Source organism: Roseococcus sp. SDR (genome assembly GCF_019083995.1).
GTDB lineage: Bacteria > Pseudomonadota > Alphaproteobacteria > Acetobacterales > Acetobacteraceae > Roseococcus.
The window spans coordinates 110,907-152,204 of the sequence record NZ_JAHRCU010000013.1 but is presented as its reverse complement, the minus strand read 5'-3'; the positions used below and the strand labels follow the sequence as shown (position 1 = coordinate 152,204).

Here is a 41,298-nt window from a genome sequence, read left to right as displayed (position 1 = left end):
GCCATCCCCATCGGCCGTGACCGTGTCCACCAGGTCGCCGTCGCGGAAGATGGCGACCGAGGCGAAGGCCTCCGCGGTGCCGGAGAAGGTCGGCGTCGCGTCACTCGTCACATTGTCGTCGTCATCCGCGCTGTCGGACGCCGCGACAAGGTCGATGGCCGGCTCGGCCGTGGCCGTGTCGTACTCGAACTCGACATTCGCGCTGTCCGTGCCGCCCACGCCGTCGGTCTGCTCGGCCGTCACCGTCACCGCGCCATCGGGCAGGAGCGGGCTCACGGGGAGGGTCGCCGTCCAGTTGCCCGAGGCATCGGCGGTGACCGTGGTGGAGACGCTGACCGCGCCCACCGTCCAGGTCACCGTCACATCGGTCAGCGGCCGGCCGGTGCCGCTCACATCGGCGCTGTTGCTGAGCAGATCATCCTCGTCGCTGCCGCTGTCCTGCGCCAGGGCGATGGTCACGTCGGGCGTCGCGATGGCTGTGAGGTCCACAGGCGTCGCGCCCACGACTGCCGATTCCACACCGCGCAGGACGTCCGTGCCGTCCGGGCCGGTTGCTGTGACGCTGCCGTCGAAATTCCTGAGGAAGGTCGTGCCGGCACTGAAGATCGCGGTATCGGTGCCCTCACCGCCGACCAGGCTGTCATTGCCCGCCCCGCCGTTGAGCACATCGTTGCCGCCGCCGCCATTCAGCGTGTCATTGCCGTTCCGGCCAGACAGCTCATCGATGCCAGCGTTGCCCGTCAGGCTGTCATCCTGGGTACCGCCAAGTACGCGCAGCCCGGGCTCCGCCTCGACCGCCGTGGTGGAGGAGTTGGTCCCCGCGGCAAAGCTGAACGCCGTGGTCACGTTCTGCAGGTTGAAGTCGGTCTGAACGTTCTGGAAGACGTTCCCGGAGATGCCCGTGATGGACGCACCGCTGGGCGTGGCGATCGAGAAGCCGCTGCCGCTGTTGATGATGGTGTTGCCCGTGACGGTGGTCACCGGTGCGGGGTCGAAACCATCCAGGTTCACCGCGGTGCGCGCGTTGGCGATGGTGTTGTCGGTGATCGTCAGGCTGGCCGAGCTGCCATCGGACCAGATGGCGCGGTTGAAGTTGGCAGTGCCAAACCGATCCCCCGCATTCACCACCACGCCGCCGAAGAAGTTGTCGTCGATCGTGATATCGCCGCCCGCTGCCGTGGTCAGCTGAATGGCGCGGCCGCTGCCGGCGCCGCCCTGCGCCGCCTCGGTGAAGAAGCGGTTGTCCTCGATCGTGACATCCGCCGCCCCGGTGACATTGAGCATCACGTCGAGGGAGTTCGCAGCGCCGGTGTAGCGGAACTCGACGCCGCCGATGGACACATCGCCGATCGCGGCCGAGATCGTCACCGCGCCGGTGATCACGGCCTCATCGTCGCGGTCGCCATTCCCGGCGATCCCCGCATTGGGGCCAAGCAGCGTCACCGCCTTGTTGATGTTGACCGCACCGCTATAGGTCCCTGCGGCCAGAAGCACGGTGTCACCCGCATCGGCCGCGTCGATCGCCGCCTGGATCGTGGCGAAGCCGCCATTGCCGACCAGGAGGATGCGCCCGCCCGCGTGGCTGATGATCTCGACATTGGTGAGCGTGTCGCTGTCGCCGCCATTGACGACCGTCCAGCCGCCGCCGCTCGCGGAGACCGAGGCCGCCGCGACGGTCGTGTCGAACAGCGCCACGTCCACGCCCGTGCCGCCATCCATGGCATCGTCGCCGCCACCACCGAACAGCGTGTCGGCGCCGTCGAAGCCGCGGAACACCGCATCCTCGGCGCCACCGGTCAGAGCGTTGGCGCTGTTGTTGCCGGCGTAGCCGATCGCGCCGACCGTCGCGCCCGTGAAGTCATTGCCGGACAGGGTCGGCGTGATGGCGCCCGGATTGGCGTCGTTGCCGCCACGATAGACCAGGCCGAAGGGGCTGTCGGTCACCGTATTGTCCGTGATGGCGAGGCTGGTGAAGCCCTGCGGGTTCGACACCGAGATCGCGCCGCGGTCCAGCAGGCCGGACTGCACCGTCCCATCGAAGAGGTTGCCGTCGATGGTCACGTCACCCATCGCGCCGGCCACCTGGATGCCGTGCGAGCTGGTGTTCATGACCACGTTGTCGCTGAAGCCAAAGGTCGCGATGCCGTTCGCATTCACCGCGGCCCCGCCGCTGCCGGTCCCGTCGAAGACGTTGCCCTCGATCGTCACGCTGCCATTGGCGCTGCCGTTGATCTGGAAGCCGTTGCTGGTGGCGCTGTTGATGTAGTTGCCGGTGATCGTGACGGTGCCCAGGCCGTTGGCGTTGCCGATGAACTGGTTGACCCCGCCGACCACCACGTTGTTGGTGAACACCACATCCTGAACCAGGCTGCCACTGTTGGTGTTGATGGCATTGGTGTTGACGAAGCGGAAACCATTGATCTCGACGCTGACACCCTCGGCGACAGTGAAGCCGCCCGTCATCTCGGTCTCACCAGAGGCGCTGCGCGCCTCGCCGGTCAGATCCAAGGTCGTGAAGCCGGCCACGCCATGCTTCGCGCCGAGGATGGTGAGGTCCTTCGTGACCGTCGCGCCGCCGAAGCTGCCGGACGCGACGATGATGGTGTCACCCGCATCGGCCGCGTCGATCGCCGCCTGGATCGTGGCGAAGCCGCCCGCACCGACGAGCAGGAACTTGCCCGCGCCGGCGCCGTCAACCACTTCCACGCTGGCGAGCGTGTCCGTCACGCCATCGGCCGTAACCTGCCAGGCCCCGTCGACCAGGCGGATATCCGCCGAAGTCAGGCTGGCGGCATAGATGGCCGTGTCGGTCCCATCGCCGCCGGTGAGCACATCCGCGCCATCCCCGCCATCGAGGATGTCGTCGCCCGCACCGCCCGTCAGCGTGTCGATGCCTTCACCGCCCACGAGGCTGTCATTGTCGGCGCCGCCATCGAGGCTGTCATTGTCGGCGCCACCAAGCAACGTGTCATTGCCGGCATTGCCGGTCATGACGTCGTTGCCACCGCCGCCCTGCAGCGAATCATCGCCGGCATTGCCCAGGACGAAGTCGTTGGTGCCGCCGGCCGTGAACGCATCGCCCGTGGCGTTGCCCTGCATGACGATGATGGGCGAGGGCGTCCCCGGGGGCGGCGAGCCGGGCAGGGTTCCAGCGTTCTCGGCGCTCGTGAAGAAGTCGGCGGTGCTGATCGTGCCGCCGACCTTGTCCATGTTCAGCACGCCCCAGGGCGCCGTCACATCGGCCGTGTTGCCGCTGGCCGTGAAGCTGGCGAAGCTGTTGTAGTTATAAAAGGAGATGGCGTCCGTCAGGAACGCGCCCTGGATCGTGTTGCCGGTGAACAGGATGGCACCGGCATCGCTCAGCGTGCCCGACCGCGGCGCGCCGGTCATCGTGATGCCCTTGCGCGCGCTGGCGCCGTCGCTCACGAGGAAGTCGCTGTCCGTGACGGTCAGGCTGCCGTTGAACCCAAAGAGGTTCATCAGCCCACGCCCACCATTGCCGGTGTTCGTCACCCCGCTGTCGCTCAGGCTGCTGTCCACGACGCTGATCGCGGCCAGCAGACCCGAGGTGTTGCTCGGCTCGCTGCTGTTGCCGGGCCGGACGTAGAAGAGCGCATTCTCGAGCGCGCCACTGATGGAGACGCCATCCAGCGAGAGGCTCGTGCCCGCGCCGGCGATCGCGTTGTAGATGATGCCGTAGCTCTTGCCCGTCGCGTCGATGCTCAGATCCTGGAAGCCGAGCGACCCCGCCAGCGTGCCGGTCACGCTGACCTGGCCGGTGAGGAGCGTACGCGCCTCGCTCTGGCCCAGGAACGCCAGATCGCCGCGGGTGACGGAGAGATCTTCCGCGTAGGTGCCGTCAGCGATGAGGATGGTCACAGGGCCGCTGATGCCGCCTGCCGTCGTCAACGCCGCACCGATCGTGGTCACATCGCTGGCGACGCTGTCCTGGTCCACCACCAGCATCGTCCGATCAGCGAAGTTCACCCGCTCGACATTGCTGAGCGTGGTGGTCTCGCCGTCGCGCGTGAGGGTCAGCCTGCCGTCGCTGAAGCCGATGGTGTAGCTGAGGAAGTTGCCAAACATGACGACCACGTCGCCCGTGCCGTCGCCCGCGTCGATCACGTCATTGCCGCTGGCCATGCCACCGACGCTGTCATTGCCCTGGCCGTCGATCGTGTCGTTGCCCGCACCGGTGGTGATGACGTTGGAGAAGCGGTTGCCCAGCACCAGGTCGTTGCCGGTACCGGTGGTCACATTCTCGATGCCGGAGAGGCTGTCCGCGCCCTGCGCGCCGGAGCTGGTGCCGGTGGTCAGGTTCACCGTCACGCCGCCATTGCCATAGACGGCCGTGTCGGTGCCTTCACCGCCGTCAATCGTGTCATTGCCCGCACCGCCGGTCAGCACGTCGTCGCCCGCATCGCCGGTCAGCACATCGTTGCCGCCGCTGCCGCCGAGTGCGTCATTGCCCGCGCCACCCGACAGGGTGTCGTCGGCGACGTTCGCGCCGCCATTGAAGATGATGAAGCCCGAGGTGCCGTTAACGAGGCTGGTGTTGCCCGCCGCGGCCAGATCATCGGCGTCCACGGTCACGGCACCGCCGCTGCCGGCCTGGGCGTTCAGGAAGGTGCCGTTGCCGCCGAGGTTGGCCGCAGGCCCGGTATAGGCGTTGTCCGAGAAGACGCTGCCAGGGTTGTTGATGGACGGGTCAGCGATGGTGGCGAAGGTGCCGTAGCCGGAGACGGTGTTGCCCGCCACCTCTGTGGCAGCGCCAAGCGCCAGCAGCGACAGCGCGGAGGTGCCGCCGCCCTGGAAGGTGTTGCCCGTGATGCTGAGGTCGGCCGTACCGGTGCCCGAGGCGAGCACGCCGTTGCGCCAGCCGTTGCTCTGCGTGGAGGTGAAGGGGCCGGGCGCCGCCTGGTCGAAAAGGTTGTCCGCGATGGTCACGCCCGCCGCGTTGTCAACCACGATGGCGTGGTGCCACGTGCTGCTGCCGGCCGCGCCGGTACGGTAGAACACGTTGTTCTCAACCGTGGCATCGGCGGCGTTGATCCGCAGCGCAGAGCTTTCGGCCCCCTGGTTGCCGGAGACGTCGAAGCGCAGACCCGTGATGGTCACGCCGGTGGCGTTGACGACCGAGCCATAGGCGTTGATCACGCTGCCGCCCGCGCCATGCTCGTCACCGGCCGTGGCATGGTTGACGCCGGCGATGGTGAGGCCGGTCAGGTGCGCGCCGACGGTGAAGGAGCCCCAGTTACCTTCGCCCACGACGATGGTGTCGCCCGCCTGTGCCGCATCAATGGCCGCCTGGATGCTGGCAAAGCCGCCATGGCCGACCAGCAGGAAGCGCTGCGACGGCTCGCTGCCGTCCTGGATGACTTCGATGCCCGTCAGGGTGTCGGTTCCGTCGCCCGCACCGGTCACCGTCCAGCCGCCCACGCCATAGGCGATGTCGGCGAGGGTGAGTTCGTCGGAGTAGAGGGCGGTGTCAGTGCCGGACCCGCCGATGAGGGTATCATTCCCCGTGCCGCCACTCAGGGAATCATCGCCTTCCTCACCATCGAGGGTGTCGTTGCCGCCATTGCCCAGAACGACATCGTCGCCCGCGCCCGCCTGAATGTTGTTGGCGCTGTTGTTCAGCGAGCGGACATCATTGTTCTCGGTGAAGGGCGACGTCGTCATTGGGGGGCTCCTCGCGTTGTGCTTCCGCATGTGATCGCTCCCGAAAAAGGGCGACCACATGACGCTTCCGTCACACACACCGCCAGATCGTGAAGTGCATGTCAATGCGAGATCAAACAAAGCGCGAGAATCGGATTGCAGAGAAACCAATCGTATAGACAAGAAGGCCGAAGTTATATTTGCAATTTTCGATCTATGCAGGGACGATACAGCAACCCCAAGTTGCATTACGAAGCATTTTTTGCGCGCGTCGCGTGTCCATCCAGGGTGAACAAGAGCCCGGGAATGCATATAAGCCGAGGAAATCCCTTACTTATTCCATTCCATCCATATCATCGGCAGCGATCGCCGGATGCGGGAAGAGCGATCCCCGTTTTGCTCGGATAGGTTGTGTTTTGGTGTCCCTCTACGCGCGGTGTGGCGAGCGTGAAGAATCTGTGGAGAAGGCAGCGCTTCGTGCCCGCCGACCGGGGGAGAAAGTGATTCCCGGCCCGCACCGGCATGCCCACTTTGCTGCCCGGATGGCATGCAACGCCATGTCACGGCGCGGCGTGCATGGCGGAGGATACGGACCGGTGCACACGGAGTTCCGACTTGCGCGCAGCTGGCAGGCCCCGGGCACTGACGACGCGCAGGGCTTCTTCGGCACCCATTCTCTCGCCGCTTGGATTCTCGCGCCACGCCTCGCCCTCTTCGCCCTGTCCCGTGCATCAGGCGATGGCCGATGGAGGGGAGGTGAGGGGAGCAGGGCGTCCGGTCACCCATGCGGAGATGTCGCCCCTGGGCAAGCGCAACAGCCAGCGGTGGCAGGCGCAGGCATGCGAAGCGCTACGGTGCGCTTCCCTCATATGGCACTCACGCGGGCTGAGAGGCGGTCCTCCGCCCGGCTTCGAGGCCGGGGCGCGGCCTTCCGACATTGCATGGCGGACAGGGTGGGATTCGAACCCACGGTGGAGTTGCCCCCACGGCGGTTTTCAAGACCGCTGCCTTAAACCACTCGGCCACCTGTCCCGCGGGCGCTTCGTCGCGCGGATCGCGCCCTCGCGTCAATCACCGGGCGGTCAGGAAGCCCCTGGCGCCCGCACCCAGCACGCGAGGCAGGTGCGTGTAGATGTAGCGGCAGCCGCTGGCCAGCACCTCGGGCAAGGTCTCAGTGGTGGCGGGCATGCCCGGTGTCATGCCGGCCGAGCGGATGCGGGCAAGCGTGGTCTCGATCGCGGCGGCGACCGGCGGCGCCTTGGGGTTGCCTGGGTGGCCCATGGATTGAGAGAGGTCGGACGGGCCGATGAAGAAGACGTCGATGCCCGGGACCTTCAGGATCTCCTCGGCATTGGCGATCGCCTCCTCATGCTCCAACTGCACGCACACCAGCGAATGCGCATTCGCCTGCGCGGCGAAATCCGGCATCTTGGCGCCCATACCCCAACGATCCGGCCGCGTTCCGGCAGCCAGGCCTCGGCCTGCTCCCGGTCCGAACTTCACGGCGGCCACGGCGCGGCGTGCATCCTCGGCCGTATTGATGTGCGGGATCTGCACCCCCGCCGCGCCGCGATCCAGGATCTGCTGGATGTCGGCCGTCGTATTGCTGCGCGGCCGGCCGATGGCCGTGATTCCCACCGCATCGGCGGCCATGCACATGAGTTCGACATCCGCGAGCGAGAGCGAGCCATGCTCGCAATCCAAAAGCACCCAGTCGAAGCCCGCATGGCCCAGCATCTCGACGATGGGCGCCGAGGGAAACATCAGCGAGCAGCCCAGCGCGGGCTTCCCGGCCGCAAAAAGGGCCTTCATCTTGTTGGTCATTCGACGCTCCCGGTCGCCAGCGCTCGCGCCCAGCGCGGCCAGCCCAATCCATCCGCGCGGCGCGCGGCCGCATCCCAATCATATTCAAGAGCGAGCAGTTCGGCTCCCCAGCGGCCATGCTGCTTCGTCAGCACGGCGTAGCGCGCATGCGGCGAGCGATGCTCCAGCCCGCCCGCCGCGGGCGAATCGGCAAAGGCGGGGCAGCCCACGCTGCCCGGGTTCAGGATCAGCGTGCCGGCCGGCCCCATCACGACGGCCTGGCGGTGCGAATGGCCGCAGAGCAGCACCGGCGGTGCCGCCCCGGCCAGCCGCTCGGCCAGGATGGCGCGGCGGACGGGGGCGAGGCGCCCATCCTCCGTCACCTCCTCCAACAGATAGGCGGTGTCATCCGTGGGTGTGCCATGCACGGCCAGGATCTCGGGCGTGAACTGCAGCGTGGCGGGCAGGGCGTGCAGCACGGCGCGCTGCGCCTCGGTCAGCGCCTCGCGCGCGAAGAGACCGGCGGGCGGCATCTGTTCGGCCGGCCGGTCCACGATCCAGCGGTCGTGATTGCCGCGCACGGTGGGGATGCCGAGGTCGGCCAGCAGTTCGAAGGTCTCGCGCGGCCAGAGGGGGCCGGCCACGCAATCGCCCAGGTTGATGGTGGCATCCACGCCGCGGCTCGCGAGGTCCGAGAGCACGGCCTCCAGCGCCATGAGGTTGCCGTGGATGTCGGAGATGACGGCAAGGCGCATCAGAGGTTCCGTCGCTCGGCGCGCAGCGTCGTCAGGCCGATACCTGTCGCCTCGAAGCCACCATCCACGGCGATCACCTGGCCCGTGATGTAGCTGGCGCGCTCGGAGCAGAGGTAGAAAATCGCATCCGCCAGCTCGCTCTCCAGCCCATAACGGTTCAGCGGCATCGCGGCGTGGTAGTCGGCGCGGATCTCGGGCGTGTGGACGGCCTTGGCCATGGCGGTGTCCACCGGGCCGGGCGCCACGCAATTGGCGCGGATGCCGAGCGCGGCGAGTTCGACCGCCTGCTGCTTCGTCAGATGCATCAATGCGGCCTTGCTGGTGCCGTAGGCGACACGCAGCGTGGAGGCGCGCAGGCCCGAGATGGAGGCGATGTTGACGATGGCCCCACCCCCGCCCTCGGCCATCAGGGGGGCGGCCGCCTGCGTCATCAGGAAGGGACCGGTGAGATTGACCGCGAGGACGCGGTTCCAATCCTCCTGCGTGGTTTCCAGCAGCGGCTTGAAGATGGCGATGCCGGCGTTGTTCACCAGCGCGTCCAGCCGGCCGAAACGCTCCCGCGTGCGCCGCACGGCGTGCTCCACCGCGGCCGCGTCGGAGACATCGCAAAGCAGTTCCAGCACGGGAGAAGCCAAGGGGCCGGAAAGCGAGGCCACGCCGCTCGCCAGTACATCGGGATCGACGTCGAGGAGGGCGACCTGCCAGCCCTCCTCCAGGAAGCGCCGCGCGGTGGCGAGGCCGATGCCCCGTCCGCCCCCGGTGACGAGGGCGACGCGCGTGCTCATTCGCCGGCGAGGCGGAGGACCGCCTGGGGCGCGCCAAGGCGCATCAGGCCATGCACGTCAGAGGCCGAGGCGAGGCCCACCACCGCATCGGCCAGCGCGCGGGCGCCCTCAGCCCCAAGCACGGCATCGGCCAGGCCATGGAACTTGGCGCGCAGCTCGGCCTCGGTCAGGAAGTTGGCCGGCTCGCCCTTGGGCACGACAACCTTCTTCACGAAGGTCTGACCACGGGCGCGGATGGTGAGCTTGCCCGACATGTTGGCCGGGAACTCGGCCTGGATCTCGGGGTCTTCCTCGCACGTGATCTTGGGCATGAGCGCGCGCAACTCGGGCGCGTCCATCTTCGGGTAGCTGTCCCAGCCGAAATGGCCGTGGGCCAGGGCGCAGGCCACGACGAAGGGGCCAGAGAACTGGCCATCCACCACGTTCTTCGGATTCTGCTTGTAGGCGAGCGGCGCGCCCACCAGGAGCATGCCCTTGTTGGGCAGCCCCATGGTGACGCTCTCGATCTCCTCGGCCTTCAGATTGTGCTCGGCGCGCAGCGCCAGCGCCGCATCCACATTGGCATGGCCGTAGCGGCAGGACGGATAGGGCTTTACCGCCGTCTCCATCAGCTCGAACTCTTTCCCGAGATTGCGGATCGCGCGCTCGGGGTTGGGGTTCGGTGCATAGGCGCGCAGGAAGCCGGCCTTGCCCTCCAGCGCCTCAGTGGCGCCACGGAAGCCCTCGCGCGCCAGGAGTGCGGCGGAGAGGCCGGCCATCGCGGCCCAGCCCACCTGGAAGCGCTTGGTCCAGGCGCCGTTGGCGAGGAACTGCAGGCTGCCGGCGGACTGGCTGAGCGCAATGCCCAGCGCATCGGCGATTTGCGCCTCGGAGAACCCGAAAACTCGGCCAGCGGCGACGGCGCCACCGAAGACGCCGCAGGTGGCCGTCGGGTGGTAGCCGCGGTCGTAATGGTCGCCGCCGGGCAGCGCCACGGCCAGGCGGTTCGTCACCTCATAGCCCGCCACGATGGCGGCGATGATGTCCTTGCCCGAGGCGCCGCAGATCTCGGCGGCGGCGAGTGCGGCCGGGATCACGGGGGCGCCGGGGTGCAGCGTGCCGGCGGCGTGCGTGTCGTCGAAGTCGAGGCTGTGGGCGAAGGCGCCATTCAGCAGCGCGGCCCCGGCGGGGGACCAGCGGCTCGTCTCGCCGAAGACGGCATGGTTGCCATGGCTGAGACCCATCGCCTGGGCGGCGGCCATCAGCGGCAGGCTGCTCTCGGCGTCATGCCGGCCGCGGACGATGTTGCCCAGGAGGTCGAGGATCAGGAAGCGCGTGCGCGCCTCGACCTCGGCGGGCAGGTCCTCATGACGGATATTCGCGGCATAGCGGGCGAAGGCGGCGGTCACGGCGGTCATGGCGTTGTCCTCGGGAGCGTTTCGCCGATCAAACCATAGCCCTCGCGAAGCGACCAGACGCCATGCGCCTTCGCGATGGCCGACCATGGCACTTGCGCGTTGCGGCGGGGGGCGGGAAATGGCACCAAGCCCGGCATGTTCAAGCGCCGTGTCCTGCCTGCCGGATTCGTGGCCCTGCTGGGTTCCCCGGCCCTGGCCCGCAATGCCCTCGGGCAAGGCAGCTTTGAGGCCTTCCTGGAGGGCGTCCGCACCGAGGCGCGCCGCGCCGGCGTGCGGCCAGCGACCTTGAACCGGGCACTCAACGGCCTGCGTCCGAATGAACGCGTGCTGGAGCTGGATCGCCGGCAGGCCGAATTCACGCAGACATGGCCGCAATACCGCGATGCGCGGCTCTCGCCCGCGCGCATCGAGGCCGGGCGGCGCGCCTATGCCGACAACCGGACCCTGCTGGAGAGCATCCAGGCGCGTTACCGCGTGAGCGCGCGGGTCGTCGTCGCCATCTGGGGCATGGAGACGAACTACGGCGGCTTCACCGGCAATTTCAACGTGATCGAAGCGCTGGCGACGCTCGCCTGGGAGGGGCGCCGCGCCGCCTTCTTCCGGGCCGAGTTACTGGCTGCCCTGCGCATCCTGGATGCCGGCAACGTCAGCTTCGAGCGGATGCGCGGCAGCCATGCCGGCGCCATGGGCCATCCGCAATTCATGCCGACGAGCTTCGAGCGGCTGGCTGTGGATTTCGACGGCGACGGCAAGCGCGACATCTGGGACAACAAGGCCGATGCGCTGGGCTCCATCGCCAACTACCTGGCCCGGAGTGGCTGGCGGGAAGGGGAGGTCTGGGGCTTCGAGGTGCTGCTGCCGCGCGGCTTCGATACCAGCCTTGCCGATCACCGGCAGATGCGCGCCATGGCCGAATGGGCGCGGATGGGCGTGACCCGCGCCAGCGGCGGCGGCCTGCCGGGCAGCCCAGGTGAATGGGCAGTCGTGATTCCTGGTCTGTCTCGAGGCGATGACCAGTCCTTCATGGTCGGCGTGAACTTCATGGCGATCCGGCGCTACAACCCGTCCAACTTCTACGCGACGGCCGTGGGATTGCTGTCGGATCGAGTGGCGTGAGGCTTTTAATCCTTGGGCTTTTGGTCCTTGCAGGTTGTACGGCCGCGCCACAACCTCAGCCGCGCTATGTTCTCGGCGAGCCTTACCGGGCCGGCGGCCTCTGGTCCTACCCCAAGGAAGAATTCGCGCTGGATGAAAGCGGCATCGCTGCCATCATGCAGCGCGCCCAGGGCCTGACCGCGAATGGCGAGGCGCGTGACCCGGCGGGCATGGTCGCCGCGCACCGGACGCTGCAACTCCCGGCCATCGTGACCGTCACCAACCTGGACAATGGCCGCTCGCTGCGGCTTCGGGTGCATGATCGCGGGCCGGCCGAGGCAGGGCGCGTGATCGCCGTCTCGCCCCGCGCCGCGCAGCTTCTGGGCGCTGCCGGACCCTTCCGGGCGCGTGTCGTGGTGGACGGCAATGCCTCCCGCGCCGCGATCGAGGGACTGGCCGGCCAGGCGGCGCCTCTGCCCATCGCCACGGCGCCGGTCGGCCGGGTGGAGCGCGAATCCCTCGCTCCGCCGGAGGGGGCGCGCGGGGCGGCGCAACCGGTTCAGGCGGCAGCAAGGCCCGCGAACGAGGTGACCACCAGCCTCCGTGAGCCGGAACGCCTGCCGGAACAGGTGATCCAGGGCTCGCCCAACCCAGGGCGCATCTGGCTCGAAGCCGGGCGCTTCTTCCGCCGCGATCTCGCCCAGGCGCAGGCCGCGCGGATCGGTGGCAGGGCAGAGGCCGTCGGGCCGCCGGGCCGGCAGCAGCAATGGCGCGTCCGCTCCGGGCCCTATGCCAGCATCGCCGAGGCGGATGCGGCGCTCGCCCGCGCCATCGCTCTGGGTCAGCCTGATCTGCGGCTTGCGGTGGACTGAAGCCGCAGCGTATTGCCTGGACCTGTCGCCAAGGGAATCGAGATGTTTCGCCGGACCATGATCGGCGCCTCCGCCGGGCTCGGGCTTGCCGCCCCGGCGCTGGCGCAGAACCGCCCGCCCGCACAGCCGCAGCGGCCGCAGCCCGCGCGCCCCGCCGGCCCGCCCAGTTCACCTGCGCAATCGCCGATCGGGCCGGTGGACACCATCGCGCGCTCGGTCCTGCTGCTGGATTTCGAGACGGGGGCGACGCTGCTGAACAAGCAGGCGGATGAGCGCATGCCCCCCGCCTCCATGTCCAAGCTGATGACCATGTATGCCGTGTTCGACCAGGTGAAGGCGGGCCGGCTGCGCATGGATCAGTCGCTGACGGTGAGCGAGGCCGCCTGGCGCATGGGCGGCTCGAAGATGTTCCTGGAGCGCGGCAGCACCGCAACCGTCGAGGAGCTCTCGCGCGGCGTCATCATCCAGTCCGGAAATGATGCCTGCGTGGTGCTGGCCGAGCACATCTCAGGCTCCGAGCGCGCCTTCGCCGAGATGATCACCAGCCTTGGGCGACAGATCGGCCTCACCTCCAGCACCTTCCGCAACGCCACCGGCTGGCCGGATCCGGAGCATCGGATGACGGCTCGGGACCTCGCCACCCTGGCGCGGCGCATCATCGTGGACCATCCGGAATTCTACCGCTTCTACAGCGAGCGCAGCTTCCGCTGGAACAACATCACGCAGGAGAACCGCAATCCTCTTCTGGGCCGCGTCGCCGGCGCCGATGGGCTGAAGACCGGCCATACGGAGGAGGCGGGCTATGGCCTGACCGCGAGCGTGCGGCGGGGCGAGCGGCGGCTGATCCTGGTGGTGGGCGGCTTGCCCACCATGCGCGCCCGGGCCGAGGAATCCGAGCGACTGATGGAATGGGGCTTCCGCGAATTCGACAACGTCGTCCTCTTCCGCGCCGCCGACACGATCGAGGAGGTACCGGTGCACCTGGGCGATCGCCGGACCGTGCCGCTGATCGGCGGGCGGGAGGTGGTGGCGACCGTCCCCCGCGGGTGGCGGGACAGCCTGCAGGCGCGCATCCGCTACGAGGCGCCGGTGCCCGCGCCCGTGGTCAAGGGCCAGGAACTCGGCCGGCTCGAGATCTCGGGGCGAGGCGTGCCGCCCATGACCCTTCCGCTTTATGCCGGTGCTGATGTGGAACGGCTGGGCGTTCTGGCCCGGATTCCTGCCGTGATCGGACAGATGATGGGCGGGCGGATTTGAGTCCCAGACTCATCACATTCGAAGGCGGCGAAGGCTCAGGAAAAACAACCCAGGTAAAATTTCTGGCCGCTTGGCTCGCAGAGTCTGGGTATTCGGTCCTTCGGACGCGGGAGCCGGGCGGCTCCGCGGGAGCGGAGGCCATCCGTGGCCTGCTCTTGGGACGTTCGGGCTGGGACCCGGTGGCCGAGATGGCCCTTCACTTCGCCGCCCGGCGCGAGCATTGGGCCAAGACCATCGCGCCGAGTCTGGCGGCCGGCAGTTTCGTGGTCTGCGACCGCTTCTTTGACAGCACTTTGGCTTACCAAGTGGCCGGACAGGGCGCGCCACGCCGGACCTGGGAGCAGTTGCGGGCCGCCACGCTGGGCACGGCGGCGCCCGACCTGACACTTTACCTCGACATCCCGGTGGAACTCGGCCTGGCACGCGCCATGGCGCGCGGGGATGCCAACCGGTATGACCGGCTCGGTCTCGATTTCCACGAGCGGATCAGGCAGTCCTTCCTGTCACAGGCTGCGGCCGAACCCGGCCGGATCGCGGTGCTGGATGCATCACGCCCGCTCGCAGAGGTCTCTGCGGCCGTGATCGCCGTGGCGCGCGGAAGGTTGGGCATGCCGTGATTCCGCCCCGTGGGAATCCGGTCCTTGTGGGACACGAGCAGGCTGCAGCCGGCCTTGCCGCGGCGGCGCAGTCCGGCCGGCTGCATCACGCCTGGCTCTTCTGCGGCCCGCCTGGCATTGGCAAGGCCACGCTCGCCTATCGCTTCGCGCGCTGGCTGCTGGCCGGCCAACCGCCCGCTACCGAAGCCCTGCATGTTCCCGAGACGGACCCGGTGTTCCGCCGCGTTGCGGCCGGCAGTCATCCGGACCTCATGGTGTTGGAGCCGCAGGCGGAGCCCGGCAAGCGGCGCATCATCAAGGTGGAGGAGGCGCGGGAGGCCCGGGCCTTCCTGAACTTCACCGCGGCCGAAGGCGGATGGCGCGTGGTCGTCATGGACGAGGTGGAGGCGATGGAGGCGGCCTCTGCCAACACCATCCTGAAAACGCTGGAGGAGCCGCCACCGCGCACTGTCCTGCTGCTGATCACCGCCTCGCCCGGCCGGCTTTTGCCCACCATCCGCAGCCGGTGCCGGCGGCTCGACCTGTTCGGCCTGGACGACGCGGCAATGGAGCGGCTGCTCTCGGGCTGGCTGCCGGACCTGTCGCGGATGGACCGGATGGAACTGATCCGCCTGGCGGAGGGTTCGCCCGGCCGGGCGCTGGAATTGGCGCAAGGGGAGGGGGTGGAGCTCGCCCGCCTCGCCGACGCCACGCTTCGGGATCTTCCGCGCGGCCTGGCCGCCCATGCGCTGGCGGACCGCATCGCGGGACGCGAGGCGGCCCTGGCCTTCCCGGCCTTCTTCAACCTGCTGCTGCGTGGCCTTTCTCAGGCGGTGCGGGCGGCCGCGCGGGGCGAGGCGCCTGCGCCCTGGCTCAACCCGCGCCCGCTGACCGAGTGGGTCGAAGCGGCTGAGGCCGTTGGCAAGCTCGTCCAGGAGACGGAGCGCCTCTCGCTGGACCGGCGCCAGGCGGTTCTCGTCGCGATGGACACCTTGCGGGGGCGCTAGAGGCGCTTCATAGGTCAGGCATGAGCCCGATCTACCTGACCACTCCCATCTATTATGTGAATGACAAGCCGCATATCGGCCATGCCTATACGAGCCTGGCGACCGATGTGCTGGCCCGCTGGCACCGGCTGGCGGGGCGGGAGGTCTATTTCCTGACCGGCACGGATGAGCACGGGCAGAAGGTGGAAAAGGCCGCGCAGGATGCCGGCGAGGCCCCCCAGGCCTTCACCGACCGTGTGAGCCAGGCCTTTCGCGACCTGACGCACACCATGGGCTTTTCCAATGACGGCTTCATCCGCACGACGGAGAAGCGCCATTACGAGGCCTGCCAGGCGCTGTGGAAGCGGCTGGCCGAACGTGGGCAAATCTATCTCGGCGCCTATGAGGGCTGGTACGCGGTACGCGACGAAGCCTTTTACGGCCCCGACGAGCTGACCGAGCGGGATGGCGTGAAATACGCCCCCTCGGGCGCGCCGGTGGAGTGGGTGAGGGAGCCTTCCTACTTCTTCCGTCTCTCAGCTTGGGCTGACAAGTTGCTGGAATACTACGAGATCAATCCGGATTTCATCGCGCCTTCCAGCCGCCGCAATGAGGTGATCAGCTTCATCAAGTCCGGCCTCTCGGACCTCTCCATCTCGCGAACCTCCTTCCGCTGGGGCGTGCCGGTGCCGGGAGATGAGGCGCATGTGATGTATGTGTGGCTGGATGCCCTCACAAATTACATCACGGCCATGGGGTATCCCGATGAAAACGCTGCACTCTGGAAGTTCTGGCCGGCCGATGTTCATTTCGTCGGCAAGGATATCCTTCGCTTCCACGCCATCTATTGGCCGGCCTTCCTCATGGCGGCCGACCTGCCGCCGCCGAAGCGCGTCTTCGCCCATGGCTGGTGGACCAATGAGGGGCAGAAGATCAGCAAATCCCTGGGGAATGTGATTGATCCTCTCGCCCTGGTGGAGGAGTTCGGGCTCGATCCCGTGCGCTACTTCCTGCTCCGCGAAGTGCCCTTCGGCCAGGATGGCGATTTCGCACGCGGCGCCCTGGTGAACCGGTTGAATGGCGAATTGGCGGATGTGCTTGGCAACCTGGCCAACCGCACGCTCTCCCTCATCCAGCGCAATTGCGAGGGTAAGCTGCCCGCGCCCGCGGCGCCGGCAGAGGCGGATGGCGCGCTGCTTGACCCGCTGACGAGTCTGCCCGAGACGGTCGGCAAGCTGCTGGAAAGCCAGCAATACCACCTGGCGCTGGAGGAGATCTTCGCCCAGGTGCGCGGCGCCAATGGCTACATCACCGTCCAGGCGCCCTGGGCCCTGAAGAAGACCGACCCCGTACGGATGGCCGTGGTCCTGCGCCACCTGCACACGGCGTTGCGCGCCTATGCGACCGTGCTGCAGCCTTTCATGCCGGGCAGCATGGCGGCGCTGCTCGACCAGTTGGGCGTGCCGCCAGACGCGCGCAGCCTCGCCGCCTTGGCCCTTCCGCTGCCAGAGGGGCATATGCTGCCGCCTCCATCTCCCTTGTTCCGCAAGGTTGAGAGCGTCGGTTAACATTCTGATGATCATCGATTCACACTGCCACCTGGACTACTTCGCCGAGACCGAGATCGAGGAGATCCTGGCGCGAGCGGCTGCGGCCGGCGTGACGCGCATGGTCACGATCGGCACCTCTGTGCCCCAGGCGGCGGCTGTGCGGGCCTTGGTGGAGCGCTTCCCGCAGGTCTGGGGCACGGTCGGCGTTCATCCGCACCGCGCGGCCGAGGGCGTGATGCCGAGTGTCGAGGAGCTCGTCGCCTTGGCGGATCACCCTCGCATCATCGGCCTGGGCGAAAGCGGGCTGGACTATTTCTACGACAAGTCGCCGCGGGAGGTTCAGCAGGAGGGATTTCGTCGCCATTGCCGCGCCGCGCGGGAGTCCCGTCTGCCGCTTGCCATCCATGCGCGCGAGGCGGATGACGACATCACGCGGATCCTGGCCGAGGAGCGGGCAGGGGGCGCCTTTCCCTTCCTCCTGCACTGCTTTAGCTCAACACCGCAACTTGCTGATTCAGCGGTGGAGATGGGTGGTTACATCTCCTTCTCCGGCATCCTGACCTTCCCGAAATCCGCCGAACTGCGCGAGGTCGCCGCGCGGCTGCCGCTCGATCGTCTGCTGCTCGAGACGGATTCGCCCTACCTCGCGCCCGTGCCGCTCCGCGGAAAACGTTGCGAGCCCGGCTTCACCGCGCATACCGCTAAGGTCCTGGCCGAATGTCGCGGCGTGAGCGTCGAGGAGATCGGGCGGATCACCAGCGAGAATTTCCATCGCCTCTATCCCAAGGCCACATGAGCCAGGGGCTGAGGGTCACGCTGCTCGGCACAGGGCCCTCGCAAGGGGTACCGGCCGTGGGAGGCCCCGACGGGGCTGGCCAATGGGGAGAATGCGATCCCACCGAGCCCCGCAATCGGCGCATGCGGACCTCAGCGCTGGTGCAGTCCGCCGATGGCCGAGCCTTGCTGGTGGATGCGGGGCCCGATGTCAGGACCCAGTTGCTGGGCGCACGCGTCACGCGCCTGGATGCGCTGCTGGTCACCCATGCCCATGCCGACCACATCGCTGGCCTGGACGAAATGCGGGCCATCAATCGCTCCATGGGCGCCGTCCTGCCACTCCATGCCAGCGCGACGACGCTCGCCGAGCTGAAGGCACGCTTCGCCTATGCCTTCCTGGCGCCGACCGGCTTCTTCTATCGGCCCGTGCTCGACGGGCAGGTTGTAGCCCCGGGCGGACCGGTGGCGCTGGGTGGAATCGCTTGCGAATTGCTCGACATGGATCACGGCGCCACGCGAAGCCTTGGGCTCAGGATCGGGCGCTTCGCCTACACGACTGACGTGATCCGCATGCCGGCCGAGAGCCTCGCGAAGCTGCACGGCCTCGATACCTGGGTGGTGAGCTGCATGCAGCCCGGCGACCAGAATCCGGTGCATGCCGGACTCGATCAGGTGCTGGCCTGGCGCGACGAGATCCGCCCACGACGCACGGTGCTGACGCATCTGGGGGACCGGATGGATTACGCCCGAATCTCGGCCCGGCTACCGAAGGGGGTCGAGCTCGGCTTCGACGGCCTGACCCTCGACGTGCCCGGATGAGCCCATCCACAGGCTTTTCCCCAGGGCTTTTCTTTCCATAATAAAGATTATGCGACAAATCGACCTGTGCATAACCGGAGCCGCCCATGACCGACCCCCGTCCCGCCTCTGGCCCCGCCATGCAGGCCCTGCTCGATGTGATGGCGCGGCTGCGCGATCCGGTAAGCGGCTGCCCATGGGACATCGTGCAGGATTTCGCCTCCATCGCGCCCTACACGGTGGAAGAAGCGCATGAGGTGGCGGATGTGATCCAGCGCGGGCCGGACCCGGCGGCGCTTCAGGATGAACTGGGCGATCTGCTGCTCCAGGTCGTCTATCACGCGCAGATGGCGCAGGAGCGCGGCTGGTTCCGGTTCGAGGATGTGGCCGCCGGCGTCACCGCCAAGATGATCCGCCGCCATCCGCACGTCTTCGGGAGCGCCGAGATCGCCACCGCCGAGGCCCAAACCGAGGCCTGGGAGGTTCAGAAGCTGGCCGAGCGCGCCTCAAGGGCCGAAACCGGCGTCCTTGCCGGAGTGGCGGCTGCCCTGCCCGGACTGACGCGCGCCGCGAAGCTGACCCGCCGCGCCGCCCGTGTGGGTTTCGACTGGCCGGATGCTTACGCGGTCCTGGACAAGCTCGACGAGGAAGTGGCGGAGCTTCGCGCCGAACTGCCGAGCGCCGTGCCCGGCCGCCTGGCCGATGAGGTGGGAGACCTGCTCTTCGTGCTCGCCAACCTGGCCCGGAAGCTGGATCTCGACCCCGAAAGCTGCATTGGCCAGGCCAATGCCAAGTTCGAACGGCGCTTCGGCGCGGTCGAGGCCGCGCTGGCCTCCCAAGGCCGCAGCCCGGCCGATGCCACCCTGGATGAAATGGAACAGGAATGGATTCTGGCCAAGCGGAGCGGCCTATAGTCCTAGGATTTTAACCTCTCTTCACAGGGAGAGGTATGAAGTCCTTATCGTCGCCCGGGACCTTGGCGAAGCGCCCGGCCGCCCAATCCGCCTTGGCCTGCTCGATCCGCTCCCGGCGCGAGGAGACGAAGTTCCAGAAGATGTGCCGCGGGCCGTCCATCACGGCGCCGCCCAGCAGAAGGAGGCGCGCCCCCTGCCCTTCGCCCCGGATCGAGATCCGGTCCCCCGCGCGGAACACCAGCATCCGGCCGGCGTCGAAGACCTGGCCCGCCACCGAAACGGCGCCCTGCACCACATAGGCACCACGCTCCTCGTGATGGTCAGGCAAGGGGCAGTCGGCGCCGGGCGCAAGTTCCAGATCGGCGTAGAAGAGCGGCCAATGCGTCTCGACCGGGGCTCGCTGCCCCCAGCCCTCGCCGGCCACCAGACGGAGCCGGGCGCCCTGGTCTTCGATCACGGGCAGCGCCTCGGCTGGGTGATGGGCGAAGGCGGGCGCCGTCTCCTCCAGCGAAGCGGGCAGCGCAGCCCAGGACTGGATGCCGAAGAGGCGGTTGCGATGCGCGCGCAAGCCGGGCGCGGTCCGCTCCGAATGGGCGATCCCCTGCCCCGCCGTCATCCAGTTGAGCGCGCCGGGTTGGATCGGCTGCTTGGACCCCAGGCTGTCCCGGTGCAGGATCTCGCCCTCGAAGAGATAGGTCACGGTGGAGAGGCCGATATGCGGGTGCGGCCGCACATCGAGGCCCTGCCCGGTCAGGAACTCGCCGGGGCCCATCTGGTCGAAGAAGATGAAGGGCCCGATCATCTGCCGCTCGCGTGTCGGCAGGGCACGCCGAACCTCGAACCCGCCCACGTCATGCGCGCGCGGGAGGATCACGCTCTCGATCATCGGGCAAATCCCTATCTCTGGCCGGGCCACCGTCCGCCCGATGCGGGGGGGCCCTTGGCCGCGAAGAGGCTGCCGCCATAGCCCGCGGCCTCCGGAATCCGCAGCAGGGTCCCGCCCGCGCCATCGGGCAGCGGTTCGGGCATCACGGTCACGATGGGCGTGGCGCGCGCGGTGGCGATGGCTTCCTCCGCCGCCTGGTGGCGCGCCAGACGCTCCAGGTTCAGCCGGGTCGCGAAGACGAGCGTCCGCCGTCCGGCCTCGGCCTCGGCCAGGGCGTGCCCGGGCCGGATCCAGACGGCCTCCACCGCTTCCCTCCCGTCATGGATCGCCTCCTGGCCCTCCGGGGCATGGGCCAGGAAGAAATGCGTGTCGAACCGCTTCGGGCTGTGCGCCGGCGTGATCCAATGCGCGAAGGGCGTCAGCGCCGCATGGTTCGGCCTCAGGCCCCGGGCATGCAGGTGCGCCAGAAATTCGCCCTCGGCCGGCACCTCGGGCCCGGGTGGATGCGCGAGCAGGATGCCCGACTCCTCCCAGGCCTCGCGAATGGCGGCAACGCGAAAGGCGCCGAGCGGATCATCGGCCGGGGCCAACGCCGCATCCGTCGTCTCGACGCGCCCGCCAGGGAAGACCAGAGCGCCGGAGGCGAAATCCACCTCCCGCGCGCGGGCGACCATGAGGACTTCGAGGCCCTCTCTGCCGTCGCGCAGCAGGAGGATGGTGGCGGCCGGGCGCGGCTGGACGGGTGTGCTCATCGCGCCAGTGAAGCCCAGCCAGGGCGCCCCGGCTACTCCGCCCGGATGTTGCCCTCGCGGATGATGGGCAGCCAGGTCTCATATTCGCGGCGGATGAAGGTCGCGAACTGTTCCGGCGTGCCGGGCACCACCGTGCCGGCCTGGGCGCGGAAGACCTGCTCGCGCACCTCGTCCATCGTGATGATCCGGGTGAAGACCTCGTTGATGCGGGCGACGAGGCCGGGCTCCATCCCCGCCGGCGCCACGATCCCGTGCCAGACGGCCGTGTTGTAGCCGGGCAGCGTATCGGCCAGCGCCGGAATGCCGGGCAGTGCCGGCGTGCCGCCAGGCACCGAGATGGCGATGGCCTTCGCCCTGCCTTCCCGGATCATGTTCAGCCCGGAGGAGACGGTGGGGAAGCCGAATTGCGCATCGCCGCGGATCAGCGCCGTCACCATCTCGGCGCCGCTGCGATAGGGCACGTGCACCATCTTGAGGCCTGCCCGCTTCAGGAAGAGCTCCATGAAAAGGTGGCTGCCATTGCCATTGCCGGCAGAAGAGAAGGTGAAGCCGTCCGGACGGGCGCGCGCGGCGGCGATCACTTCCGCCGCCGTCGTCGCCGTGACCGAGGGATGCGCCATGAGCACGCCGGGCAGGTTGACGAGATGCACGATGGGGGTGAAGGCCGTCATCGGGTCATAGGGCAGGCTCGGATAGAGCAGGCGGCCGATCGCGTTGGCGCCGACATCGGACATCATGAGCGTCAGCCCGTCCGGCCGTTGCTGCGCCACGAAGGCACCCGCGATGGTGCCGCCGGCCCCAGGCCGATTCTCCACCACCAGCGTCTGCCCGCCCGTGTGCTCGCCGAAACGCGCGGCCACGGTGCGGCTCAGCGTGTCCACTGCGCCGCCTGCGCCGAAGGGCACGATCAGGCGGATCGGCCGGTCAGGCCATGGGCTCTGCGCCAGCGCAGGTGCCGCGAGCAGCGTCCCGGCGGCCGCAAGAATGTTCCGGCGAGGGGTGGGGTACATGGACGTATTCTCCCGCTTGGCCCATGGAAACGTCCCGGGCCTTCTTGACCGGGGCTTTGCCCTGACCACTCTCTGCATGCAAGCATGCTCTGAGCCGATATGAGGATTTCGCTGTGACCTGGTCATTGCTCGCGCACGAGCCCGAAACCGGCAGCTTTGCGGTGGCCGTCACCACCTGCGCGCTTGCCGTCGGCGCCTCCTGCCCCTTCGTGCGCGCGGGCGTGGGCGCCGTTTCGACGCAGTCCATCACCAATCGCTATCTCGGCCCGGCCGTACTCGATGCCATGGCCCGCGGCCTTTCGCCTGCGGCCGCGATCGAGGGCGCGCTGGTGGGCGATGAGGGCAAGAACCTCCGCCAGATCCACGCGATCGACAGCCATGGCCGGAGCGCCGCCTGGACGGGGCAGAACTGCGTGGAATGGGCTGGTGCGCGTTCGGGCACCGGGTGGTCCATCGCGGGCAACATGCTCTCCGGCGAGGCCGTCATCGCGGACACGCTGGCAAGCTTCCTCGCGCGGCAGGAACTGGCCTTGCCCGAGCGCATGCTCCAGGCGCTCCAGGCAGGCGAGGTCGCGGGGGGTGACAAGCGGGGACGGCAATCGGCGGCGCTGAAGCTCATCACCTCGGAGGATTTCCCGGATATCGACCTGCGGGTGGATGACCATGCGAACCCGTTGGATGAGCTTGAGCGCCTGCTGAAGCTGTGGCGCCTGACGCGAGCCCCGGGGCTGCGCAACCAGCCGAGCCGTGCGCACCCCTCGGGCAGCACGAACATGGACGCCATCGAGGCGAACTGGCGCAAGCAGGGCCTGGATCTGAAGTTCCGCCGCTAGGCTCGGTCCCGCCTGGCGGGATGAACTGACGGCAATGGGCGCAAGCCGCCATTGCATGGGGCGAAGCCGGGCCGGTACGGTTTCGTCCGAGACCGGCCGCCCGTGCGGGCCCCGGCCGTTGGAGGTTCATCATGACCAACCAGATCGATGATGACGCCTATCCGGGCACGGCCATCGCCTATATCCGCGCCACCTGGGGGTCGCAGAGCTTCGTGGGCTCGGGCGCGCTGGTCGGCCGCAACGATGTCCTCACCGCCGCCCATGTGGTCTACAGCGCGACGTTCGGCCGCCTCGCCGACCGCATCGAAATCGCATTTTCTTACGATCCCAATGAGGGCACGCCCGCCTGGATCAACCCGGTCTGGGTCCAGTGGTACCGGGATTTCGATCCCAATCGCGATACCCGCATCTCCAGCGGGGACGGCCGGGCCGGCTCGCTCGCGGGTGCGGAACTGGATGTGGCACTCCTCTCGCTCGGCACCGCTCCCGGCGACCGCAATGGTTGGTTCGGGATGGACCCGAACAGCCAGGGCGGCTCGGTCGGCGTGATCGGCCACCCTTCGGTCTATGGCAACCGGATGATGTTCGACGCTGGGACCGCCACGAAGGACGCGGTGGACAACGTGTTCAACATCCGCTCCGACCTGGAGATCAACGGCGGCAATTCGGGCGGCCCGATCTATGTCGGCAACTACAGCATCGTCGGCGTCGTCTCGACCGCGATCGCCGCCGCCGCGCTGACCGCCCACTGGAACTGGCTCATCCCCTCCATCAGCATCAATGACGGGGAACTGACCCGCGGGCAGGACGTGTTCCGTTTCTACAATGCGAACACCGGCGCCCATTTCTTCACCGCCAGCATGATCGAGGCGCGTGACGTGGCCGGAGGCTCATCGGGCTATGCCTATGAGGGGCTGGCCTTCGGGACGCTGGCGACGGCAAGCACCGGCATCCCCGTCTATCGCCTCTACAACTTCGACACGGGGCGGCATTTCTACACGGCGAGCCGGAGCGAGATGCTGGGCCTCGACGCGCGGCGCGAATGGGCGCTGGAGAACACCGCCTTCTACGCCTATGGCAGCGGCGGCGCCGGGCGGGACGAGATCTACCGGTTCTTCAACACGAAGACGGGCGTGCACCTCTACACCAACTCGGAGAATGAGCGGGACACCATCATCGCGTCCAATCCCGTCTTCAAATACGAGGGCATCGCCTACTACACCGACCTCGCCTGGTAGCTGGCCCGGCTTGCCGCGTGCCGGGCGGTCTGAGACAGTCCGGCCGCGACACAGCCGAAGAGATGTCCACTGATGGATGCCGTGACCCCTGGCCCCCTGCCCCAGGCCGATGCCCTTGCTCTGCGCTATGGCGCTGACGCGATCCCTGCCGCTGGCCCGTGGAACGACCATATCGCGCTGCTGCTCTCGCACCGCTCGGTGCGCGGCTACCGGCCGGATGCGCTGCCGGAGGGCACGCTCGAGACGCTGATCGCCGCCGCGCAATCGGCCGCCACCAGCTCCAACCTGCAGACCTGGTCGGTCGTCGCGGTGCATGACCCGGCGGCGCGGGCGGCCATGGCCAAGGCGGCCGGCAACCAGAAGCATATCGAGCAATGCCCGCTCTTCCTCGTCTGGTGCGCCGATGTCTCGCGCAATGCGCGCCTGGGCGTGCAGGAGGGCGTGGACCTGCCCACCCTGCCCTATCTCGAGACCTTCCTGGTCGCCGCCATCGATGCGGCGCTGGCCGCGCAGAACGCCGTGGTGGCCGCCGAGTCGCTCGGTCTCTCCACCGTGTATATCGGCGCGCTGCGCAATGATCCGGCGCTGGTGGCCGAGCTCCTCGGCCTCCCGGCCGGCGTGATGGGCGTCTTTGGCCTTTGCGTCGGCTATGCGGCGCCGGGCGTGACCAATGAGGTGAAGCCGCGCCTCGCGCAGCCCGCCATCCTCTTCCATGACCGCTACGATGCCTCGGGCGAGCCCGCGCTGCGCGCCGCCTATGACGCGAAGATGGCCGAGTTCTCGAAGCGCAATGAGATGGCCGCCACAAGCTGGAGCCAACGCGTCATCGCCCGCATGGGCAAGCTCACCGCCATGGGCGGGCGCGACAAGCTCTCGGACGTGCTGCGCGCACTGGGCTTCCCGCTGCGCTGAACCTGCCCAGAATTTCACTCGCCAAGGCAGGCGCGGGCCGCGACACTCCCTGAAAAGACTGAGGGAGTGACGCGTGCAAGTAACCGACCGGATCACCGGCGGCGTGCTGGTGGCCTTGGGTGCGGCCGCGGCCTGGTTCGGCTCGCGCCTGCCGGCCGTGCCCGGACAGGATATCGGGCCCGCCGCCTTTCCCATGCTGATCGGCTTCGGGCTCATCTGCTGCGGCGCGCTCATCGCGCTCGGCGTCGGCCAGAGCTTCGAGGCGCCCGAACCGGCCGAGCCCTCCTCGGCACCAAAGCCGCGCCTGGGCGCCGTCGGCGTGATCATCCCGCCGGCGCTGCTGCTCTTCTACGCCTATGCCTCCGAGACGCTGGGCTTCCTGTTGACGGCCTTCATCATGGTGCTGGTGGCGGGCCTCGCCCTTGGCTCGCGCCTTTCCATCGCCATCCCGGTGGCGATCGGCGGGCCCATCCTCGTGCATCTCGCCTTTGCCAAGCTGCTCCGGGTGCCGCTGCCCCAGGGCCTGATCCCGGCGCCCTGGTAGCATGGAGCCCTTCCTCGAAGGCCTGCGCCTCGTCCTCGCGACCGATGTGCTCATCGCCATCCTGGCCTCGGCCGTCTATGGCCTGGTGGTGGGCTCGTTGCCCGGGCTGTCCGCGACAATGGCGACCGCGCTGCTGGTGCCCGTCACCTTCTGGCTCTCGCCCATCGCGGCCATCGCCACGATCATCACGGCCTCCGCCATGGCGATCTTCTCGGGCGACATTCCGGGTGCCTTGCTGCGCATCCCCGGTACGCCGGCCTCCGCCGCCTACACGGACGAGGCCTATGCGCTGACCCGCAAGGGCCAGGCGGAACTGGCGCTCGGCGCCGGCCTCTGGTTCAGCGCCATCGGCGGGATCGTCGGCACCATCTCGCTCATGCTGCTGGCGCCGGCGCTGGCCGAGATCGCCCTCTCCTTCTCGACCTATGAGTATTTCTGGCTCGCCCTGCTCGGGCTGATGTGCGCCACGCTCGTCGCGCGCTCCTCGCCCATCAAGGCCATCGCCTCCATGCTGCTTGGACTGCTCATCGCCTGCATCGGGATGGAGAACCCGGCCGGCACGCCGCGCTTTACCTTCGGCATCCCGGACCTGCTGGGCGGCATCGAGCCCATCCCTGCCCTGGTCGGCGTCTTCGCCGTCAGCGAGGTGATGCGCGCCATGGCCGAGGCCGAGCCGCCCAAGCTGCCACGACGGCGTTTCGGCTCCATCCTCGCCAATCAATGGTTCCTGACGAAGAAATACCAGTTCCAGATGTGGCGGGGGAACTTCGTGGGCATCATCATCGGCGTGCTGCCCGGAGCGGGCGCCGACATGGCGGCCTGGGTCAGCTATGCGATGGCGAAGAAATTCTCGAAGGAGCCGGAGAAATTCGGCACCGGCCACCCGGAAGGCCTGGTGGAGGCCGGTGCCTCCAACAACGCCTCGCTCGCCTCGGGCTGGGTCCCTTCCCTGCTCTTCGGCATCCCCGGCGACACCATCACCGCCATCGCCATCGGTGTGCTCTACATGAAGGGGCTCAACCCTGGGCCCACGCTCTTCACCGAGCGGGCCTCGTCCATGTACGCGCTCTACATCATCTTCATCCTGGCCAACATCATCATGATCCCGCTTGGCATCATGATGATCCGTGCCGCCTCCACCGTGCTGCGCGCGCCGCGCTCGGCCGTGATGCCGGTGATCCTGCTGCTTTGCGCCGTGGGCTCCTTCGCCACCGGCAACAACCTCTTCGCCGTGCTGCTGGTGGCGCTCTTCGGCGTGCTCGGCTTCGTCATGGAGAAGAACGGCTATCCGGTCGCCGCCCTCGTGCTCGGCATCGTCATGGGCAGCATGCTGGAACAGAACTTCGTCACCAGCCTCATCAAGTCCGACGGCGATGTGCTGCCCTTCTTCGAGCGGCCCGTCTCCTCCTTTCTCGCGGCGCTGACCTTCAGCGCGCTGCTCTGGCCGCTCCTTGCCTGGATCTGGATGCGCCTGTCACGGCGCCGTTCGCCTGCCTGAACCAACACAGCAACATCTAGGGAGACACGACATGATCATCACCTCACGCCGCCTCATCCTCGGCGCCACGCCGGCCCTGATCGCCGCCCCCGCGCTCGCCCAGCCGCGCTGGCCGGTGCGCCCGGTGCAACTCCTCTGCCCATGGGCGGCCGGTGGCGGCACCGATGCCGTGGTGCGCATCATCGCGAACCTGCTGGAGAAGGAATTGGGCCAGCCCTTCAACGTGATCAACCGCACCGGCGGCTCGGGCGTCGTCGGCCACGCCGCCATCGCGCAAGCCGCGCCCGATGGCTACACGCTCGGCATGATCACGGCCGAAATCTGCATGCTGCACTGGCAGGGCCTGACCGAACTCACCTTCCGCAACTACACGCCGCTCGCGCTCATGAACAACGACCCGCCGGGGATCCAGGTCAATGTCAACGCACCCTACCGCGACGTCGGTCAACTCGCCGAGGCCATCCGCACGAGCCGCCCGGGCCAGCTGAAATCCAGCGGCACCGGCCAGGGCGGCATCTGGCACCTCGCGCTTGCCGGCTGGCTCATGGCCATGCGCCTGCCCGCCAACCACGTCCGCTGGGTGCCCTCCAACGGCGCGGCGCCGGCCATGCAGGACCTGGCCGCCGGCGGCCTCGACTTCACCACCAACTCCGTCGTCGAAGCCCGCGCCATGCTGGACGCGAACCGCGCCCGCGCGCTCGCCGTCATGTCCAACGAACGCCTCGGCGCCTTCCCGAACATCCCGACGCTGAAGGAGGCGATGAACATCGACTACGCGACCGGCGCCTGGCGCGGCATCGCAGGCCCGCTCAACATCCCGGCCGAAGCCCGCACCACCATGAACGCCGCCCTGGGCCGCGTCTTCCGCTCGGCCGAATACAGCGAATTCATGAACAACCGCGGCTTCGGCATGAGCTACGCCGATGCCGACGGCTTCGCCCGCCACCTCGCCGCCGCCGACGCCTCCCTCGGCGACGCGATGAAAGCGGCCGGCCTGGCACGCAGCTGACGCTCGGGCGCGACCTTGAGAGGGGCTTTGCCCCTCTCAAACTCTCCCCACCAAAGGCCGGGGGCCTTTGGAAACCTGGATGGGGCTTGTTGGGAGAGGGGCGTCATGGGCGCGCCCTCGATCACACGCGCACCATGCCTCTCTCCCAACAAGCCCAGCGCATCGGGTCCAGGGGCCTCGGCCCCTGGTGGAGGGAGGTCTGGAGGGAGGCGAAGCCTCTCTCCAGGATGCCCTGGCCTCACCCGCGCGCGGGCGGGCCGGCTTGCTCGCGGGCGCGGGCGGCGCTGAGGGCGCGGCGGATGTCTTGTTCGCACTTGGCGAGTTCCGCTTCGGCGGTTCGGCGTTGCGCCTTGGCTTCGTCGGCGATGCGCAGGCTGTCTTCGATCGTGCCGACGAGGGCGGCATTGGCCTGCTTGATGGCGTCCATGTCGAAGGTACCCCGTTCCAGCTCGCGGCGGGCTTCGGCGTTGCCGGTGCGCAGCGTTTCGGCATTGGCGACGAGGAGCTTGTTGGTGAGGTCGGTGGCGGCCTTCACCGCCTGGCCGGCCTCGCGCATGCGGTGGATGGCGAGAGCTTGCGCCAGTTGCTGGGACCAGAGCGGGACGGTGTTGGCCAGCACCGACTGGATCTTGGCGGAGAGCGCCTTGTCATTCTCCTGGATGAGGCGGATCGAGGGCAGCGCCTGCATGGCGACCTGGCGCGTGAGGCGCAGGTCATGGACGCGGCGTTCCAACTCGTCGCGGGCGGCGCGGCCGTCGCGCAGCGCCTGCGGGGCGAGCGGGTCGCCTTCCTTCAGCGCGGCGGCTTCGAGGGCGGGGATGGTGACGCTGTCGGTGTGCTTCAGCACGCGTTCGCCGGCCTCGATGTGGTCGGCCAGCGCGTGGAACCAGTCCAGGGTGGCGGTGTAGAGGCGCTCCAGGCGTTCCACGTCTTCCAGCAGCTTGGTGCGGTGCTGGTCCAGCTTGTCGCCGATGACCTGCACCTGGTCGCGCACGCCCTCATAGCGCTGGACGATGGCGGTGGCTTCCGAGCCGGCCTTGTTGAACAGGCGCTGGAAGAAGCCCGGCTTCTCGGCGAGGTTCGTCACGTCGAAGCCGCGCAGGGCCGTGAGCATGGAGGAAAGGGTCTGCCCCGCCTCCCCCGTCTCGCGGTTCTGGGCCCCTTCCAGCATGGCATCGGCGGCGGCCTGGGCGCGGCTTTGCGCGGCGGCGCCGAAGCGCAGGATGGTGCCGGGGTCCTTCAGGTCGATCGCGGCGGCGAGGCGCGTCACTTCCTCTTCGCGGATCGGCTGCCCCGTGGGTTGGATATCGCTCATGGTTCCTCCTGGCGCAGCCGTTCGGCCAGCACCTTCACCTGGATTTCAAGCGCCTCGCTCTCGGCCATGCGCAATTCGCTGCGCAGCTTGCGCGCGGAGGCGGTGAGGTCGGTGAGCAGGCTGGGCAGGGTTTCGGGCGGGGCCGCACCCGCCTCCAGCCGGTCCACGATGCGCGAGAGGCCGTCGAGATGCACGGCCAGGAAGCGGCGGGCTTCGTGCAGTCGGGCCGGCCGGGCCTCGAGGTCCTCGACGACACCCTGCATCGCGCCCGCGGCCTCCAGCAGCAGCGTGCCGAGCGGCAGGCGCGGGGCGGCGGCCGCGATGCGGGAGAGTTGCGCGCGCGGGCCGTCCAGCGGGTCGGGCCGGGCGGGTTCAGGCGGTGGCGGCGGGGCCGCTGCCTCAGGCAGATCGGCGGTCAGCAGGCGCACGCCGAACCAGGCGCCGAAGCCGAGGCCGACCGCGATGGGCGGCGTGATGCCGGCGGCGAGGCCCGCGGTCAGGCCGGCCGCCACACCGAAGAGTTGCGCCCCCTTGCGCCGGCGCCCCTGGGCCATGAGCGCGGCCGCATACCAGGCGAGGCCGAGGCCGAGCAGCGCGCCAACCAGCCGCGTGCCGCCGCCGCGGATGATCTCGACCGGCACATCGAGGAAGAGCGGCCAGAAGAACATCGGCAGCAGCCAGACGCGCCAGCCGAAGACCGGCTGCTGCGTTGCCGCGCGGATCTGCCGCTTCACGGCGCCCTTGATGTCCATGGTCAGCGGAACAGCGCGATGGCCGCAGGCAGCCAGGCGCATAGGCCAAGCAGCCCAAGGCCCAGCACCACGCGCATCGGCACCGGCATGCTGGCGATCAGGCGATCCGGCGAGGGGCGTTCCTTCGGCATGCGGTGAAGATCGCCATGACGCCCGCGCGTTGCAAGGCTTGGCCTTCTGCCAAGGGGACCAGCCGGAGGGTTTTTGCCAGGATCGCATGATGTCAACGCCGTCAACATAAGCGTCACATGGGATGCGCCCCGCCCCGCCGTCAAGGGGGCGCGGGGCGGAGTTCGCCGATCAGGCGTGGGATTTCCGAGCGGAAGGGAAAGAAGCCCCGCTGCGCCAACGGCCAGCAGGCCTCGTCCCAATCGCGACGGAGGCGGTGCAGGGTGAGGCCCTCGGCGGCGCAGAGCTTGCCGACCTCCTCCAGCGCGGAGGCCGTCCAGCCGACCGGTGCCCAGGGTGTCACGATCCGCGTCACGCCGAGGGAGCGCGCCCAGCCCACCACTTCCGCCGGTGCGAGGATGCGCCGCCCGCCCTCCGCCAGGGCGGCGGCGGTGAAGTCGGCCGCCACGCGCCCCTGCGGGAAGCGGCTGCGCGGGGCGCTGTCGGCCAGTGCGGCCATGCCCACCACTTCATGGTCTTCGGTACGGAAGCCAAGGTCATCGGCGTGGAGCAGCAGCGCCACGCGCCCGCCTGGTCGCGCGTCGCCCGCACGCAGGCGGCCGGCTGGCGGCGGTGGCGGCGCCGCGATGGGCTGCGCCGCCTCGTCGAGCTGCCTGCGTGGGTTGAAGCGGCCATTGGTGTAGCGCGCGATGTTCTCGGCGCGTGCCAGGTAGTGCTTGCCCGGCGTCTGGATGCCGGCGACCCAGCGCCAGGAGAGCGTGTTGGAGGCGGGATCGGCGTCGCTGAGATGTGCCAGGAAGAACTCCGCCCCCAGTTCCCAAGGCAGGCGCAGGGTGAAGATCCAGATGCTGGCGAACCACATGCGGGTGTGGTTGTGCAGCCAGCCGGTCTCGACCAGCTCGCGCGCCCAGGCGTCGAAGCAGGCGATGCCGGTCTCGCCCGCCATGGCGGCAGCGAGGCCCGGCGGTGCCTCCATCCGCGCGACCGCCTGGCGATAGTCGCGCCACATCCCCGGGCGCAGCTCCAGAAAGCCCTTCCAATAGGAGCGCCAGAACACCTCCTGGATGAATTTCTCGGCCCGCGCGGGGCCATGGGCCGCGAGGGCGGCACCCACCAGTTCGGCTTCCGTGATGAGGCGATGCCGCACATGCGGCGAGAGGGCGGAAACGCAGCGCGCCTCTGGTCCGCCATCGGTGTTGCGCAAGCCCGCATAGTCGCGGCCCATGCGCGGGGCGAATTCGGCAAGGCGCGCCAGGGCGGCGGCGCGGGTGGGTGCGGCGATCATCCGCCCCAACTGGGGCGGATCGCCGATCCCGCAACCTCAGGCGAAGGCGATGCGCAGCAGCAGGAGCAGCGGTGCGAGCCCCAGCACGGTGAAGGTCAGCGCCATGCCCAGCTGGCGCTGCTTCAGGTTCTCCGGCTCGCGCGAGATGCCCATGGCATGCGCCACGCGCCCGGCGAGCGCGAGCCCGCCCAGCGCATGCAGCAGGAAGGGCCCGGTGCCGGCCAGTTCGAGCAGGCCGAGCAGGATCAGGATCATCGGCGCGTATTCGACGAAATTGCCCTGGGCGCGGCTGGCGCGCAGCAGGCGGATGTCGTCGCCCAGGCCGATGGCGACACGCGCGGCGACGCGTGCGCGGATCACCTGCACCGAGAGCGCGAAGAGCAGCAGCCCGAAGAAGGCCGCGTAGAAGGAGGTGATGGGGAGCGCGGTCATGCGAGGAAGGGCTCCGTCAGCGCCAGGAAGGCGTGGGGGTTGTCGGCATGGACCCAGTGTCCGGCCTTCTCGACCACGGCGAAGCGCGTGGCGGGAAAGAGGCTGCGGAACAGCGCATGATGCTCCGGCTGGATATAGGTGCTCCGCTCGCCTGCCACGACCAGCGTGGGGCCCTCATAGCGGCCGGTCGCGGAGAAGTCCTCGATGTCCGGCATGGCTGCGGCGATCTCGGCGAGGCCGAGCTTCCAGGCGGGCGCATCGCCGCCGAAATCGAGCGATTGCAGCAGGAAGGCGCGGATGCCGGCCTCCGGGATCGCGGATTCCAGCGCAGCATCCGCATCGCGCCGGGAGAGGCCTGGTGCGAGCGGCAGGGCGCGCAGGGCGGCCACATAGCCGCGCAGCGCGGGCGGATAGCGCACCGGCGCGATGTCGGCCACGACGAGGCGCGAGACCATGCCGGGCTGGCCGAGCGCGAGCGCCATGGCCACCTTCCCGCCCATCGAATGGCCCAGCACAGCGGCGGGGGCGAGGCCACGGCGCGCGATCACTTCCGCAACATCTTCGGCCATGGCGGCGTAGTCCATGCGCGCCGCATGCTCGCTCTCGCCATGATTGCGCAGGTCCGGCGCCAGGACGCGGTGGCGCTGCGCGAGGCGCTTCTGGATGGCGCCCCAGTTCCGCCCCGCGCCGAACAGCCCGTGCAGCAGAAGCACGGGGCTGCCCTCCCCCATCTCGATCACATTCAGGCGCAATGCCCTATCCTCTCGCCGCGACGATGACGCTCAACACCACGAGCCCGCCGCCCAGGATCAGGTCCCAGCCCAGCGGCTCGCCCAGCCATGTGGTGGCCAGCACCAGTCCCACCAAGGGCACCATGAGGAAGCCGACCGAGGCGAGCACCGCGTTCAGGTGCCGCCCCGCCTCCACCGTCGCCCAGGTGCCGATGGGCGCCGCGACCAGACCGATGAAGCCCGCGATGAGCCAGGCATCGCGCCCCACGCCGCCGCCCTCGGAAAGCGGCTCGCGCCAGAGGGCGATGGGCAGGATGAGCAGCGCGCCCAGCGCAAACATCCAGGGAATGAGGTCGGCCACCGGCGTGCGCGGCGGGTAAAGCCGCGTGATGAGGATGGCGATGCTCCAGCAGAGCGAGGCGCAGAGCAGCAGCGCATGGCCGAAGACGGCGCCGGGGGCGGACCAGTCCATGCCCCAGGGGCTCATCATGACGCCGACGCCGGCGAGGCCCAGCCCGGCCGCGATCCAGCGCTGGCGGGAGACGGGTTCGCCCAGGATCAGCACGGAGAGCGGCACCAGCCAGAAGATGGTGACGTTGCCGAGGATCGCGGTGCGCCCCGCCGGCACCAGCGAGAGCGCGACATGCGCGAGCGCGAAGAAGGCGCCGATCTGCAGCAGGCCGATGGCGCAGAGGCCTGGCCAGTCCTCGCGCTTCGGCACGCGCAGCCGGCCCATCGCCGCCAGCATGACGGCGGCCGAAAGGGCCGCCAGCGCCGCCCGCGTGAAGCCGAACCAGAGCGGCGTCGCATGGGCGAAGGCGTATTTGGTGACCGGCCAGACGCCGCCGAAGAGGAAGACCGAGAGAAAGAGGAGCTGAAGCGCCCTGCCCTGCGACAAACCCGGTCAGCCCACCGTCAGCATGATCTTGCCGATATGCTGGCTGCTTTCCATGAGCGCGTGCGCCGCCGCCGCTTCGCCCAGCGGGAAGGTCGCGTGGATATGCGGCGCGCATTGCCCGGCCTCGAGCAGCGGCCAGACGCGGGCGCGCAGGGCGTCCGCGATCTCAGCCTTCTGCGCCGTGGTCCGCGGCCGCATGGTGCTGCCGGTCACGGTGAGGCGCTTCAGCATGATGGGGCGGAGATCCAGGTTCTCGGCCATCTCGCCGCCCAGGAAGGCGATGAGGACGAGGCGGCCATCCATCCGCAGGCTGCGCAGGTTCCGCCCGAAATAGGGGGCGCCCACCATGTCCAGCACCACATCCACGCCGCGGCCGCCGGTGATGCGCTTCACCTCCTCGGCGAAGTCGTGCTCGCGGTAATTGATCGCGTGGTCCGCGCCGAAGCCCAGCACGGCCTCGCACTTGGCCTGGCTGCCGACGGTGGTGATGACATGGGCGCCGAAGGCCTTGGCGAGCTGGATGGCGGTGACGCCGATGCCCGAGGAGCCGCCATGGATCAGCACCGTCTCGCCCGCCGCGAGGCGCCCGCCTGCGGCATGCGGCGTGCCGAAGAGGTTCGCCCAGACCGTGAAGAAGGTCTCCGGCAGGGCGGCGGCGCGAAGCGCGTCATAGCCGCGGGGCCAGGGCAGCGTCTGCGCGGCCGGGGCCGTGCAATACTCGGCATAGGCGCCGCCATTGGTCAGGGCGCAGACCTTGTCGCCCGGCTTGTAGGCCGTCACCTCGGGGCCCACCGCCACCACCTCGCCCGCGCATTCAAGCCCGAGGATGGGCGAGGCTCCGGGCGGCGGCGGATAGGCGCCGGCGCGCTGCAGGACATCCGGCCGGTTCACGCCCACGGCCTCGACGCGGATCAGCACCTCATCGGCGGCGGGGGCGGGGCGCGGCCCCTGGGCCAGCACCATCACCTGCGCGGTACCCCCGGCACCATGGGCGATATGGGTCATGCTCAGGCTCATGGCGGGCTCCTCCGGCTTGGGCCGGCACGTTCCGCGCCTGGGCGACGCAGGTCAAGCGCGCTGGCCGCATTGCATCGCAGCGCGATGCGACGGAAACTGAGACGCTTTGACAAATCTTAGCCCTCCCTCGCGCCGTGCGCTGCTGGCGAGCCTGCTCGCCGCCCCGGCCCTCAACAGGGCCCTGGCCCAGAATGCCCCGCAGGAATTGCGGGTGGGGGGCCTGTTCCCGCTCTCCGGCGCCAATGCGCTGCTGGGCGACGAAGCGGCGCGCGGGCTGGAACTCGCCATCGCCGAGCGCAACGCGGCCGGCGGCCGGCCCATCCGGTTGCTGCGCGCCGACGTGACCGAGCCCGCCCAGGCCCTGGCCGAGGCGCGGCGTCTGCTGCAGGCCGAGCGCGTCTCCCTGCTCTTCGGCAGCGTCTCGGCGCCGATCGGCCTCGCCGCCTCGCAGGCCGCCGAGTCGCTGGACTCCACCTATGTCGAGCTGGCGGCCGCGGCCGACGCGCTGCTGGAGCGCGGCGGGCGCCACGTCATCCGCACCGCGCCCGCGGCCCTGGATTACGGGCGCCTGGGCGCGGAGGCCCTGACGCGCTTCCTGCCCAATCACCTGGGGCAGCCTGCCGATGTCCTGCGCGCCGCGATCCTCCACGAGTCCGGGGCCTCGGCCGAGAGCATCGCGATCCATCTGGAGAGCCGCCTGCGGGAGGCCGGCCTGGTGGTCGCCGAGCGCCTGCCGCATGCCATCCGCACGCCGGAGATGCCGGCCATGGTGCAGCGGCTGCGGGCGGCGGGCGTGAATGTGCTGATCCATGCGGCAGCCGAGGGCGATGCCGTCGCCCTGTTCCGCGCCATGCAGGATGCCGCCTGGCGTCCGGCGGCGGTGATCGGCGCGGGGCCAGCCTGGGGCCTTGCGGATCTGGCCCGCGCCATTGGGCCCGCGCTGGAGGCTTGCTTCGCGCTCGACATGCCGCCGATCGAAACCGCCGAGCGCTGGGCCACGGGGGCCCGCCCCTTCGCCGAGCTGTATCAACGGCGCTGGGGCAGCGCACCGCGCTCCGGCCTGTCGCTGGCCGCCTTTGCCGGCGCGCAGCTCATCCTGGCGCAGCCGAACCTCGAACGCGGGCCACTGCGCACGGCGCTTGCGGCGCTCGACCAGCCCGAGGGGCAGTGGGCCAATGGATGGGGCTTCCGCCTCGACGATCGTGGCCAGAACAGCCGCGCGAGGCCGGTCCTGCTGCAATGGCAGGCCGGACGCCCGGTGTCCGTCTTTCCAGCGGATGCGGCGGCGGCGAGCCCCGTCTGAGCGCTGCCGCCTACTGGCAGGTGAACTGCAACATCTGCCGGACCGTCGTCTCCGCCTCACGCGGCTGGAGCACATTGCCGACGACCACCTCGGTCCGCCCGCCGGGGGCCAGCGTCCAGGATTGCCCGGTGAGAAAATCCTGCTGGAGGGCGCGCGACGTGTAGCGCGCCGTGAAGCGCTGCTGGATGGGCGAGAGATTGCGGACCGTGACGCTGAGGGTCAGGAGGTCGCTGCCCGGCCCCATGCGCGGGACGCGCTGCGTGCCGTAGTTCACGCTGTCCACGGTGAGCGCGCTGGCACAATTGGCCGTCTGCGCCAGCACGGGCGCGGAGAGGAGCAGCGCGGGCGCAAGCGCCAGGGCAAGAAGTCGGGTCATCGGGACATCTCCTCGTTGCTCTTGGCCGCCATCCTGCACAGGGCTGCGCGCCTCATCGAGACAGGTCTTCGAATGGCGCTGATCGGGGCGGCCTATCGCCGGCGGCGGGCTGGCAGGGTCCCGCAGGCGGCATTGACGAAGAGGTCCACGAAAGTGCCCTCGCTCACGTCGCGGATGCCGCCGGGGCCGCGTTCCTGCTCCCGCAGCGCCTCGCCCACCGCATTGGGCTGGCTGTACCAGACGCCCTGGATGGGGTTCCAGGCATGCGGGTCGCAGCGAAAATCCGCGAGATAGGCAGCGCTGCGCGCATAGCCGCCCGTCTCAGGCAGACGAATGGGTTCCAGCAGGTTGATGACCATCCAGACGCGGCGGGTGCCATCCGGGTTGGTGACGACCTCGGAGGCGACAAAGGCATCCTTCATGCGTGCCCCGCGCGTCAGCGGGATGCGGCGCCATTGCCGGCGCGGAGCCAGGGCGAGCGTGGGTTGCGCCACGGCAGGCGCCGCCGTGGGCGCCGGCGTGGGCTCAGCCACCGGAGCAGGCGTGGGCGTGACCGCCGCGCAACCGGCCAGCAGGAACAGCAGCACGGCAAGGCGCGGACCGACCATCGTCATCTCTCCCCTTCGTTGCTGGGAAGGCAACCACGCGCGCCGCGGCGCGTGAAGGCGATTCGGATTCAGAGCGCGACATCGTCCGCGCGCTTGGAGCGCGACATCGTCCGCGCGCTTGGAGCGCGACATCGCCCGCGCGCTTGGAGCGCGACATCGCCCGCGCGCCTAAAGCGCGACACCCTCCGCGCGCCTAAAGCGCGACGATCAGATCCACTTCGACCAGCGCGCCCAATGCAAGGCCCGTGACACCCACGGTGGTGCGCGCGGGAAGCCCACCCTCGGGGAAGCTCGTCTCCCAGACGGCGTTCATGGCCGCGTAGTCGCGCGCGAAATCGGTCAGGTAGATGCGCGCCATCACGGTGCGGTTCCAATCGGCGCCACAGCCGGCCAGCACGGATTTCAGGTTGGCGATCACCTGGTGCGTCTGCGCCTCGATGCCGCCCGCCACGCAGCGCGTGTTGTCCGACGGTTCGGTCGGCATCTGGCCGGTGACGAAGAGGAAATCGCCGGCGCGGACGGCATGGCTGAAGGGGGCGACGCGCTTCGGCCCGTCGCCCAGCAGGAAGCGCGTGACCTCGAGGCTCACAGCCCGCGCTCCGCCCGCGTCGCCGCCAGATCGTCGGCGCGGAAGGCGGCGAGGATCTCGGGCACGCCCTCCTGCGGGGCGAAGCCCAGGGCGCGGGCGCGGGTCGCGGCGAATTCGGCCGGCCAGCCGCCGACGATGGCGGCGATGGCGGGGTCGGGCTCCCGCTTCACCAAGGCGCGCTCGGCGGGGCTGAGGGCCGCCAGCATTTCGCCCACGCTGACGGCGAGGCCGGGCGGGTTGATGCCGCGATCCACGCCGAGCGGGGCCGTGTCCATCATCGCTGCATGAAACAGCCAATCCACCGCGCGGCGGGGGGAGCAGACCCAGACTCGAAAGGAATCCTCCACCGGCAGCGGCGTCTCGAGGCCCAGCAGCGGCTCGCGCAGGATGGCGGAGAAGAAGGAGGAGGCCGCCTTGTTCGGGCGGCCCGGGCGGACGATCACGGTGGGCAGGCGGATGGAGACGGCATCCAGGAAGCCCTTGCGGCTGGCATCCTGCAGCAGCAATTCGGCCGCCGCCTTCTGTGCGCCATAGGAGTTGGTCGGCACCTGGCGCGCATCATCGGGCAGCAGCGCGGATTGCCCGCCGCCGAAGCTCGCCACGCTCGACGTGAAGAGCACGCGCGGCGGGGCCGCCAGCTTTCGGCAGGCCTCGATCACCGCCAGCGTGCCATGCAAATTCACCCGCATGCCGAGGTCGAAATCCGCCTCGGCCGCGGCACTCACCACCGCCGCCAGATGCACGACGAGGTTGGTCCCAACCGGAATCGCGGCGGAGACGTCGGCCAGGCTCGCCACGTCGCCGCCGACGCAGGTCACCGGAAAGGGCGCTTCCAACGGTTTCGGGGCCGCGAGGTCAAAAAGGATCAGGCCGGTGACGGGCGTGCCGCCCAGATGGCCCTGGGCCGCGAGCCGCTCGGCGAATTTGCGGCCGAGGAATCCCCCGCCGCCGAGAATGGTGATCTGCATGGCGGGCAGATTGCCCGCGCGCGCGTGCCACGCCAAGCTTGGCCCCATGCACCCCTTTCGCCTCGTCCTGAATCGCCATCACGGCACGCCCGGCCTCATCGTCCTGCCCGAGGGGGGCTATCGCCGCGCCAAGCGCGAGATCACCGCCTGGCCCGGCTATGCGCCCACGCCGCTGCACGCGCTGGCCATGGAGGGCGTGGCCTCGGTCCATTTCAAGGATGAGAGCGGGCGCTTCGGCCTCGGCAGCTTCAAGGCGCTGGGCGGGGCCTATGCCGTCTGGAAGCTGTTGGGCGCGGAGCTTGCCCGGCGCGGCACGGCCAACAACGCCGACGGCGCGGCGCTGGAATCGGGCCAATACGCCCATGCGACCGAACAGATCACCGTGACCTGCGCGACGGATGGCAATCACGGCCGCTCGGTCGCCTGGGGGGCGCAGCGCTTCGGCGCGCGCTGCGTGATCTTCGTGCATGAGAATGTGAGCCAGGGCCGGCGCGACGCCATCGCCCGCTTCGGCGCCGAGATCCGCGTGGTGCCCGGCAATTACGATGACAGCGTGCGCGCGGCCCAGCATGCCGCTGATGAAAACGGTTGGTTCGTGATCAGCGACACCTCCTACCCCGGCTATACGGAACCACCGCGCGACGTGATGCAGGGCTATCGCCTGATGGCCGAGGAGGCGATCTCCCAGATGGGTGGCGTGGCCCCCACCCATGTCTTCGTGCCCGGCGGCGTGGGCGGTGTGGCCGCCGCCGTCGCCGTGCAGCTCCGCGCCATGTGCGGCGCGGGCCCGCGCCTGATCATCGCCGAGCCCGACCAGGCCGCCTGCCTGACCGACAGCCTGGAAGCGGGCGAGCTGCGCACCGTGACCGGCGCGCTGGACACCATCATGGCGGGCCTCGCCTGCGGCGAACCCTCGCTGCTCGCCTGGCAGGAACTGGAGCGCAGCGCCTTCGCCGCCATGGCCGTGCCGGATGATCTGGTGGGCCCCGCCATGCGGGCGCTGAAGGCCGAGGGGATCGAGGCGGGCGAATCGGCCGTCGCCGGGCTGATCGCGCTGCAAGGCGCGCTGGGCAGCCCCGCCGCCTGCGAGGCGTTGGGCCTGACGCCCGAGAGTCGCGTGCTCATCTTCGGGACCGAGGGCGCCACCGACCCCGAACTCTATGAAAAACTTACCGCGGAGTAACCCGCTTCACGAAAGTGACTTTTTAGTGTCACATGGGGGCAATGGTGGGGGCTTAGGCGCCACCCATCGCAATTCCTGGGAGAGCCCCTTCATGCTGCGTCGCACCCTTGGCAAGGCCGTCCTTGCCACCCCCCTGGCTGCCCCTGCCCTCGCGCAGTCCGGGCCCGTCGAGATCTCCTTCTGGCATGGGCTGGCGCAGCCGCTGGGCGGCATCCTCGAGGGCATCGCGAACCAGTTCAACCAGAGCCAGAACCGCTTCCGCATCGTCTCGAGCTTCCGCGGCTCCTACCCCGAGACCATGGTCGCCGCGATCGCGGGCTTCCGTTCGGGCACCGCGCCGCACATCGTGCAGATGTTCGAGGTCGGCACCGGCACGATGATGGCCGCCGGCCGCGCCATCAAGCCGCTGCATGAGCTGCTGCGCGAGACGGGTGTGACCATCAACTTCGACGACTACCTGCCGGCCGTGAAAGGCTACTACAGCCTGGCCGATGGCCGGATGATGGCCATGCCGTTCAACTCTTCCACGGCCATCATGTTCTACAACAAGGACGCTTTCCGCCGCGCCGGCCTGAATCCCGACCAGGCGCCCGCGACCTGGGCTGAGATGCGCACGGCCGCCGCCCGCCTGCGCGCCGGCGGCGTGGAGATCCCCGTCACCACCGCCTGGCCGACCTGGACGCAGGTGGAGCAGTTCAGCGCCATCCACAACATCCCGCTCGCCACGCTCGACAATGGCTTCGGCGGCCTGAATGCCGAGCTGCGCATCAACAACCCGCTGATGGTGCGCCACCTGAACACGCTGATGGAAATGGGCCGCGAGGGCACCTTCCGCTGGGGCGGGCGCGATGGCGCGGGCGATGCGCTCTTCGCCAATGGCTCCTCGGGCATGATCTTCGCCTCCTCCGGCGCGCGGGCGCGCTTCGTGCGCGAGCTGCCGGGCGGGATCGCCAATCTGGGTGTGGCCATGCTGCCCTATTACAACGATGTGCAGGGTGCGCCGATCAACTCCATCATCGGCGGTGCGGCCTTCTGGGCGATGAATCGCGGCCCGAACGCCGCGCGCTCGGCCGATGAGAATCGCGGCATCGCGGAGTTCTTCGCCTTCCTGGCGCAGCCGCGCGTGGTGGCCGCCTGGCACACCGAGACGGGCTTCCTGCCGGTGACGCAGACCGCCTTCCGCGAGGTGCAGGCGACCGGCTTCTACACGCAGAACCCGGGGGCCGACATTCCGATCCAGCAGCTGCTGCGCGGCGGTGGGCAGATGACCGGCAACAGCCGCGGCATCCGCCTGGGCGGCTTCGTCGAGATCCGCACCGCCATGCAGGAGGAGATGGAGCGGGCGCTGCAGGGCCAGCAGACGGCGCAGCAGGCGATGGACAACTCCGTCACCCGCGGGAACGTGGTGCTGCGCAACTTCGAGCGGACCAACCGCGGGTAATTCTCTCCCCACGAAGTTTTCGCTGTCGCAACGCCGGCTTCGCGGCGTTATCGCCAGCGAAACCTTCGCGGGGGCCCCGGCTTGGCGCTGGGCTTTTGGGCTCGGCTCATCCCTCGGTGGCAAAGCCACCGAGGGGCGCCGGGGGGCGGATGGCGGCTTCGCCGCTTTGAGGGTGAGAGGGCGATGGAGAAGAAGGTCTATTTCAAGGGCATCGCCCTGCCCTACCTGCTGCTGCTGCCGCAGATCGTCGTCACGGGCCTCTTCTTCTTCTGGCCGGCGGCGCAGGCCGTGCGGCAATCCTTCCTGCGGGAGGATGCCTTCGGGCTTTCCAGCCAATTCGTCG

39 protein-coding genes and 1 tRNA gene (1 of these 40 cut by a window edge) are annotated in these 41,298 nt (G+C 69.2%); 19 read left to right on the top strand and 21 right to left on the bottom strand.

Annotation, left to right across the window (positions count from 1 at the left end):
• The 6 genes from KTR66_RS15770 to KTR66_RS15745 all read right to left on the bottom strand — a co-directional run.
• Positions 1–5,682, bottom strand: a 5,682-nt coding sequence (locus KTR66_RS15770; RefSeq protein ID WP_213614084.1) for an Ig-like domain-containing protein, incomplete at its 3' end; no start/stop codon positions are given.
• A gap of 921 nt (positions 5,683–6,603) precedes the next feature.
• Positions 6,604–6,693: transfer RNA gene (locus tag KTR66_RS15765), tRNA-Ser, on the bottom strand.
• A 39-nt stretch (positions 6,694–6,732) separates the two neighbouring features.
• Positions 6,733–7,485, bottom strand: coding sequence for an HpcH/HpaI aldolase/citrate lyase family protein (locus tag KTR66_RS15760; protein ID WP_213614081.1), 753 nt, complete (start codon positions 7,483–7,485; stop codon positions 6,733–6,735).
• The gene (locus KTR66_RS15755; protein ID WP_213614079.1) at positions 7,482–8,219 is read right to left on the bottom strand and encodes a metallophosphoesterase; all 738 of its coding nucleotides are present in this window, start codon (positions 8,217–8,219) and stop codon (positions 7,482–7,484) included. Before KTR66_RS15755 ends, KTR66_RS15760 begins: the two co-directional genes overlap by 4 nt.
• The gene (locus KTR66_RS15750) at positions 8,219–9,004 is read right to left on the bottom strand and encodes an SDR family NAD(P)-dependent oxidoreductase (RefSeq protein WP_213614076.1); all 786 of its coding nucleotides are present in this window, start codon (positions 9,002–9,004) and stop codon (positions 8,219–8,221) included. Before KTR66_RS15750 ends, KTR66_RS15755 begins: the two co-directional genes overlap by 1 nt.
• Positions 9,001–10,401, bottom strand: coding sequence for an MmgE/PrpD family protein (locus KTR66_RS15745; protein WP_213614074.1), 1,401 nt, complete (start codon positions 10,399–10,401; stop codon positions 9,001–9,003). The genes KTR66_RS15750 and KTR66_RS15745 overlap by 4 nt, the downstream gene beginning before the upstream one ends.
• Before the next feature lie 135 nt (positions 10,402–10,536).
• Between KTR66_RS15745 and KTR66_RS15740 the strand changes: the two genes are divergently transcribed.
• The 9 genes from KTR66_RS15740 (at position 10,537) to mazG (ending at position 19,246) form a co-directional block, all read left to right on the top strand.
• On the top strand, positions 10,537–11,517 hold the full coding sequence (locus KTR66_RS15740; protein WP_213614072.1) for a lytic transglycosylase domain-containing protein: 981 nt from the start codon (positions 10,537–10,539) through the stop codon (positions 11,515–11,517).
• The gene (locus tag KTR66_RS15735) at positions 11,514–12,368 is read left to right on the top strand and encodes an RlpA-like double-psi beta-barrel domain-containing protein (protein WP_213614070.1); all 855 of its coding nucleotides are present in this window, start codon (positions 11,514–11,516) and stop codon (positions 12,366–12,368) included. The genes KTR66_RS15740 and KTR66_RS15735 overlap by 4 nt, the downstream gene beginning before the upstream one ends.
• A gap of 42 nt (positions 12,369–12,410) precedes the next feature.
• Positions 12,411–13,625 (top strand): D-alanyl-D-alanine carboxypeptidase family protein, encoded by a 1,215-nt coding sequence (locus KTR66_RS15730; protein WP_213614068.1) that lies wholly within the window; start codon positions 12,411–12,413, stop codon positions 13,623–13,625.
• Entirely contained in the window at positions 13,622–14,242 is a 621-nt protein-coding gene (gene tmk, locus KTR66_RS15725) for a dTMP kinase (protein WP_213614066.1), read from the top strand. Before KTR66_RS15730 ends, tmk begins: the two co-directional genes overlap by 4 nt.
• A gap of 26 nt (positions 14,243–14,268) precedes the next feature.
• The gene (locus KTR66_RS15720; protein WP_371819143.1) at positions 14,269–15,228 is read left to right on the top strand and encodes a DNA polymerase III subunit delta'; all 960 of its coding nucleotides are present in this window, start codon (positions 14,269–14,271) and stop codon (positions 15,226–15,228) included.
• 20 nt (positions 15,229–15,248) lie between these two features.
• The gene (gene metG, locus KTR66_RS15715) at positions 15,249–16,775 is read left to right on the top strand and encodes a methionine--tRNA ligase (protein ID WP_213614062.1); all 1,527 of its coding nucleotides are present in this window, start codon (positions 15,249–15,251) and stop codon (positions 16,773–16,775) included.
• A 7-nt stretch (positions 16,776–16,782) separates the two neighbouring features.
• Positions 16,783–17,553 carry a TatD family hydrolase gene (locus KTR66_RS15710; RefSeq protein ID WP_213614060.1) on the top strand — a complete coding sequence of 257 codons (771 nt, stop codon included), beginning with the start codon at positions 16,783–16,785 and terminating at the stop codon, positions 17,551–17,553.
• 122 nt (positions 17,554–17,675) lie between these two features.
• Positions 17,676–18,353, top strand: coding sequence for an MBL fold metallo-hydrolase (locus KTR66_RS15705; protein ID WP_371819142.1), 678 nt, complete (start codon positions 17,676–17,678; stop codon positions 18,351–18,353).
• A gap of 86 nt (positions 18,354–18,439) precedes the next feature.
• Positions 18,440–19,246 (top strand): nucleoside triphosphate pyrophosphohydrolase, encoded by an 807-nt coding sequence (gene mazG, locus KTR66_RS15700; RefSeq protein WP_213614058.1) that lies wholly within the window; start codon positions 18,440–18,442, stop codon positions 19,244–19,246.
• A gap of 10 nt (positions 19,247–19,256) precedes the next feature.
• Here the strand turns inward: mazG and KTR66_RS15695 are convergent, their stop codons facing one another.
• Genes KTR66_RS15695 through KTR66_RS15685 form a run of 3 tightly spaced genes read right to left on the bottom strand, consistent with a single transcriptional unit; the run spans position 19,257 to position 21,894 of the window.
• Positions 19,257–20,132 carry a pirin family protein gene (locus tag KTR66_RS15695; protein ID WP_213614056.1) on the bottom strand — a complete coding sequence of 292 codons (876 nt, stop codon included), beginning with the start codon at positions 20,130–20,132 and terminating at the stop codon, positions 19,257–19,259.
• An 11-nt stretch (positions 20,133–20,143) separates the two neighbouring features.
• Positions 20,144–20,884 (bottom strand): NUDIX domain-containing protein, encoded by a 741-nt coding sequence (locus KTR66_RS15690; RefSeq protein WP_213614054.1) that lies wholly within the window; start codon positions 20,882–20,884, stop codon positions 20,144–20,146.
• A 32-nt stretch (positions 20,885–20,916) separates the two neighbouring features.
• Positions 20,917–21,894, bottom strand: coding sequence for a tripartite tricarboxylate transporter substrate binding protein (locus KTR66_RS15685; protein ID WP_249732172.1), 978 nt, complete (start codon positions 21,892–21,894; stop codon positions 20,917–20,919).
• Between the two features lie 113 nt (positions 21,895–22,007).
• Between KTR66_RS15685 and KTR66_RS15680 the strand changes: the two genes are divergently transcribed.
• From KTR66_RS15680 to KTR66_RS15655, 6 genes are all read left to right on the top strand, one after another.
• Complete coding sequence (locus KTR66_RS15680; RefSeq protein ID WP_213614052.1) at positions 22,008–22,727, top strand: DUF1028 domain-containing protein; 720 nt, start codon at positions 22,008–22,010, stop codon at positions 22,725–22,727.
• 131 nt (positions 22,728–22,858) lie between these two features.
• Positions 22,859–23,965 (top strand): trypsin-like peptidase domain-containing protein, encoded by a 1,107-nt coding sequence (locus KTR66_RS15675; RefSeq protein ID WP_213614050.1) that lies wholly within the window; start codon positions 22,859–22,861, stop codon positions 23,963–23,965.
• A gap of 72 nt (positions 23,966–24,037) precedes the next feature.
• Positions 24,038–24,877, top strand: a complete 840-nt coding sequence (locus KTR66_RS15670; protein WP_213614048.1) for a nitroreductase family protein — start codon at positions 24,038–24,040, stop codon at positions 24,875–24,877.
• Positions 24,878–24,950: 73 nt separating this feature from the next.
• On the top strand, positions 24,951–25,421 hold the full coding sequence (locus KTR66_RS15665; protein WP_213614046.1) for a tripartite tricarboxylate transporter TctB family protein: 471 nt from the start codon (positions 24,951–24,953) through the stop codon (positions 25,419–25,421).
• A gap of 1 nt (position 25,422) precedes the next feature.
• Positions 25,423–26,919, top strand: a complete 1,497-nt coding sequence (locus KTR66_RS15660) for a tripartite tricarboxylate transporter permease (protein ID WP_213614044.1) — start codon at positions 25,423–25,425, stop codon at positions 26,917–26,919.
• Between the two features lie 31 nt (positions 26,920–26,950).
• Entirely contained in the window at positions 26,951–27,928 is a 978-nt protein-coding gene (locus tag KTR66_RS15655; protein WP_213614042.1) for a tripartite tricarboxylate transporter substrate binding protein, read from the top strand.
• A 238-nt stretch (positions 27,929–28,166) separates the two neighbouring features.
• On the opposite strand, the gene KTR66_RS15650 is transcribed toward KTR66_RS15655, so the two are convergent.
• The 8 genes from KTR66_RS15650 to KTR66_RS15620 all read right to left on the bottom strand — a co-directional run bounded on the left by KTR66_RS15650 (position 28,167) and on the right by KTR66_RS15620 (position 34,487).
• Positions 28,167–29,243, bottom strand: a complete 1,077-nt coding sequence (locus tag KTR66_RS15650) for a toxic anion resistance protein (RefSeq protein ID WP_213614041.1) — start codon at positions 29,241–29,243, stop codon at positions 28,167–28,169.
• Positions 29,240–29,995: a hypothetical protein gene (locus tag KTR66_RS15645; protein WP_213614039.1), complete on the bottom strand. Its 756-nt coding sequence runs from the start codon at positions 29,993–29,995 to the stop codon at positions 29,240–29,242. The genes KTR66_RS15650 and KTR66_RS15645 overlap by 4 nt, the downstream gene beginning before the upstream one ends.
• A gap of 2 nt (positions 29,996–29,997) precedes the next feature.
• Complete coding sequence (locus KTR66_RS25110; RefSeq protein WP_256437598.1) at positions 29,998–30,126, bottom strand: hypothetical protein; 129 nt, start codon at positions 30,124–30,126, stop codon at positions 29,998–30,000.
• A 140-nt stretch (positions 30,127–30,266) separates the two neighbouring features.
• Positions 30,267–31,409, bottom strand: coding sequence for an FAD-binding domain-containing protein (locus KTR66_RS15640; RefSeq protein WP_213614037.1), 1,143 nt, complete (start codon positions 31,407–31,409; stop codon positions 30,267–30,269).
• 36 nt (positions 31,410–31,445) lie between these two features.
• Positions 31,446–31,841 (bottom strand): MAPEG family protein, encoded by a 396-nt coding sequence (locus KTR66_RS15635; protein ID WP_213614035.1) that lies wholly within the window; start codon positions 31,839–31,841, stop codon positions 31,446–31,448.
• Positions 31,838–32,593 (bottom strand): alpha/beta fold hydrolase, encoded by a 756-nt coding sequence (locus KTR66_RS15630; RefSeq protein ID WP_213614033.1) that lies wholly within the window; start codon positions 32,591–32,593, stop codon positions 31,838–31,840. The genes KTR66_RS15635 and KTR66_RS15630 overlap by 4 nt, the downstream gene beginning before the upstream one ends.
• Positions 32,594–32,597: 4 nt before the next feature.
• Complete coding sequence (locus KTR66_RS15625) at positions 32,598–33,470, bottom strand: DMT family transporter (protein WP_213614031.1); 873 nt, start codon at positions 33,468–33,470, stop codon at positions 32,598–32,600.
• A 6-nt stretch (positions 33,471–33,476) separates the two neighbouring features.
• Complete coding sequence (locus KTR66_RS15620) at positions 33,477–34,487, bottom strand: NAD(P)H-quinone oxidoreductase (protein ID WP_213614029.1); 1,011 nt, start codon at positions 34,485–34,487, stop codon at positions 33,477–33,479.
• Positions 34,488–34,593: 106 nt separating this feature from the next.
• Between KTR66_RS15620 and KTR66_RS15615 the strand changes: the two genes are divergently transcribed.
• Positions 34,594–35,790, top strand: a complete 1,197-nt coding sequence (locus tag KTR66_RS15615) for an ABC transporter substrate-binding protein (protein WP_213614027.1) — start codon at positions 34,594–34,596, stop codon at positions 35,788–35,790.
• Between the two features lie 10 nt (positions 35,791–35,800).
• Here the strand turns inward: KTR66_RS15615 and KTR66_RS15610 are convergent, their stop codons facing one another.
• The 4 genes from KTR66_RS15610 to denD form a co-directional block, all read right to left on the bottom strand.
• Entirely contained in the window at positions 35,801–36,166 is a 366-nt protein-coding gene (locus KTR66_RS15610) for a hypothetical protein (protein ID WP_213614025.1), read from the bottom strand.
• Between the two features lie 92 nt (positions 36,167–36,258).
• A complete protein-coding gene (locus KTR66_RS15605; RefSeq protein ID WP_213614023.1) occupies positions 36,259–36,780 on the bottom strand; it encodes a surface-adhesin E family protein in 522 nt (173 codons plus the stop codon).
• Between the two features lie 187 nt (positions 36,781–36,967).
• On the bottom strand, positions 36,968–37,363 hold the full coding sequence (locus KTR66_RS15600; RefSeq protein ID WP_213614021.1) for a RidA family protein: 396 nt from the start codon (positions 37,361–37,363) through the stop codon (positions 36,968–36,970).
• The gene (gene denD, locus KTR66_RS15595; RefSeq protein ID WP_249732171.1) at positions 37,360–38,367 is read right to left on the bottom strand and encodes a D-erythronate dehydrogenase; all 1,008 of its coding nucleotides are present in this window, start codon (positions 38,365–38,367) and stop codon (positions 37,360–37,362) included. Before denD ends, KTR66_RS15600 begins: the two co-directional genes overlap by 4 nt.
• Before the next feature lie 10 nt (positions 38,368–38,377).
• On the opposite strand from denD, the gene KTR66_RS15590 reads away from it, so the two are divergent.
• The 3 genes from KTR66_RS15590 to ugpA all read left to right on the top strand — a co-directional run.
• Entirely contained in the window at positions 38,378–39,514 is a 1,137-nt protein-coding gene (locus KTR66_RS15590) for a diaminopropionate ammonia-lyase (protein WP_249732170.1), read from the top strand.
• A 91-nt stretch (positions 39,515–39,605) separates the two neighbouring features.
• Positions 39,606–40,955, top strand: coding sequence for a sn-glycerol-3-phosphate ABC transporter substrate-binding protein UgpB (ugpB, locus tag KTR66_RS15585; RefSeq protein ID WP_213614015.1), 1,350 nt, complete (start codon positions 39,606–39,608; stop codon positions 40,953–40,955).
• A 183-nt stretch (positions 40,956–41,138) separates the two neighbouring features.
• Positions 41,139–41,298, top strand: partial view of a sn-glycerol-3-phosphate ABC transporter permease UgpA gene (ugpA, locus tag KTR66_RS15580; protein ID WP_213614013.1) — the 5' end (the start) only. It continues 722 nt past the right edge of the window; only the first 160 of its 882 coding nucleotides appear in the window; its start codon is at positions 41,139–41,141; the stop codon falls past the right edge of the window.

What these genes read in the sequence shown, in the direction of transcription:
- KTR66_RS25110 (WP_256437598.1), bottom strand. Translation starts at nt 30,126, where the DNA reads ATGCCGAAGGAACGCCCCTCGCCGGATCGCCTGATCGCCAGCATGCCG.
- KTR66_RS15705 (WP_371819142.1), top strand. Translation starts at nt 17,676, where the DNA reads ATGCGGACCTCAGCGCTGGTGCAGTCCGCCGATGGCCGAGCCTTGCTG.
- ugpB (WP_213614015.1), top strand. Translation starts at nt 39,606, where the DNA reads ATGCTGCGTCGCACCCTTGGCAAGGCCGTCCTTGCCACCCCCCTGGCT.
- KTR66_RS15710 (WP_213614060.1), top strand. Translation starts at nt 16,783, where the DNA reads ATGATCATCGATTCACACTGCCACCTGGACTACTTCGCCGAGACCGAG.
- KTR66_RS15650 (WP_213614041.1), bottom strand. Translation starts at nt 29,243, where the DNA reads ATGAGCGATATCCAACCCACGGGGCAGCCGATCCGCGAAGAGGAAGTG.
- KTR66_RS15750 (WP_213614076.1), bottom strand. Translation starts at nt 9,004, where the DNA reads ATGAGCACGCGCGTCGCCCTCGTCACCGGGGGCGGACGGGGCATCGGC.
- KTR66_RS15670 (WP_213614048.1), top strand. Translation starts at nt 24,038, where the DNA reads ATGGATGCCGTGACCCCTGGCCCCCTGCCCCAGGCCGATGCCCTTGCT.
- KTR66_RS15660 (WP_213614044.1), top strand. Translation starts at nt 25,423, where the DNA reads ATGGAGCCCTTCCTCGAAGGCCTGCGCCTCGTCCTCGCGACCGATGTG.
- KTR66_RS15675 (WP_213614050.1), top strand. Translation starts at nt 22,859, where the DNA reads ATGACCAACCAGATCGATGATGACGCCTATCCGGGCACGGCCATCGCC.
- KTR66_RS15605 (WP_213614023.1), bottom strand. Translation starts at nt 36,780, where the DNA reads ATGACGATGGTCGGTCCGCGCCTTGCCGTGCTGCTGTTCCTGCTGGCC.
- KTR66_RS15740 (WP_213614072.1), top strand. Translation starts at nt 10,537, where the DNA reads ATGTTCAAGCGCCGTGTCCTGCCTGCCGGATTCGTGGCCCTGCTGGGT.
- KTR66_RS15685 (WP_249732172.1), bottom strand. Translation starts at nt 21,894, where the DNA reads ATGTACCCCACCCCTCGCCGGAACATTCTTGCGGCCGCCGGGACGCTG.
- KTR66_RS15590 (WP_249732170.1), top strand. Translation starts at nt 38,378, where the DNA reads ATGCACCCCTTTCGCCTCGTCCTGAATCGCCATCACGGCACGCCCGGC.
- KTR66_RS15755 (WP_213614079.1), bottom strand. Translation starts at nt 8,219, where the DNA reads ATGCGCCTTGCCGTCATCTCCGACATCCACGGCAACCTCATGGCGCTG.
- mazG (WP_213614058.1), top strand. Translation starts at nt 18,440, where the DNA reads ATGACCGACCCCCGTCCCGCCTCTGGCCCCGCCATGCAGGCCCTGCTC.
- KTR66_RS15760 (WP_213614081.1), bottom strand. Translation starts at nt 7,485, where the DNA reads ATGACCAACAAGATGAAGGCCCTTTTTGCGGCCGGGAAGCCCGCGCTG.
- KTR66_RS15635 (WP_213614035.1), bottom strand. Translation starts at nt 31,841, where the DNA reads ATGACCGCGCTCCCCATCACCTCCTTCTACGCGGCCTTCTTCGGGCTG.
- KTR66_RS15695 (WP_213614056.1), bottom strand. Translation starts at nt 20,132, where the DNA reads ATGATCGAGAGCGTGATCCTCCCGCGCGCGCATGACGTGGGCGGGTTC.
- KTR66_RS15640 (WP_213614037.1), bottom strand. Translation starts at nt 31,409, where the DNA reads ATGATCGCCGCACCCACCCGCGCCGCCGCCCTGGCGCGCCTTGCCGAA.
- KTR66_RS15620 (WP_213614029.1), bottom strand. Translation starts at nt 34,487, where the DNA reads ATGAGCCTGAGCATGACCCATATCGCCCATGGTGCCGGGGGTACCGCG.
- KTR66_RS15655 (WP_213614042.1), top strand. Translation starts at nt 26,951, where the DNA reads ATGATCATCACCTCACGCCGCCTCATCCTCGGCGCCACGCCGGCCCTG.
- KTR66_RS15745 (WP_213614074.1), bottom strand. Translation starts at nt 10,401, where the DNA reads ATGACCGCCGTGACCGCCGCCTTCGCCCGCTATGCCGCGAATATCCGT.
- KTR66_RS15690 (WP_213614054.1), bottom strand. Translation starts at nt 20,884, where the DNA reads ATGAGCACACCCGTCCAGCCGCGCCCGGCCGCCACCATCCTCCTGCTG.
- KTR66_RS15610 (WP_213614025.1), bottom strand. Translation starts at nt 36,166, where the DNA reads ATGACCCGACTTCTTGCCCTGGCGCTTGCGCCCGCGCTGCTCCTCTCC.
- KTR66_RS15645 (WP_213614039.1), bottom strand. Translation starts at nt 29,995, where the DNA reads ATGGACATCAAGGGCGCCGTGAAGCGGCAGATCCGCGCGGCAACGCAG.
- KTR66_RS15730 (WP_213614068.1), top strand. Translation starts at nt 12,411, where the DNA reads ATGTTTCGCCGGACCATGATCGGCGCCTCCGCCGGGCTCGGGCTTGCC.
- metG (WP_213614062.1), top strand. Translation starts at nt 15,249, where the DNA reads ATGAGCCCGATCTACCTGACCACTCCCATCTATTATGTGAATGACAAG.